The sequence below is a fragment of the Gemmatimonadaceae bacterium genome, from assembly GCA_036496605.1.
Lineage (GTDB): Bacteria > Gemmatimonadota > Gemmatimonadetes > Gemmatimonadales > Gemmatimonadaceae > AG2.
Genome location: DASXKV010000004.1, coordinates 115,343 through 172,573 on the forward strand (window position 1 = coordinate 115,343; position 57,231 = coordinate 172,573).

The 57,231-nt window shown below is 62.7% G+C and carries 55 protein-coding genes (1 of these 55 running past the window's edge); 32 read left to right on the forward strand and 23 right to left on the reverse strand.

The genetic code is table 11. The features are described 5' to 3' along the window. Positions 1-970: the 3' portion of a hypothetical protein gene (locus tag VGH98_02320; GenBank protein ID HEY2374785.1), read on the forward strand. It extends 29 nt beyond the left edge of the window; 970 of the gene's 999 nt are visible here — the last part of the coding sequence; its start codon lies beyond the left edge, outside the window; it ends in the stop codon at positions 968-970. An 8-nt stretch (positions 971-978) separates the two neighbouring features. On the opposite strand, the gene VGH98_02325 is transcribed toward VGH98_02320, so the two are convergent. Further along, the gene (locus VGH98_02325; protein HEY2374786.1) at positions 979-1,890 is read right to left on the reverse strand and encodes an ABC transporter permease; all 912 of its coding nucleotides are present in this window, start codon (positions 1,888-1,890) and stop codon (positions 979-981) included. Then, positions 1,887-3,026 carry an ABC transporter permease gene (locus VGH98_02330; protein HEY2374787.1) on the reverse strand — a complete coding sequence of 380 codons (1,140 nt, stop codon included), beginning with the start codon at positions 3,024-3,026 and terminating at the stop codon, positions 1,887-1,889. The genes VGH98_02325 and VGH98_02330 overlap by 4 nt, the downstream gene beginning before the upstream one ends. Before the next feature lie 45 nt (positions 3,027-3,071). On the opposite strand from VGH98_02330, the gene VGH98_02335 reads away from it, so the two are divergent. Continuing rightward, positions 3,072-4,361 carry an MFS transporter gene (locus VGH98_02335; GenBank protein ID HEY2374788.1) on the forward strand — a complete coding sequence of 430 codons (1,290 nt, stop codon included), beginning with the start codon at positions 3,072-3,074 and terminating at the stop codon, positions 4,359-4,361. On the opposite strand, the gene VGH98_02340 is transcribed toward VGH98_02335, so the two are convergent. The 7 genes from VGH98_02340 to mnmG form a co-directional block, all read right to left on the reverse strand. Continuing rightward, positions 4,315-5,763, reverse strand: coding sequence for an ATP-binding cassette domain-containing protein (locus VGH98_02340; protein HEY2374789.1), 1,449 nt, complete (start codon positions 5,761-5,763; stop codon positions 4,315-4,317). The two genes, VGH98_02335 and VGH98_02340, sit on opposite strands and share 47 nt — an antisense overlap. Then, complete coding sequence (locus tag VGH98_02345; GenBank protein ID HEY2374790.1) at positions 5,760-6,533, reverse strand: Nif3-like dinuclear metal center hexameric protein; 774 nt, start codon at positions 6,531-6,533, stop codon at positions 5,760-5,762. Before VGH98_02345 ends, VGH98_02340 begins: the two co-directional genes overlap by 4 nt. 9 nt (positions 6,534-6,542) lie before the next feature. Continuing rightward, positions 6,543-7,610 (reverse strand): BMP family protein, encoded by a 1,068-nt coding sequence (locus VGH98_02350; protein HEY2374791.1) that lies wholly within the window; start codon positions 7,608-7,610, stop codon positions 6,543-6,545. Between the two features lie 104 nt (positions 7,611-7,714). Then, entirely contained in the window at positions 7,715-8,608 is an 894-nt protein-coding gene (locus VGH98_02355) for a ParB/RepB/Spo0J family partition protein (GenBank protein HEY2374792.1), read from the reverse strand. After that, positions 8,605-9,456, reverse strand: coding sequence for a ParA family protein (locus VGH98_02360; protein ID HEY2374793.1), 852 nt, complete (start codon positions 9,454-9,456; stop codon positions 8,605-8,607). Before VGH98_02360 ends, VGH98_02355 begins: the two co-directional genes overlap by 4 nt. Positions 9,457-9,633: 177 nt before the next feature. Next, complete coding sequence (locus tag VGH98_02365; protein HEY2374794.1) at positions 9,634-10,365, reverse strand: SIMPL domain-containing protein; 732 nt, start codon at positions 10,363-10,365, stop codon at positions 9,634-9,636. 98 nt (positions 10,366-10,463) lie between these two features. After that, positions 10,464-12,404 carry a tRNA uridine-5-carboxymethylaminomethyl(34) synthesis enzyme MnmG gene (mnmG, locus tag VGH98_02370; protein HEY2374795.1) on the reverse strand — a complete coding sequence of 647 codons (1,941 nt, stop codon included), beginning with the start codon at positions 12,402-12,404 and terminating at the stop codon, positions 10,464-10,466. A 41-nt stretch (positions 12,405-12,445) separates the two neighbouring features. On the opposite strand from mnmG, the gene VGH98_02375 reads away from it, so the two are divergent. Next, positions 12,446-12,730, forward strand: a complete 285-nt coding sequence (locus tag VGH98_02375) for a hypothetical protein (GenBank protein HEY2374796.1) — start codon at positions 12,446-12,448, stop codon at positions 12,728-12,730. A gap of 6 nt (positions 12,731-12,736) precedes the next feature. Here the strand turns inward: VGH98_02375 and VGH98_02380 are convergent, their stop codons facing one another. The 3 genes from VGH98_02380 to VGH98_02390 form a co-directional block, all read right to left on the reverse strand. Further along, complete coding sequence (locus VGH98_02380; GenBank protein ID HEY2374797.1) at positions 12,737-13,021, reverse strand: hypothetical protein; 285 nt, start codon at positions 13,019-13,021, stop codon at positions 12,737-12,739. A 16-nt stretch (positions 13,022-13,037) separates the two neighbouring features. Continuing rightward, the gene (locus VGH98_02385; GenBank protein HEY2374798.1) at positions 13,038-13,565 is read right to left on the reverse strand and encodes an NfeD family protein; all 528 of its coding nucleotides are present in this window, start codon (positions 13,563-13,565) and stop codon (positions 13,038-13,040) included. Positions 13,566-13,767: 202 nt separating this feature from the next. Beyond that, the gene (locus VGH98_02390; GenBank protein HEY2374799.1) at positions 13,768-14,799 is read right to left on the reverse strand and encodes a hydrolase; all 1,032 of its coding nucleotides are present in this window, start codon (positions 14,797-14,799) and stop codon (positions 13,768-13,770) included. Positions 14,800-14,816: 17 nt separating this feature from the next. On the opposite strand from VGH98_02390, the gene VGH98_02395 reads away from it, so the two are divergent. Genes VGH98_02395 through VGH98_02405 form a run of 3 tightly spaced genes read left to right on the forward strand, consistent with a single transcriptional unit; the run spans position 14,817 to position 19,489 of the window. Next, complete coding sequence (locus tag VGH98_02395) at positions 14,817-15,176, forward strand: ArsC/Spx/MgsR family protein (GenBank protein ID HEY2374800.1); 360 nt, start codon at positions 14,817-14,819, stop codon at positions 15,174-15,176. 34 nt (positions 15,177-15,210) lie between these two features. Continuing rightward, complete coding sequence (locus VGH98_02400; protein HEY2374801.1) at positions 15,211-17,205, forward strand: ABC-F family ATP-binding cassette domain-containing protein; 1,995 nt, start codon at positions 15,211-15,213, stop codon at positions 17,203-17,205. A gap of 25 nt (positions 17,206-17,230) precedes the next feature. After that, positions 17,231-19,489, forward strand: coding sequence for a hypothetical protein (locus VGH98_02405; GenBank protein ID HEY2374802.1), 2,259 nt, complete (start codon positions 17,231-17,233; stop codon positions 19,487-19,489). Here the strand turns inward: VGH98_02405 and murB are convergent. Then, positions 19,486-20,514 (reverse strand): UDP-N-acetylmuramate dehydrogenase, encoded by a 1,029-nt coding sequence (gene murB, locus VGH98_02410; protein ID HEY2374803.1) that lies wholly within the window; start codon positions 20,512-20,514, stop codon positions 19,486-19,488. The two genes, VGH98_02405 and murB, sit on opposite strands and share 4 nt — an antisense overlap. Here murB and VGH98_02415 point away from each other — a divergent pair. Both VGH98_02415 and VGH98_02420 read left to right on the forward strand, forming a co-directional pair. After that, positions 20,513-21,931, forward strand: a complete 1,419-nt coding sequence (locus VGH98_02415; protein HEY2374804.1) for a pitrilysin family protein — start codon at positions 20,513-20,515, stop codon at positions 21,929-21,931. The two genes, murB and VGH98_02415, sit on opposite strands and share 2 nt — an antisense overlap. Next, positions 21,928-23,268, forward strand: coding sequence for a pitrilysin family protein (locus VGH98_02420; protein ID HEY2374805.1), 1,341 nt, complete (start codon positions 21,928-21,930; stop codon positions 23,266-23,268). Before VGH98_02415 ends, VGH98_02420 begins: the two co-directional genes overlap by 4 nt. Here VGH98_02420 and VGH98_02425 read toward each other — a convergent pair. Together VGH98_02425 and VGH98_02430 are read right to left on the reverse strand one after the other, a co-directional pair. Beyond that, positions 23,265-24,071: an inositol monophosphatase family protein gene (locus VGH98_02425; protein ID HEY2374806.1), complete on the reverse strand. Its 807-nt coding sequence runs from the start codon at positions 24,069-24,071 to the stop codon at positions 23,265-23,267. The genes VGH98_02420 and VGH98_02425 overlap by 4 nt on opposite strands. Positions 24,072-24,073: 2 nt before the next feature. Next, positions 24,074-24,763, reverse strand: a complete 690-nt coding sequence (locus VGH98_02430) for a HisA/HisF-related TIM barrel protein (GenBank protein HEY2374807.1) — start codon at positions 24,761-24,763, stop codon at positions 24,074-24,076. Positions 24,764-24,962: 199 nt separating this feature from the next. Between VGH98_02430 and VGH98_02435 the strand changes: the two genes are divergently transcribed. The 5 genes from VGH98_02435 to VGH98_02455 all read left to right on the forward strand — a co-directional run bounded on the left by VGH98_02435 (position 24,963) and on the right by VGH98_02455 (position 29,053). Beyond that, entirely contained in the window at positions 24,963-25,466 is a 504-nt protein-coding gene (locus tag VGH98_02435) for a plastocyanin/azurin family copper-binding protein (protein HEY2374808.1), read from the forward strand. A 111-nt stretch (positions 25,467-25,577) separates the two neighbouring features. Then, positions 25,578-27,314: a hypothetical protein gene (locus VGH98_02440; protein HEY2374809.1), complete on the forward strand. Its 1,737-nt coding sequence runs from the start codon at positions 25,578-25,580 to the stop codon at positions 27,312-27,314. Between the two features lie 6 nt (positions 27,315-27,320). Next, complete coding sequence (locus VGH98_02445; GenBank protein ID HEY2374810.1) at positions 27,321-27,770, forward strand: hypothetical protein; 450 nt, start codon at positions 27,321-27,323, stop codon at positions 27,768-27,770. A 61-nt stretch (positions 27,771-27,831) separates the two neighbouring features. After that, positions 27,832-28,317, forward strand: coding sequence for a GAF domain-containing protein (locus tag VGH98_02450; protein HEY2374811.1), 486 nt, complete (start codon positions 27,832-27,834; stop codon positions 28,315-28,317). Between the two features lie 82 nt (positions 28,318-28,399). Next, entirely contained in the window at positions 28,400-29,053 is a 654-nt protein-coding gene (locus VGH98_02455) for an HD domain-containing protein (GenBank protein ID HEY2374812.1), read from the forward strand. A gap of 7 nt (positions 29,054-29,060) precedes the next feature. On the opposite strand, the gene ispG is transcribed toward VGH98_02455, so the two are convergent. Further along, positions 29,061-30,299, reverse strand: coding sequence for a flavodoxin-dependent (E)-4-hydroxy-3-methylbut-2-enyl-diphosphate synthase (gene ispG, locus VGH98_02460; GenBank protein ID HEY2374813.1), 1,239 nt, complete (start codon positions 30,297-30,299; stop codon positions 29,061-29,063). A gap of 140 nt (positions 30,300-30,439) precedes the next feature. Here ispG and VGH98_02465 point away from each other — a divergent pair, with 140 nt between their 5' ends. From VGH98_02465 to VGH98_02475, 3 genes are all read left to right on the forward strand, one after another. Continuing rightward, positions 30,440-30,889, forward strand: a complete 450-nt coding sequence (locus VGH98_02465; protein ID HEY2374814.1) for a hypothetical protein — start codon at positions 30,440-30,442, stop codon at positions 30,887-30,889. 185 nt (positions 30,890-31,074) lie between these two features. Then, on the forward strand, positions 31,075-31,287 hold the full coding sequence (locus VGH98_02470; GenBank protein ID HEY2374815.1) for a cold-shock protein: 213 nt from the start codon (positions 31,075-31,077) through the stop codon (positions 31,285-31,287). A 115-nt stretch (positions 31,288-31,402) separates the two neighbouring features. Further along, positions 31,403-31,936, forward strand: coding sequence for an outer membrane beta-barrel protein (locus tag VGH98_02475; protein HEY2374816.1), 534 nt, complete (start codon positions 31,403-31,405; stop codon positions 31,934-31,936). Between the two features lie 38 nt (positions 31,937-31,974). Here the strand turns inward: VGH98_02475 and argH are convergent, their stop codons facing one another. The 3 genes from argH to VGH98_02490 all read right to left on the reverse strand — a co-directional run bounded on the left by argH (position 31,975) and on the right by VGH98_02490 (position 35,312). Continuing rightward, positions 31,975-33,393: an argininosuccinate lyase gene (gene argH / locus VGH98_02480; GenBank protein ID HEY2374817.1), complete on the reverse strand. Its 1,419-nt coding sequence runs from the start codon at positions 33,391-33,393 to the stop codon at positions 31,975-31,977. Further along, positions 33,390-34,718 carry an argininosuccinate synthase gene (locus tag VGH98_02485; protein HEY2374818.1) on the reverse strand — a complete coding sequence of 443 codons (1,329 nt, stop codon included), beginning with the start codon at positions 34,716-34,718 and terminating at the stop codon, positions 33,390-33,392. The genes argH and VGH98_02485 overlap by 4 nt, the downstream gene beginning before the upstream one ends. Positions 34,719-34,838: 120 nt before the next feature. Continuing rightward, a complete protein-coding gene (locus tag VGH98_02490) occupies positions 34,839-35,312 on the reverse strand; it encodes a hypothetical protein (protein HEY2374819.1) in 474 nt (157 codons plus the stop codon). Between the two features lie 119 nt (positions 35,313-35,431). Between VGH98_02490 and argC the strand changes: the two genes are divergently transcribed. From argC to VGH98_02530, 8 genes are all read left to right on the forward strand, one after another. Next, complete coding sequence (gene argC / locus VGH98_02495; protein ID HEY2374820.1) at positions 35,432-36,397, forward strand: N-acetyl-gamma-glutamyl-phosphate reductase; 966 nt, start codon at positions 35,432-35,434, stop codon at positions 36,395-36,397. After that, complete coding sequence (gene argB, locus VGH98_02500) at positions 36,394-37,176, forward strand: acetylglutamate kinase (protein ID HEY2374821.1); 783 nt, start codon at positions 36,394-36,396, stop codon at positions 37,174-37,176. The genes argC and argB overlap by 4 nt, the downstream gene beginning before the upstream one ends. A gap of 54 nt (positions 37,177-37,230) precedes the next feature. After that, a complete protein-coding gene (locus tag VGH98_02505; GenBank protein HEY2374822.1) occupies positions 37,231-38,511 on the forward strand; it encodes an acetylornithine transaminase in 1,281 nt (426 codons plus the stop codon). Next, on the forward strand, positions 38,508-39,011 hold the full coding sequence (locus tag VGH98_02510; protein HEY2374823.1) for a GNAT family N-acetyltransferase: 504 nt from the start codon (positions 38,508-38,510) through the stop codon (positions 39,009-39,011). Before VGH98_02505 ends, VGH98_02510 begins: the two co-directional genes overlap by 4 nt. Positions 39,012-39,216: 205 nt before the next feature. Further along, positions 39,217-40,797 carry an alkaline phosphatase family protein gene (locus tag VGH98_02515; protein ID HEY2374824.1) on the forward strand — a complete coding sequence of 527 codons (1,581 nt, stop codon included), beginning with the start codon at positions 39,217-39,219 and terminating at the stop codon, positions 40,795-40,797. A 45-nt stretch (positions 40,798-40,842) separates the two neighbouring features. Then, complete coding sequence (locus VGH98_02520; protein ID HEY2374825.1) at positions 40,843-41,469, forward strand: hypothetical protein; 627 nt, start codon at positions 40,843-40,845, stop codon at positions 41,467-41,469. After that, on the forward strand, positions 41,462-42,274 hold the full coding sequence (locus tag VGH98_02525) for a class I SAM-dependent methyltransferase (protein HEY2374826.1): 813 nt from the start codon (positions 41,462-41,464) through the stop codon (positions 42,272-42,274). The genes VGH98_02520 and VGH98_02525 overlap by 8 nt, the downstream gene beginning before the upstream one ends. A gap of 48 nt (positions 42,275-42,322) precedes the next feature. After that, positions 42,323-44,476 carry a M20/M25/M40 family metallo-hydrolase gene (locus tag VGH98_02530; GenBank protein HEY2374827.1) on the forward strand — a complete coding sequence of 718 codons (2,154 nt, stop codon included), beginning with the start codon at positions 42,323-42,325 and terminating at the stop codon, positions 44,474-44,476. On the opposite strand, the gene VGH98_02535 is transcribed toward VGH98_02530, so the two are convergent. Then, positions 44,427-46,052 (reverse strand): [Fe-Fe] hydrogenase large subunit C-terminal domain-containing protein, encoded by a 1,626-nt coding sequence (locus tag VGH98_02535; GenBank protein ID HEY2374828.1) that lies wholly within the window; start codon positions 46,050-46,052, stop codon positions 44,427-44,429. The genes VGH98_02530 and VGH98_02535 overlap by 50 nt on opposite strands. Before the next feature lie 181 nt (positions 46,053-46,233). On the opposite strand from VGH98_02535, the gene VGH98_02540 reads away from it, so the two are divergent. The 8 genes from VGH98_02540 (at position 46,234) to VGH98_02575 (ending at position 53,816) form a co-directional block, all read left to right on the forward strand. Then, positions 46,234-46,962 (forward strand): Crp/Fnr family transcriptional regulator, encoded by a 729-nt coding sequence (locus VGH98_02540; protein ID HEY2374829.1) that lies wholly within the window; start codon positions 46,234-46,236, stop codon positions 46,960-46,962. 138 nt (positions 46,963-47,100) lie between these two features. Then, positions 47,101-48,018 carry an alpha/beta fold hydrolase gene (locus VGH98_02545; GenBank protein ID HEY2374830.1) on the forward strand — a complete coding sequence of 306 codons (918 nt, stop codon included), beginning with the start codon at positions 47,101-47,103 and terminating at the stop codon, positions 48,016-48,018. A 175-nt stretch (positions 48,019-48,193) separates the two neighbouring features. Beyond that, positions 48,194-48,574 (forward strand): hypothetical protein, encoded by a 381-nt coding sequence (locus VGH98_02550; protein ID HEY2374831.1) that lies wholly within the window; start codon positions 48,194-48,196, stop codon positions 48,572-48,574. Positions 48,575-48,686: 112 nt separating this feature from the next. Beyond that, complete coding sequence (locus tag VGH98_02555; protein HEY2374832.1) at positions 48,687-49,805, forward strand: SPFH domain-containing protein; 1,119 nt, start codon at positions 48,687-48,689, stop codon at positions 49,803-49,805. 29 nt (positions 49,806-49,834) lie between these two features. Further along, entirely contained in the window at positions 49,835-50,056 is a 222-nt protein-coding gene (locus tag VGH98_02560; GenBank protein HEY2374833.1) for a hypothetical protein, read from the forward strand. Positions 50,057-51,033: 977 nt separating this feature from the next. Next, positions 51,034-51,240 (forward strand): cold shock domain-containing protein, encoded by a 207-nt coding sequence (locus VGH98_02565; protein ID HEY2374834.1) that lies wholly within the window; start codon positions 51,034-51,036, stop codon positions 51,238-51,240. 156 nt (positions 51,241-51,396) lie between these two features. Further along, entirely contained in the window at positions 51,397-53,466 is a 2,070-nt protein-coding gene (gene ligD / locus VGH98_02570; GenBank protein ID HEY2374835.1) for a DNA ligase D, read from the forward strand. A gap of 14 nt (positions 53,467-53,480) precedes the next feature. Then, positions 53,481-53,816: a hypothetical protein gene (locus VGH98_02575; protein HEY2374836.1), complete on the forward strand. Its 336-nt coding sequence runs from the start codon at positions 53,481-53,483 to the stop codon at positions 53,814-53,816. Here VGH98_02575 and VGH98_02580 read toward each other — a convergent pair. The 3 genes from VGH98_02580 to VGH98_02590 all read right to left on the reverse strand — a co-directional run bounded on the left by VGH98_02580 (position 53,803) and on the right by VGH98_02590 (position 56,903). Further along, positions 53,803-55,587 carry a glycoside hydrolase family 3 protein gene (locus VGH98_02580; protein HEY2374837.1) on the reverse strand — a complete coding sequence of 595 codons (1,785 nt, stop codon included), beginning with the start codon at positions 55,585-55,587 and terminating at the stop codon, positions 53,803-53,805. The genes VGH98_02575 and VGH98_02580 overlap by 14 nt on opposite strands. Positions 55,588-55,748: 161 nt before the next feature. Beyond that, positions 55,749-56,027 (reverse strand): oxidative damage protection protein, encoded by a 279-nt coding sequence (locus tag VGH98_02585; GenBank protein HEY2374838.1) that lies wholly within the window; start codon positions 56,025-56,027, stop codon positions 55,749-55,751. A gap of 114 nt (positions 56,028-56,141) precedes the next feature. Continuing rightward, a complete protein-coding gene (locus VGH98_02590; protein ID HEY2374839.1) occupies positions 56,142-56,903 on the reverse strand; it encodes a fatty acid desaturase in 762 nt (253 codons plus the stop codon). Positions 56,904-57,231: the final 328 nt, after the last annotated feature.

Consider the following 57,231-nt stretch of genomic DNA (forward strand, 5'->3'; position numbering starts at 1 on the left):
CCGCAAGATGAGCGCACCGCTCGCCTGCCATCGCACCACCATCGTTTGCGTGGCGCTCGTTGTTGTCAACGCGTGCGAGAATCGACGAGGCACGCCGGCAATCGATTCGTCGGTTCCCCTTCGTCCCGCGAATATCGGCACTACGGGCGCACCCGCGACCACAACGTGGGACGCACGCCTGGGTCCTGTGCTGTTGATCAGCGGACCGTCACCCGACCTTGCCACCATAGTCGTTGGTGACTCTTCGCGCGCCGGCGGCGACACGGTAACCGAAAGCGAGGCGATTGCGATTCGATCGACATCCGCGCTTCTCATCGGTCGCGGAGACTCGGTTCAAATCGGAATCCTTCAGGAGGTCCACTCACCGAAAGGTGAGGAGGATTCCGAGTGCACCGGTTGGCCAGCCTGGAAAATCACGAGCGCGAAAGCGGGCGGTGCGCTCAGCCCGTGGTCCGTGGGATTTGTTGGCGCCACCGTTCAGCCGATTCGAATGGATTCGATCGAGAGTCTCAGTCGCGTCGACTCGGCACGTCTTGCCGCTGACGTTACTCGGCTCGCGTCCACGCTGCCCGGCGGTGGCGGCGAACGGTTCACGGGGTTGCCCTTCACCGTGACCTCGCTCTGGCGCTTCCGGGCGGGGCCGGCAGCCGAGGGCGTCGTCGCCAATCTCGTTAGGCACGTGAACCAGGAGGCGCGTCCGCTCGAGGAGCGAACACTCGTCATTGCCGAGCGCGACAGCACTCGCCGCGACGAACGCTTCATTCTCGCGTATTACGACCGGTCTCAAGGCGCCGAGGAGACGGTCGAAAGTCGCGATGCGCTGGCTCTCGCGCGGGCGACGCCGGATGCACAGCCGATGCTTGTCGTCGGTCGTGACTACGGGGACGGGATGGCGTACGCGCTCATTCAGCGCGACCCCTCTGGCCGTTGGCGGGACAAGTGGCACAGCCCGCGCGGCCACTGCAAGTAACGGATGGACTACTCGACGCGCGCAAGAGTAGCTGGCGGAGCAGCACGGCCCCCGATCCCGGCGAGTGCGGCGAGGGTCAGCACGTATGGCAGCGCCAGAACGAGCTGGTAAGGAATATCCAGCCCCGTTGCTTGCGCGAGATACTGAAGCGATGTCGTCGCCGCGAAAAGTAGTGCGGCCAATCCGACGCCAATCGGATTCCAGCGTCCAAGGACGACAATCGCGATCGCAATGAAGCCGCGGCCGGCCGACATGCCTTCCACGAAGGTGCCGGCCTGGGCGAGCACTAGCACGCCGCCTGCGATTCCCCCCAACACACCGGCAACGACAGTAGCGGCCAGTCGATAACGTCGAACGGATATCCCAGCGGCAATCGCGGCTGCGGGATTCTCTCCGATGGCCCGCAGCGCGAGGCCAGCATGCGTGTTCGTGAGCCACCACCAGGTCATAGGCACCACGGCGTACGCGAAATATGTCACTGCCGGCTGTGCGAACAGTGCGCTGCCGATAACGGGCACCTTCGCCAGCAGCGGAACTGGAATTGGGGCGCTCGTCGCGATGGACAGGGCCGCTCCACCGGCGCCGTACAGAGTACGGTAGAGCGTCCCCGTAGCTCCGAGAGCCAAAAGGGTGATCGCCGTGCCCGTGATGATCTGATCCGCGCCCATGCCTAACGTGGCAAAGGCGAACACGAGCATGACGAACAGACCGGAAGCGGCGGCTACTGCGTAACCGAATGCGGTTCCTCCGTGTGTCGCTCCGAGAAGCGCGCCAAATGCGCCACCGAGAACGACGCCCTCGAGGCCAATGTTGATCAGTCCCGCGCGCTCGATGATCAGCTCTCCGCTCGCCGCGAGCAGCAGCGGCGTGGCGGTCCGAATCGTTGCTTCAGCGAAGGCGCTCACCAGACCAGCGTTCATACGGATGCCTTGGCTTCCTGAGCCTCGGGGGGAACCACTGATTCCGTCCGGGTCCTCGCTGCTCCCATCTCGAGCGGCCAGGCAACGATGAGCCCAAGGATGATCAACGCCTCGACAATCGAAACGACAACGGAAGGAACTCCGGCGTCGCGCTGCATCGCCGATGCTCCAGCTTCGAGACCACCGAACAAAAGACCGCTTGCCACTACACCCAACGGATCGAGGCGCGCCAGGAGCGCGACCGCGATTCCCGTGTAGCCATAGCCCGGTGAGAGGTTCTCGTAGAGCGCGAAGGTCACGCCAGTGAGCTCGATGGCTCCAGCAAGTCCGGCGATTGCACCGCTCGCGATGAAGGCGCGGGTCGTCGTTCTGGTGACATCGATCTGACCTGCAACGCGAGCGGCGTCGGGGTTTGCGCCCACCGCGCGCAACCGGAATCCGGCAGCAGTATGTCGAAGAACCCACCACGCGACCATCGACGCGGCAACGGCGATGATGAAGCCGGCATGCAGACGGGAGTTGGGCAGAATGCGCGGCAATCTGGCGGCGAGCGGGATCGTCGTCGATTGGGGATAGATGTGCAACGGTTCCTGGAGCGGCCCGCGCACGAGAAAGCCGACGAGCTCCACCGCCACGAAGTTTAGCAAGATCGTACTGATGACCTCGAGGACGCGAAACCGCGCTCGCAAAAGAGCAGCGATGCCCGCCCACGCGGCGCCGGCGCTTGCCCCGGCAACGAGGGCAATCCACGAGCTGGCGAGACTCGAGCCGATGCGCGGCACGAGCGAGATCGCCGCCGCCGCCACGGCACCGGCAAGTAGCTGGCCCTCCGCTCCGATATTGAACACGCCCGCTCGAAATGCGACTGCTACCGAGAGGCCAGTGAGGATCACCGGAGTCGCTCGCACGAGCGTCGCGGACGTAATGGCGTACACTGATCCAAGCGAGCCGCGAAAGAGCGCAAGCATGGCGGATGCAGCGTCGAACCCCAAGGCTGCAAGAAGAATGGGGACAACGACGACGATGCCACCAAGGACGAAGACAGCTCGCGCGAAGGGAGTCCGCCAGAAGCTCGACTGGTTCACGAGGCAAAGGGCGAAGACACGATCTCCGCGAGGATTGATGGTGCGTCGCACCGGCGCTGATCGCCGTGGACAGCGCAACCTATTAGGATTGCGTCGGTGAGCTTGTCCCTTCCCGCTGACGTCACGACGCGAGGCGCAACGGGTCTTGCGGGTGACGACGCCGATCCACGCCGATGGCGAGTGCTTGCGCTGCTCGCCTGCGCCGAATTGCTCGGCATGTCGTTGTGGTTTGCCGCGAGCGCTGTTTCCTCACAACTCGGTGCGATCTGGCACCTCGGACAGTCGTCGTTAGGCTGGCTTACGGCGATCGTGCAGCTTGGCTTCGTCATCGGCACCGCCGTTTCGGCATTGCTCAATCTCGCGGACATCGTTCCGGCGCGCTTCCTCTTCTCGATCTCGGCATTGCTCGGGGCAGTAGCGAATGCGGCGCTCGTGATCACGCCAAGCTACCGCGGCGTACTCGCGTGCCGCCTGCTGACAGGGTTCGCGCTCGCAGGGGTGTACCCGCCGGCGATGAAGATGATATCGACATGGTTCCGCGCACGGCGCGGCCTCGCCGTCGGAACGATCGTCGGTGCCCTGACAGTTGGAAAGGCGGGCCCGTACCTCGTTCACGCCATGCCGGGCGCGGGAGTTCGGCCTGTCGTACTCTCGGCCAGTGTCGGAGCCATGACAGCCGCGGTATTGGTACTGCTCTTCTATCGTGACGGCCCGTTTCCATTCCCACCGCGGCGCTTTTCCTGGCTCTTGGTGGCCACGGTCATTCGTGAGCGGCGCTTTCGCCTGGCCACGGGTGGTTATCTTGGCCACATGTTCGAGTTGTATAGCGCGTGGACTTGGATCCCGACATTTGTCGCGATGAGCGCAGCGGCTGGCGGTATGCCCGCGGGTCCCCATCGCGAGGCACTCGCTGCACTCATTACGTTCTGCGCCATTGCGATTGGCGGCATCGGCTGCGTATGGGGCGGTATCGTCGCCGATCGGCGCGGGCGCGAATGGTTGGTGACCGTCGCAATGACAGCCAGTGGCGCCTGTGCGCTCCTCATGGGCTTGACCTATGGCGCGAGCCTTTGGCTACTCGTAGCGGTGTCGCTCGTTTGGGGATTCTTCGTCATTGCCGACTCGGCGCAGTTTAGCGTTCTCGTAACAGAATCCGTCCCGCCGCACGCCGTGGGTACGGCGCTCACGGTGCAGACATCGATTGGATTTCTCCTCACGATGGTCTCGATCCAGCTCATACCGCCGATTGCGGCAGCCATTGGATGGCAGTGGGCGTTCGTAGTCCTCGCCGTCGGTCCCGGCGCTGGCATTGCGGCGATTCAGCGTCTCCGCCGAGGGGTCACCCCAGCCCCAGCATCGCCCGTCCCACGAGCTCGCGTTCGTTAGGCACCTCCCGCAACCGGCCCGCGTGCACGGCCACTACACGCGTCGCCAGCGCGAGCACCTCGTCGAGATCATTGGAAAACACAACGACGGCCGATCCCTCCGCGGCCGCGGCGCGCAGCCGCGCGTGCACCGCCGCCGTAGCACGAATATCGAGACCTCGAGTCGGATTCTCCGCAACGATGAGCGGCGGACGACCACTGAGCTCACGCGCGAGCACCAGCTTTTGCTGGTTCCCACCAGAGAGCGAGCTCGCAGGCGCCTCGATGGAGGAACTCCGCACGTCGTAGTCTCTCATGAGCATCTGCGCCTCGCGGCGTCGATCTGCCCAGTCGATGCGCCCGCGGCGCCTGCCGGCACCCTTCAATGCGAGATTCTCGATGAGCGAGAAACCGAGAATCAGCGCGTCGCGGTGACGATCCTCGGGAATGAGAGCCGGCTCGCCACGTCGCTCCAGCACTCCCCGTACGGGAGTCGTTCGACCTGCCAGCGCGCGCAGGAGCAATTGGTGCCCCGAGTTCTCCAGCGCGGCGATTCCGATAATCTCGTGCTGCCGAATCTCCAGGTTTGCATCGACGATGCGCTCGGTGCCGCGATCGTCCGCGAGAGTCACCGACAAGAGGCGGAGCACCGCGCCGCCCTGCGCAGAGACAGTTTCGGGCTCTGATGATGTTGGGGGCGCCGCCCCGAGCATCGCCTCGGCGAGTCGATCGGCCGTTGTCTCCCCGGCTATCGACGTGAGCACCGTCCTGCCGGAGCGGAGCACGGTCACCTCGTCGGCCACGCTCAATGCCTCCGACAATTTGTGCGTGATCAGGATGACTGATCCACCTTGAGCGGCGAATGAACGTATCCAGCCGAGCAGATCCCGCGCTTCCGCGGGCGCGAGTACCGCGGTCGGCTCGTCCATTATCAGGAGGCGTGCGCGGCGCGCTAACGCCTTGAGAATCTCCAGGCGCTGCTGTGCTCCGACACCGAGGGACTCGGCTCGCGCATCGGGATCGATCGGAAGTTGGGTTTCCGCGGCGATCGCGCGCACGCGTGCTGCAGCACTCGTACGAGAAAACCTGCCATGGCCGCCTAACGCGATGTTTTCGGCGACGGTCATCGCCGCCACGTTCGTGAAATGCTGATGCACCATCCCGATTCCGGCACGGATCGCGTCCGCTGGCGATGCGAATCGCCGTTCGTGCTCATTGAGCAAAACACGGCCGCCATCTGGCTGCAGCATGCCGAATGCGACTCGCATGAGTGTCGTTTTCCCGGCGCCGTTCTCACCCAGGACGGCGTGCACCGTCGCCGGGCGCACCACCAGCCCAGCGCCGTCGAGCGCCCGCGTTGACCCGAAGCTCTTGGTGATTCCCTCGAGCCGAAGTGATGGCGCGCGATCCGACGCCGTGCTCACAACCCCGTGGGCGCGTCGAGAAATCGCGACTCGATGCCGAGCTCACTGGCGATTCGTTCGCCCAGCGCTCGGATTCCGAGTGTCTCGGTTGCGTAGTGGCCCGCATAGACGATGACGAGACCGTGATCGCGTGCCAGTACCGCCGTGTGGTGCGGCCCTTCACCGACAACGATCGTGTCGATGCCGCGGTCCAGCGCCTCGCGAACCGTGTCCGAGTCAGCCCCCGCGCCGGTGCAAATCCCCCAGCGTTTTGTCACGCGATCGGGCGCAAATGGTGTGGCGATCGCGTCGCCTCCAAATTCTTTGGCAAGCTCTCTGGAGCGATCGACCAGAGCCGAGGTCGAGACGTTCGCTGTGCCGCTCACGCCAACCTCGATGGTTTTGTATCTTGCAAAACCGGACGACGGCGTTAGGCCAAGCCGTCGTGCAAGTAACACGTTGTTGCCGAGCTCGGGGTGCACGTCGAGCGGCAAGTGCGAAGAATACACGGCGATATCCTTCGCAATGAGTTTCGCGAGGCGTTCGTATGACGGTCCAACGAGCGGCTGCGCGCCGCCCCAGAACATTCCGTGATGAACGAGTAGCAGATCAGTGCCGACGCGTATGGCCTCATCGACTATGAATGACGAGAAATCGACCGCCGCGGCGATGTGGCGCACGTCGCGCCTGCTTGTGAGTTGGAGACCGTTCAGAGCGCCCGGATAGTCGGGTATCTCTGCGGTTCGAAGCAGTACGTCGAGGCGAGCGGCGATCGATTGGGAGTGCGCCATGGAGCGACCCTACCGAGCCGCCGCGATCGTTTTGGGGATGTTGAATTTCCCCGCGAGGATCAAGGCACGTGTCGAGTCCACGACGCGCTGCGTCGCGGCCGGTATCCGCGAAACGAGGCGCGGGTTGAGCACCAGCTCGACAACCTGTTCGCGCATGCCGAGAGTGATGATGCCGGGTTTGAACGTGTGGTCCCGGACTGCGCGCGCAACGGTGAGAAACGCGTGTGGCAGATCGATCGCGACGCTACCGATTGTGACTTCTGGCGCCAACTCGTTCTGATTCGAGTTCGTGCCGAAGATGTAGGCGTGCTTCGCTTCGCGCACGGCCTGAAATATTCCGAGCCCCGCCGCATCGGCATTCTGGAAAATGACGTCGACTCCGCTCGCAAGCTGGGCGAGAGCTTGCTCCTTTCCAGCGCTGACGTCGTCCCAATTACCGATGTATCCCGTGACAACCTTCGCCGCCGGGTTGACGCTGTGTACACCGGCCTCGAACGCTCGAAAGCTTTCACGAACGGGAGGCAGTTCGGTGCCGCCTACAACACCGAGGCGGTTCGTACGCGTCATTACGCCGGCAACGATTCCAGCGAGGTACGATGGTTCGGCGAACCCAAACACCATTCCCGAAACGTTGCCGCTGGCGGTATTACCAGATGTTATGACGTACTGGGTTTTCGGATACGATGGTCCGACGGCCCGTGCGGCATCCTGGAACTCGAAGCCATGCCCGAACACCAAGTTGTAGCCCTGATTCCCATACTGTCGGAAATTCTCCTCGAACTCGGCGGGCGTTTTCGTCTGTATGTGACTGACACTCGCGCTCAACGAATCGCGGATCCGCAGCAAACCCTGGTACGCACCCCCATTCCACGACTGATCAGAGATCGATCCCGGCGTCAGCAGCGCGACGCGGAACGCGGATGCGGTCGCAGGCGTCTCTGAGGAATTCCCCTGCTTCGAGGGGCCACACGCGCCAATCGCGACTGTGAGGAAGACGATCTGAAGCGTGTGGAAGCCCGTGGAAAACTCGCGATAAAAATCGTGTAAGCTTTGCCTAAGTGTGTATGGTTCTGGCACTTAGTTACCTGTGGATTATCGGCATGAGCGATAGCGCAGCAGATCGGTCTAGTGCCGCGTGGATATTTTAGTAATGGCGCATTGCTGGCTTCTCAATCGTAGCGCTATCGATATTCCTCGCGCTTGTCGCGAAGAATCAGCTCCATAAGCCGATCTAGATCATCGGCCGAATAGAACGACACGCGAATCGATCCCTTCGACTCTCCGTTGAGATCGATCTGTACGTCGGTCTGCAGATAATGGCGTAGCTGATCCTCGAGCTGCTGAAGTGCGGGATTTCGTCTACGGCCGTTTGCGGTCGAGCGCTCGGCTTCCGTGGGAGTCTTCTCGCCTCGCTTGGCCCGTACCCGCTGTTCCGTCTGCCGAACGCTCAGGCCGTCGGCAATGATCTGGTCGGCAATCCGGATCGCCTCTTCGTCGGTGGTTCCTGCCAAGGCCCGGGCATGGCCGCCCGAGAGCTTTCCCGACTCGACGAGGTGCTGGATCGAGTCTGGAAGAGTGAGCACGCGAAGCAGGTTCGTAATCGTGCTGCGATCCTTGCCGACCGCCTCGGCAACCTCCTGGTGCGTCAACGAGAATTCACCAAGAAGGCGCTGGTATCCTCTGGCTTCCTCGACCGCGTTGAGGTCGGCGCGCTGGAGATTTTCGACCAACGCCAGGACGAGAAGCGCCTGGTCGTCAAAGTCTCGAACAACAGCAGGGATGTCCTTCCATTGCAGGTTGGTAACCGCGCGGAGTCTTCGCTCGCCGGCCACAAGCTCGTAGCTATCACCCCTCCTCCGCACGGTAATGGGCTGAAGCAGGCCGTTTGCCTTGATGGATGCTTCGAGTTCCGCCAGCGCAGCCGGCTCGAAGTCACGTCGTGGCTGGTAAGGATTTGGCCTGATCCGCGAGGTGGCGATTCGCTGAAGGTCCGATGCGGGGACCCCTGCGGTTTGGGTAGAACCGATGAGTGCCTCGAGGCCTCGTCCCAGCCGGCGCGGCTTTTCAGTGCTCATGCCGTCTGCTCCGATTGTCCGCCAACAACCTGAATATCGGGATGCGTAACCGTTGGAGTCGACTGCTGACGCGTAGAGACGCGTTCGATCAATTCGCGCGCGACACTCATGTATGCCTGCGCACCAACCGAGGCGACGTCATAAAGGATGATTGGCTTCCCGAAGCTGGGCGCCTCAGCGAGACGAACGTTTCGCGGAATGACTGTCTCGAACACCTTACCGCCGAAGTATTCGCGGGCTTCGGCCGCGACTTGCCGGGATAGATTGAGCCGAGCGTCGTACATTGTGAGGAGCACGCCATCGATCGCCAGAGAGTCGTTAACGCTCCGCTGAACGAGGTGAACGGTATTCAAGAGCTGCGACAAACCCTCGAGCGCGTAGTACTCGCACTGAACGGGAATGAGCAGCGCGTCGGCCGCGGCGAGCATGTTGACGGTAATGAGGCTCAGTGACGGCGGACAGTCGATCAGGATGTAATCGTAGTCGCTCACTATTTCAGCGAGCGCATTACGCATTGCCCTATCCCTGCTCGGATGGTCAACGAGCTCGACCTCCGCACCTGCAAGCTCTGGCGTTGCCGGAAGCAGATCAAGGTGACGGAACTGTACTTCCTTCATGATTGCGTTGCGAGCCGTCGCGCTACCGATGAGGACGTCGTAGACGGTCGCGGCAATCGTCTCGCGGGAAGTGCCAAGCCCGCTCGTCGCATTCCCCTGTGGATCGCCATCCACCAGCAGCGTGCGTTGCTCTGCGGCGGCCAGGCTTGCGGCGAGATTCACAGCGGTGGTGGTCTTCCCAACGCCACCCTTCTGATTTGCAACGGCAATAATTCGGGCCACGGGGCTCATGCGCGTCGGAGGTCCCCCAATATAGGCGCCGTGACGCGGGCACGCGTAGATGTTTCACGTGAAACATCTCCAACGGCAGCCTAAACAAAGCGGAGGCTAAAGCAGCACAGCAAGAGGATCCGCATTGGCTTGTCCCCTGGACCATTGTGGCGTCATCATAGCGCCTTAATGTCGTTATTAGCGCGGCACAAACTGCCATTTCGCCGTAACGCTGACCTGAACTTTCTGTTGCCCAGCTTCAATCGGAGTTGGCGCCGCTGCCCGAACGTCCATGTTAAAGACTTGCATTCGATAAACCGGTCGTGGGCCGGCATCCGCCGTCCCCAACTCCACGAGAGGACCAAGAGAGCCACCCGCTGCACGCGCCATTGCCTCGGCGTCGCTTCGTGCGCGCGACACCGCCTGGGCAAGTGCCTCGTGCCGCGCCGAATCAGCGTTCGACGCGAACAAATCCAACGAGTTGATTTGGTTGGCTCCTCTCGAGAGCGCGGTGTCGAGAACCGATGCAATCTGATCGATCCGTCGGACCTCGACCCTAACGACGTTGCTGACGACGTAGCCAACTATTGTCGTGCGCTGTGTTGCCTGATCATACCGCGTGTCAGGAGACACGCTGTAGTTCTCCGTCGACACCTGCTCGCGCGAAATGCCCAACGCAACGATTGCGTCGATGATTGCTCGCTGTCGTTGCGCATTGTCGCGCGCCGCGGCGTTCGCCGTCGAGGCACGCGTTTGGACGCCGACGTACACAGCGGCTCGATCCGGCGTGAGCTGCGCTTCGCCAGTCGCCGCCGCCACGATCTCCGGGTGCGGCGGATTAGCGATGCTCGCCTGCGCGAGCGTTCGCTGCGCCGAGACCGAACCGACCAATAGCGTAGTACAAAGCAACAACATGGTGGGGCGCCGCATCACTCCTCCGTTCTTTGGTTACGACGTGAGATACACTCGCGACCTCGATCGCGATCCCTTCGGCGCCGCTCCCAACAGACCGCCTTGCGAGTGAACGATCAGATCATCGCGGTCGCTCGGCGTCGCTTCTCGATTTCGATCAGGAGATTCTGAAGATCGTTGGGACTCACGCCAGGCACGCGCGATGCCTGCGCCAGGGTTCCCGGGCGGATGGAAGCGAGCTTCTGTCGCGCTTCTACCGAAAGCGAGAGCATTGCCGTGTAAGGCAGGTCCGCATCGAGCTTGAGTTGCGCCATCCGGCGCATCTTGTCGGCCTGCTCTCGTTCGCGCTCGAAGTAGCCGGAATACTTGATCTCGAGCTCCGCGGTCACGACGGCGTCGCGATCCAGATCCGCGCCAACTCCGGCTGCGGCGAAGAGATCCGTCAGAGTCACGCCCTGACGCTTGGCCAACTCCGTGATGCGCACACGGTGGGCAAGAGGGCTCGTGCCAGCGCGCACGAGTATCGCGTCTGCGATCGTGGGCGAGATGCTGGTCTCGTTCGCAAGGCGCCTCGCAGCTGCCTCGGACTCGAGTCGCCGATCGATGATCGTCTGCTCGCGATCATCGTAAATGCCTAGCTGCTCGCCAAAGCCAGACAATCGCCGAAGAGCATTATCCTGACGAACCGTTAGGCGAAACTCCGAGCGCGAAGTGAAGAGGCGATACGGCTCATCGACTCCTCGTGTGACAAGGTCATCCACCAGAACACCGATGTACGAGCTCTCGCGTCCGAGCGTGACGCCGGGATGGCCAAGGGCGGCGCGACCGGCGTTCAGCCCGGCGAACGTTCCCTGCCCTGCCGCTTCCTCGTATCCGGTTGTGCCGTTGATCTGTCCCGCGAAGTACAATCCCGGCAGCGCTCGCACCTGCAGCATCGCATCGAGCTGCGTTGGGGGATAGTAGTCGTACTCGATCGCGTAGCCGGCGCGAGTCATGCGCGCTCGCTCGAGGCCCGGAATTGTGTGAAGAATGTCGAGCTGCACGTCGGCCGGAAGAGAGGTCGAGAGACCATTCACGTACAGCTCGGTCGTATCGTGCCCTTCAGGCTCGAGAAAGATCTGGTGCCGCTCGGCCGCTGGGAATTTGACGATCTTGTCTTCGACAGATGGACAATACCGAGGTCCACGCGAGGCAATGGCGCCGCCATACATCGCTGACTTTTTGATGTTCTCAGCGATGATATGCTTTCCCGCTTCCCCCAGGAAGGTGATCCAGCAGGGAAGCTGAGCCGGATGCCGAATCGAGCCACCGTCTCGTCGCGCCGCAGGCCAGAAGTGCGACCACGAGTAATCGAACTGCTCGACCTCGCTCTCCTGCCGCTCGAGACGCGACAGCCCGACCGACCTCCCGTCGACGCGCGGTGGCGTTCCTGTCTTGAATCGCGCGACCTCGAGACCGATACGCTCGAGTTGTTCCGCGAGATGTGTCGCCGCGGTCTCGCCGGCACGGCCGCCAGCGAATTTCGTCTCGGTCCCTATGTGGATGCGACCGCGGAGAAAGGTTCCGGTGGTAATGACAACGCAGCGCGCGCCGAATCGCCGTCCCTCGAGCGTCTCGACGCCGAGAACACAATGATCGTCCTCATCGAGCACCAGACGCGCGACGGTTCCTTGGACTGGCGCGAGCGCTGGCTGTTGCTCGAGAAGGCTCCTGACTGCTCGGCGATAGAGGCCCCGATCACATTGCGCTCGGGGTGCCCATACTGCCGGTCCCTTGCTGCGGTTCAGCATGCGGAACTGCAACATTGCGAGATCGGTGGCCTTGCCCATGATGCCGCCAAGAGCGTCAACCTCGCGCACCACTGTGCCTTTGGCCACTCCGCCGATCGCCGGATTGCACGACATCTGGCCGATCGTCTCGAGCGCACTCGTTATGATGGCGACCCGTGCGCCGACGCGAGCAGCAGCAACGGCGGCCTCGGTTCCCGCATGGCCCGCACCCACGACGATGACGTCGAAGTCGGCTTCGTTAGCTCGTGAGGTCGAAGAAGGCATCATCCAAAGTTATACTCAGGTCCACACACGGAAACGGACCAGAAATGTCAGTGCCCATTCCGAGCGGTGGCCCAACGCTGTTCATCCGGCGCGCAGCTTATGAGCGATCGGGCCTCGACCGGGTCGCCATTGACGAGCGTTTCGGGCTCACGGCAGATGAATTCCGCGTCGATGGGGCGCTCGTCGCGATCGGACCACTCTCTGCCGAGGACTCGCTTATCGACATCATCGCAGAGCTCGAGTCGAACGGCTTGAATTACTTCGACGATTTCTTCGAGCTCACCGGTAATTGGCCCGAGTGGCTGACGCTGTTCGCTGCCGCTAATTGATCCGCGTTAGGCATTCTTACTTCCGTGTTTGGTCGGCTCACTCGCGCCCGTCGGTGGCGTGAGCGGACCTCGGCGTAAGAGGCCATGCCAGCCGCACTCGTAGCACCAACTGGTCCGGAACCACGGCATGATCGCATTCCACCCGCGGGACTTCACGCGAAGCGTGACCGCATCGCAATTAGGGCAGCGGTCCCCATCAGGGAGGATAAAGAAGAATACGATGGTCGCCGCGATGAAACGCAGGATAAAAAAGCCGACGAAGATGAAGGCAAAAATGACCGCATCCGACATCGTGGCGCCCTCCCTGCTACAGCCTCTGCTCCACTTGGAGCCACGGCTCCACATACGCCAAATCACCTTCAATTCGCTCGATGATTACTTCAGTTCCCTCGACCACCGACGTGTCGTCGAGGCTCCGAGCGCGCAGCGTACGCTTCTCCGATCCGACATCGAAGCTGATTCGTCCTTCGCTTCCCGCGTCGATGGAGGCAACGACCCTCGCAACGTGTCCTTGAAGCACGTAACGCTCATCATCGATATCGTGCTCGACCGACATGGACGCCGATTTTGCGACGAGCCATCGCGTCAACAACACGGCCGCGACACCAATTATCAGCGCCGCGAAAAATGCCCCCCGCCCTGATAGCACGCGCAAAAGCGAATACCCAGAGGCTCCGAAAGCCACCGCGAACGCTGCAAGAAGAGGCAGAGACGTGCGGCTCGCGCTGTCGGACGAAGCCGTCGTCGACGTCGGCCGACGCTCGATGCCGAAAAGCATGATGGCGACGCCGATGAGGAGTCCAAGAATGAAGGCTCCGAGATACACAGCGGTCATTTGCGCCCGTTAGGCACGAGATACTTACGGAACCTACAGGTCAGGGCCACGGTTCTCCGGGCGCTCTCGAATTTGCTCCCCGTACCGTCTGCCAGTGCACGAAGAAAGCCAAGTGGTGTCGGCAAGGCCTGCCTGCTTCAACGACCGCGAGAATGTGGTGGCCCGAGACAGCAAAGGAAAGGGAGTATGCGGCTGGCCGCTATCATCGCGAGGCGGACGCGTGGCGTTGCTCGACAGTGTCGTGGGCAAGTGCGTCTGCCAGGAAGTCGCTAACGCGGCGTTCGGCGTAATACTCGGGGCGCCACGGCGGTCCCGCGACGAACCCAACATGGCCGCCGCCGTTGGTGAAGTCTGCGGTCAGACAGCGATTCTTGTTCACGATCGCCGCTACGTCGTTCAGAACATCGGCGGGCAGGAACGGATCGTCCATCGCACTCAACAGTAGTGTCGGCCTGCGGATCCGCCCGAGAAACTGCAGGGAGCTCGATCGCGCGTAATAGTCATGCGCGTCGCGAAAACCGTGAATGGGTGCCGTCACCACGTCGTCGAACTCGTACAAGCTCCGGGCGCGACGCATTGCGTCCAGATCGAATAGTCCGGGGAAACGCCGCAGCTTCTCTTCTGCCTTGCGACGAAGCGTTCGGAGAAAGTGTCGCTCGTAGGTCCGTGAGAAACCCTTCGAGATGTATCTCGACCCGCGCTCGAGATCGAACGGCACCGAAATAGCGGCGGCAGCCCGTACGCGATCGGGAAGCGCTTCGCCACGTTCGCCTAACCATTTGAGAAGCACGTTTCCGCCAAGAGAAACGCCGCAGAGGACCAGCGGCGCCCGGGGAAATTCCTGGAGCACGCGATCGATCGCGAAGGCCGCATCGCTGGTCTCGCCGGAGTGGTAGAATCTCGGGGCGCGATTGAGTTCGGGTCCACACCCGCGGAAGACCAGCATGTCGGCGCCCCAATTCCGTCGCTGCGCCATCTGCAACAGGCCCCCCACGTAATGAGACCGCACCGTGCCCTCGAGGCCGTGAAGCAGGAAGAGCCGAGGACGCTCAGGGTCGGCGTCGAGCCGCAGCAGATCGATAAAATCGTTGTCGGGTGTGGACCAGCGCTCTATCCGTGTAGAGACTGCGGGAGCGCGACGAGCGAACTTACCCCAGAGCGTCTGTGCATGCGCACCAGGTACCCACCAAGCGGGGCGGTACGTATGTTCGCGGGGATGAGATTGAGATGGCACTGCGAGCAAGCTAATCGATGGAAGTTCAGATCTTTGGCGTGAAGAAAAGCGCGGACACAAGAAAGGCGCTCCGGTTTTTCTCGGAGCGCCGCATCAAGACACACTTTGTCGACTTCACGGAGCGGCCGGCTTCGGTGTCCGAGTTGCGCCGCTTCGCACAAAAGTACGGCGTCGACGCACTCATCGATCGGGAAGCGAGCTCGTACTCGTCGCTAGGCATGCTCTACGCGACCCTCTCGGACGAACGGTGGCTCGACAAGCTCGCCGAAGAGCCGCTGCTTTTGCGCATGCCGCTCGTGAGACAGGTTGGTCAGAGTGTGAAAGGGCTCACGATTGGTCTCGCCGAAGAGGAGTGGCGTCGATGGACAACCCCATGAGCCGGGGTCGACTTTTGGCGGTGTACGACGCGCGATGACTCAGATTCAGGTATCGAACGTCGCCGTGGAATTCGGTGCGACGATGCTTTTTCGCGACGTCACGTTCACTGTTTCGGCGGGCGAGCGCTGGGGCATCCTCGGCCGTAACGGAACGGGAAAGACCACACTCTTTCTGCTAATCACAGGCGAAATCCAACCAACGCGCGGAAACGTCGTTCGCCAAGCTGCGCTGCGTATCTCTCTACTCGATCAGCACCGAGAGTTCGGATCGGCAACCACTGTGTGGGAGGCAGCGGCCGGCGGACTGGCGGATTTGCTCGCCCTCGAGCAATCACTGCTGGAGCAAGCGCATGCATTGAGTGAAGACGCCTCTGAAGAAGCGTTGTCGCGCTACGGTCATGATCTCGAGCGCTTCGAGCGCGGAGGTGGTTATGAGGCGACGGCGCGCATCGATTCGGTATTGCACGGACTTGGCTTTGAGCCACAGCAATCGCGGGCCACTCCGGTCTCACAGCTGAGCGGCGGGGAACGGGGACGACTAGGTCTTGCTCGTGAGCTGGTGCGCGGCGGCGACATTCTACTTCTCGACGAGCCAACGAATCACCTCGATCTCGAGACCACGCGCTGGCTGGAGCAATTCCTTCGGGACTCCCCGATGACAGTGCTCCTCATCAGCCATGATCGCGCTTTCCTTCAGAACGTTGCCGATCACGTATTGCATTTCGAGGGTGGAACCGCGACGGCGTACGTTGGTGGGTATGCGTCGTTCATCACTCAGCGAGACGAGCGGCGCCTCACTCAGCAGCGGGCATTCGACAAACAGCAGAAGAGCATCTCTCACGAGCAAGATTACATCGCCAGGAACATCGCTGGACAGAACAGCAAGCAGGCAAAGGGCCGTCGCACGCGGCTGGCGCGCTTGCCCCGGCTCAGCACGCCCGCGTCCGACGACGACGCGATGGCGATCCGGTTTGATGTTGGGCAACGAGGCGGCGACCGCGTGGCGATGGCGGAGCAGGCCGCGATCGCGGTCACCGACGCGGGGAGTGGCATTAGGCGCACGCTTATCGAAGGCTTTACGGGATCATTACGTCGTGGTGAGGTGCTGGGACTGCTCGGTCCGAACGGCGCCGGGAAGTCGACGTTTTTGAAAGCACTCGTTGGTCAGCAGCCCGTCGAATCGGGGGAGCTTCGACTCGGCAGCGGCATTGATGTGGGATACTATCGCCAGGATTTGTCGCAGGTGCCGATGGAGAAAACGCTCTACGATATCATCGCCGAGCTACGCCCATACTGGGAACGCCGCTTGGTCCAGGGGCATCTGGGACGCTTCGGGTTCTCGGGTGACGAGGTGCAACGTCGTCCGGAAACGCTTTCGGGCGGCGAGCGCGCGCGTGTCGCGTTGGCGATGTTGATGCTCTCGCGTTCGAACTTGCTCATTCTCGACGAACCGACGAACCACCTCGATGTCGAATCGATTGAAGCGCTCGAGGATGCTTTCGAACGCTACGATGGCACGGTGATTCTGGTGAGCCACGATCGCGAGCTGCTTCGCGGCTTGACGGAGAAACTCTGGGTCCTGCACGAGCGGCACATCACCGAGTTCGACGGAGGGTTCGCCGAGTGGGAATCGGTCAGCGCGGAACGAGAGCACGCCGCGTCAGTGCGGGCAAGCGAAGAGGCGGCCTTACGCCGTGTGCATGAACGACAGCGCCTCGAACGCTCGCGACGAACAGACACCGGAACGCGCACGTCGCGCGACGTCGCGCGCGAGCTCCGCCGAGCGCAGCGCGATGTCAGCGAGATCGAGCAGCGCATCGCGGTTCTCGAGAAGGAAATTGCAACTCTCGGCGCGCAGCTCGAAGACCCACAGCTTTATATCCAAGCCAAAGGGTTGAGCCAGGCAAAGACGCTTGGCTCACAGCTGGAGCAGGCCAAGCGAGAGCTGGACAGAGCCCTTGAGCGATGGGGCGCCGCGACGGGCGAGGTCGAAGAACTGAATCGCGAGCTCACTGCAACCGAAACCTGACGCGGCGACGGGTGCGTACGAGGGCATGATGCTCGGACCCTTGCTTCTTCTTCAATTGGCTGTTGTTGCGCCGCACCCGGAATCGACCTACAGCACGACAGCGCTCGCGTCCTTCATTGCCGAAGCTGCGGCGAAGAACCGCGTTCCGCCGCCAGCGCTACGCGGCTATCGCGCTCGTGTGGAATCGGAGCTTTCGCTCATCGTGCGTGACACGCTCGGTCGAGAGCGGGCGGCGCAGGTGGAGCAGTTCGCGATGAACGCGACATGGGACCGAGGTCAGCGCTATGATCTCCGCGTCGTTGGCTACCGCTCGGAGTCGGTCGGGGTTCCCTACTCCGCAATGTCGTTCGCCCGTAGCTGGACGATTCCGTACCTCTATGGCGACCGCTTGACGTTAGGCGTCGACTTCTCAACTAGCGGATCGCGGCAAAGACCTGACACAGCGGGCAGAAAGCGACAGCATGACCGAGCGGGCGACACTTTACACGCCGTTCATCCTTTGGCCCTCGATCGCGAGCGGTACTACCGCTACTCCGGCGGTGATACGATCGCGCTGCTGCGATCGCGGGAGAGGACGATACCGATCGTCCGCGTACACGTGAGACCCGTCTTCGATTCAGCTGCGCGAGAGACGAGAATCGCCGCGTTCGAGGGAGAGATCGACTTCGACGCCGTGCGATTTCAGATCGTGCGCATGCGCGGGCAGTTCGTCGCGACGCCAGGTCCAACGCGCTCGCGGCCATTCCTCGCGCGGCTCCCGGGCATCGTGGCCGTCGCCTACGTGGAGTACGTGAACGCCGAAGTGGACGGCCAATACTGGCTGCCGGCGTTCCAGCGATCGGAGTTCCAAGCTTCCATTGCACCGTTAGGCGCGCAGCGCTCGATTTTCAGGCTGGTCTCGCGATTCGCCGGTCTCGATGTCGATCAGGATCTTCGGGCGATTGCAGCCGACAGCGCGAGCGTGGTTCTCTCGGCACGGGACCAGCCCGAGGTCATCCGGCGACGGCTCACCTTTGCACCAGCGGATAGCGTGAGCCGCTTTCGAGACTGGATTCAGCCGCTGGGCGGCGCCACCGAAAGTGTCAGCGGCTCGGATTTCGACGATCTGGCGCCCGACGCCTGGCGAGCCGACGGTCCGCCACGTTTCGACTTCACGCCGACGAAACTCGACGAAATCTTTCGCTACAATCGTGTCGAGGGAGCGTACACCGGACTCGCCATGGGTGAACGGTTTCGCGATGCTCTGCCCGGCCTGACGGCGCACGCCTACGGTGGCTGGGCGTGGGGTGATCAGACGCCTCGAGGCGGCGCGTCGCTGATCTACGGACACGGACCCTGGACGACGGCGCTTCGCGCCGAGCGGATTCTGGCGAGCACGAATGATTTCACGCCGCCGCTCGAAGGCGGTAGCGATGCGTTTGGCGCGCTCTTCTTCGGTGTCGACGATCAGGACTACGTGGAGCGGAACACCGCCAGCGCGAGCCTAACGCGGGCGATCGGTTCGGTGCACGGAGCGCTGATCACTCTCCAGGGTGGCGTCGCCGGCGACAGGTCGCGGTCGGCGACAATCGATCGCTCCATGCTCGGCATCGGCCACTTTCGAATCAATCGCGCGAGCGCGTTGGGCAACTACGTATTGGCGACCTCCACCCTCGAAATTCATCCGGACGTCACCGGAGTGTTTCTCGAGCCCGGAATTGGTCTCACTGCCTCCTACCAGGTCGCAAGCGGTGACCTGGCTTGGCGGCGTTCAGAACTTACCGTGGCGGCGCGCCGCAACATTAGTGACTTCGTAATCGCTGCCGTTGCACAAGGCGGCATCGTGCAGGGACGTTCCATTCCGCCACAGGCGCTCTTCGAACTTGGTGGCGAGAACGCCTTGCCTGGTTACGAGTACAAGGAATTTGCGGGGGATCGGTCTGCAACGGGCGGCATCCTTACGAGCTACACGTTTCCCGTGCTTCGCCGGCCTTGGCGGATCGTACGCTCGTTCATGCTTCCCGGGCTGAGCCCAGGCCTGGCGACCGGTGTGCAAGGAGGCTGGGCCGAGGCATCCAACCCCGCAGTGCTCGCATCGATTCAACGCCTCGATCCAAACGCAGCACCCGACTGCGCCGCGCTCGGCAACTGCCCGGCGCCGCTATCCGTGCCGACCAATGGAGTACGCGCTACGGTCGACGTGCGGCTGACCTTCTTCGGTGGGTTGATCGGCGTTGGCGTCGCACGCGTGGTCGACCGCGCGTCGCCGTGGCGCCTGGCGTTTCGCTTCGGCCAGGAGTACTAGAACTCGCCGATAAAGCCGATCTCGGGCTCGAGCTCAAGGCTGTGCTTCTCGAAGACTTGTCGCTGTGCAATCGCGATGAGTTCGCGGACGTCTCGCGCTGTGGCGTGGCCCAGATTCACCATGATGTTCGCATGGATGTGAGAGATCTGAGCGTCGCCAACGCGGAACCCCTTGAGGCCGCACTGATCGATTAGCCGTCCCGCGCCAACCCCTTCGATTTTCTTGAAGACCGAGCCGGCGCTCGGGTGCCAATCAAGCCACGGGTGCTTGCCGCCGCGCCAGCTGAGATTCTCCTGCATGATGCGGTGAAGCGTTGCCGGGTCGCCCCTAGTTAGGCGAAAGGTTGCGGCGAGTACGATGTCCCGACGGTGGTGAAAGACCGTGTCGTCGTAAGCGAAATTCACATAATCGGGCCCGACCGTACGACGGTCATTTTCTTCGCTGAGTATCTCGCACGACTCGAAAACCTCAGCGATGAACATGGTCCGTTCGCGCTCGGGAGCGGGAGAGAGGAAATGGAGGTTCTGCCACACCGCCCCGCCAACGGTGCTGGGTATGCCGACGTAGTGCTCCAGTCCCGACCAGCCGCGGCGCACCGATTCAAGGATCAAATCCTTGACCACCGCACCGCTTTCGGTCCACAGCGTGCAATCAACGTCGTGTTCATCGAAGTTCGAGTGTCGGGCCGTGTTTCGAATTACGAGCCCGCGAAAACCCTTGTCGCCAATGAGAATGTTGGCGCCGAGGCCAAGCAGGAAATACGGCACGTCGAGCTCGCGGGCGATGAGCACAGCATTCGCAAGCTCGTCGGCCGTAGTAGCTTCGAAGTACAAGTCGGCTGGTCCGCCAATTCGGAAGGTGGTGTACGGTGCGAGAGTCTCATCACGACGCAGACGTGATGACGAGCCGTTGTCGGCGCGAGTCGCCTGGTTGGCGCTCGCGGCGATGCGTTTGGCGACGCGGTCCAATCGACTGAGTTGTTCTTTGTCGCGGGCGTTGATCGCCGCCACCGATGAGCCAGACATGTCCAGAAAAGAAATAATGGGGGCACGCCTCACGCCATGGCGCTGCATCTTGCTTGTCGCCCTGAGCGCAACGACGCTTGCGTCGCCAATCCTCGGCCAACGCGCGGAGTTGGAGCGGCGCATCCAGCGCCAGGTGCTACCGAACGGACTCGAGGTGATTGTCGTCCAGAATCGCGGTGTCCCGCTCGTGACGATCGAGGTGGATGTGCGAAACGGCTCGTTCACGCAGGGTCCGCAATTCGAGGGATTGTCGCACCTTTACGAGCACATGTTCTTCAAGGCGAACACGGAATATCCGGAGCCGGACCAGTTCGTCGCCCGTGCCTCGGAGCTCGGAGCGGTGTTCAACGGACAAACCCGCGAAGAGATCGTCAACTATTACGTCACGCTCCCGGCCGATAGCCTCGAGGGCGGGATGCGTTTTCTCGCCGCGCCACTCAAGGGTCCCCTGTTTCGGCAGGACGAGTTGGAGCGCGAGCGCTCCGTTGTGATCGGCGAGTACGATCGAAACGAATCGAGTCCGTTCTACCACTTCACCACCGCGATCGACAAGGCGCTTTGGACGACAGCGTGGAGTCGGAAGAACCCGCTGGGTGAGCGCGACGTCATTCTCCGGACGACGCCGGAGCAGATGCGCTTCATTCAGCAGCGATACTACATACCGAATAACTCGGCGATCGTCGTCACGGGTGACGTTGCCCCCGATCGCGTCTTCGCGATCGCGCGATCTGTCTTCAGTGACTGGAAACGCGGTCCGGATCCGTTCGCGGCCGATCCGATTCCACCCGTGCCGCCGCTCGAGCACACAAAGGGCGTCATCACCGAGCAGCCGGTCGGGTCCGTCGTCGTTATGCTGAAGTGGGAGGGGCCAAGCGCGGTGCAGGGTCCCGCATCAACCTACGCGGCGGACGTGTTTTCAGATGTTCTAAACCAGTCCGGCTCGCGCTTCCAGAAGCGACTCGTCGACAGCGGTCTTTTTCAGTCGATTGGCGTCAATTACTACACACTGAACCACGTTGGACCAATCACGATTGCCGGCGAGACGACACCCGAGAAGCTTCGGGAGGCGTTGGCGGCGCTCGACGACGAGATTGGCAAGGTGACCACGCCGGACTACTTCAGTCAGGAAGAGCTGGAATTCACGAAGCAGCATCGCATCGTGGATGCGATGTTCCAACTCGAGCGTGCGTCGGGGTTCGCGCATCAAATCGGGTTCTGGTGGGCGGTGACAGGCCTCGACTATTTCTACGGCTACACCGATATGATGGCCAGGCAGACGCCCGAAGATCTGCGCAATTACGCGAAGAAGTACATCATCGGTAAACCGCACATCGTCGGTGTGCTTCTGTCGCCGGAGATGCGCCAGCGAATCGGTCTCACCGAAGCCGAGCTCGCAACGCCGCGGGGCCAACCATGATCAGGGCGATCGCACTGGCGGCCCTTCTCGCGGTCGCGCCGGGAGTCGCCAAGTCGGCAGCGCCCATTCCAGTCGCGACGGCCAACGCGTTTGCCGCCGCCGACACGTCGACATCGGAATTCGACGCCGATGGTATTCACGTCATTCTTCGCCACAACAATGCGAGCGATGTCATCGCGGCGAATCTGTACTTGTTAGGCGGCGTGCAGCAGCTGACGCCGGCGACGCAGGGTATCGAGGCATTTCTCCTCGCGGCGTCCGAGCGTGGAACCAAGCGCTATCCGAAGGACGCGCTGCGCATTGCGACGAACAAGACGGGCAGTGTCATCACCATCGAGCCCGAAGACGACTGGACGGTCTTTGGCCTCCACGCGCTGCGCGCAACGCTCGATTCGAGCTGGTCGATCTTTGCGGACCGTGTGACGAGCCCGGCGCTCGACAGCAGCGACGTCGAGCTCGTACGAGCACAATTGCTCGCCGCGGCCAGCCAGCAGCGTCTCCATCCAGACGCGGAGCTTCGGATCGTCGCGGACAGCTTGCTGTTCGTCGGACATCCATATGCACTTTCGACGGAAGGAACCGAGCGATCGCTGGCCGGCATATCCCAGGCAGCGCTGAAGGCGTACTTCGCGACTCAATTCGTGAAGTCACGCATGTTGCTCGTCATCGTTGGCAATGTCGAGCGCCCGCGAGTCGAGGCGTTGGTGCGCGGAACGCTGGCCAAGCTTCCGGCGGGCAGCTATCGCTGGACGAGTCCGCCCACCGTGAAGAACGACAAGCGCGCACTCGTCGTCGAGTCGGCTCAGCTCCCGACGAACTACGTCATCGGCTACTACGCCGGCCCGCCGGCATCCAGCCCCGATTACAATGCGTTGCGTGTCGCCACCGCTGTACTCTCAGGCCGTTTCTTCACGGAGATTCGATCGAAGCGAAACCTGAGCTACGCGGTCGATGCACCGTTCATCGAACGCGCGGTCGCCACGGGCGGCGTGTACGTGACCACCGTGGATCCGGAGCAGACGCTTCAGCTGATGCGCGACGAGATCGATGAATTGCAGACGGAGCTCGTGGATCCCGCGGGTCTCCGGCGACTCGTGCTTCAATTCATCACCGATTACTTCCTGAAAAACGAAACGAACGCGGACCAGGCCACGTTCCTGGCACGCGCGGAGCTGTACGAGGGAGACTATCGCACGGCGGATCGGTTCGTCGACAATCTGCGTCAGGTTAGGCCCGAGGACGTCCGGCGAGCCGCTCGTGACTACATGCACAACTTCCGCTTCGTCTATATCGGCGATCCGAGCAAGCTGCCGAAGGACTATCTCAATCGGTTTTAACCGACCGACCGTCCGCCGCCGCCGAGAAGCTCGCGTGCCGGCGCGGCAATCGCCGCGTTCGTGGCGATTATGCTACCGCCGAATGCGGTATCCTTTCCCTGCCAGTCGCTGAACACGCCGCCTGCCTCTGTGATTGCCGGGTAAAGAGGCGCAGAGTCCCAGGGACCGACGATCCCGTCGACCATGACCTCAGCGCGTCCCGTGGCGACGAGCAGATAGCCGTAGCAATCGCCCCACGAACGACTGATAGCGGCAGAATCCGCAAGGCGACGCCATCCGTCCCGCAGGTCGAGTGTGCGCGAGAATCGCTCATCCGTCGTGAGAACGGTTGCGGCACTGATCGAGCTCGTCGCCGACACATGGGCGCGTGTTCCATTCCACCAACAGCCGAGGCCCGTCGCGGCGACGAGCATCTCGTCTAGCGCCGGAAAGAACGCCGCACCCGCGAGCACCGCATCATCCTCACAAACCGCGATGAGACTTCCCCAGAGTGGAACGCCGCGCACGAACGTCTTCGTCCCATCTATCGGGTCGATGAGCCAGCGCCGCTTCGCGGCTGGCAAATGCGTACCGAACTCCTCGCCGACGACACCGTCGTCCGGAAATCGCTGCGCAATCCACTCGCGGGCGGCCTGCTCCGCACTGCGATCGGCAATCGTCACTGGCGAGCCGTCGGTCTTGGACTCGATAGTCAGCGCAGAGCGAAAGTGACGCAATGCAACGCTACCCGTGCGGCGTGCGAGCTCCTGCACCGCCTCGAGGAGCAGCGTTCGGTCGGCACGTTGTGTCGAAGTCGACGGCATCCTCACGCGCCGAACTCGTGAGCAATCTGCCGCCCGTCGAGCGCGCCGTCGAGGAAGCGCGCAGCGTCGATCACGGCGCTGGAAATGCCGCGGTGCTCCAGCGCGCGCAGGTCGTTGATGCTTCCAACGCCGCCGGCAACGGACACGCAGAAGCGCGATTGCTCCGCGACGTCCTCGAGCAGCGCGAGCTCGGTCATTCCCAGTCCCTCTTCCGAGGCACGAACGGTCACGACCAATTCGCGAAGGGGAAGGTTGTTGAGCTCATCGACCACATCGAGGATGTCGACGGGCAGCGTCCGAACCCAACCACGCCTAACGACGCGCCTGTCGCGAACGTCGGTCGCAACCCCGAGCGACCCGGGATAAAGGTCCGCCATGTCTGCCAGCCACTCGGGCTCGTCGAGACCTCGACTTCCCACCACTACGTAATCGACGCCCACTCGTAGTAGTTGTTCAATCTCACTCGCGGAGCTCACGCCCGCGACCTGAACATTTGCACTTGTCTCACCAAGGATGTGCTCGACTGAGCTCAGGTTCGAGTTGCCGGCGTCCTCCATAACGTGAATTCGTCGAAAACCGAGATCGGACAGACTGTGCAACACTTCATCGGAGTAACCGAACCGGACGCGCCCAACGGAACTCGAGCTAGGTCCGGCCGCGTCGTGCAAGTCAATCGCAGGAATGGCGATCATCTGCTGCTCCTAACGCAGTTCCTGCAGAAAATCGATGGTCGGCAAGAATAGACAATCCAGGACCGACAAGGCAGAGAGCGAAACGCGTTGCACGCGACGGCCTTTGTGAATAGTCTCACACTCCCGGCAAACCACGAGCTCGCCGCGCGCGCCAAGGGTATTTCCGGCTGTAGCTTGAACCGACTGAGGTATTCTATCAATGAAGCTCTGGACTCTGGCGGTGTTGGCGATTGCAGCCACCATCGCCTCATGCGGCGAAATGAAGGGTAGCTCCGACTCGACCGCCACAGCGGCCACGCCGACCCCTGCGGCCGCGACGGCGCAGTCTGCGACCGGAGAGACGGAAGCGCCGGCGCCAATTACAGGCCAAACCGTCGAAGTGAAGATGCTACAGGATGCGCAGGGGAATTACCGCTACGATCCCGCCGATGTAACGATTAAATCGGGCGACGGCGTGAAGTTCATCATGGTCTCGGGCGGATCACACAATGTGGCCTTCGATCCGGCGCTTATTCCCGCCAACGCCAAAGCCCAGCTGTCTGCCAACATGCCTCAGCAGGTATCTGAGCTCTCCAGTCCGATGATGATGAACCCGAACGAGACATACACCATCTCCTTCGGAAAAATGCCGCCCGGTACGTATGCGTATCACTGCACACCGCACCTGACGTTTGGCATGAAGGGCACGATCACAGTTCAGTAAAACCGACCAGCGTCCGCGCCGATGACCGGGAGCTATCGCCGCCGCGCCTCTCGCTTCCGGTCGCGAGCGCCTCGAGCAGGTGTACGCTTCCTGCGAAGTTAGTCCAACGTCATGGCTGCCACGTCCGAGTACCGATTGGTCGTTCCGCGCGCGACATACCTCGCTGCTCGCGCTCGCAACGCGATGCATCGCCCTATCTTCATTGGCGCGGTGAGCGTCGGGACATTCATTACTGCCCTTGTTGCCCTCGTCGTGGTCCCTCAACAAGGTCGGCGCGCCGCGCAAGCGATCGCGCCAAAGCCTGGTGAGCGGCCGGACACGATGGTACTCGTGCAAGCCGTGGCGACGGCGAATGCTCGAGTGGCATCGAGCGAGCTCGCTCTCTCAGCCGCGCGCACCAAGGCGGCGATGATAGCGCAGGCACAAGCGGATACGCTGCTCGATCCGGTCCTCGCGACACGAAGAGATTCGCTCAACCAGCGGCTTGCCGCCCTCGAAGCGTTGCTCGCCCGAACCGAGACGGCTCCCCTTGCGGCCTCTTATCGCGCCCTGGGTGAATCGCGCGAGCTCGCCGCTCATCCCGCCGTGAAGGCTCTGCTGGATTCGCTCACTGATATCGAGCGAGAGCGGGACGCGTCCGCTACATCTGGCGGCGCGGACCCGGTCTTCGTTGCTCTGACTGCGCGAGCGACAGAGATAGGGCATGCGCTGCAAACCATCGGTGTTGCGCGACGGGACAGCCTGAGCAATGCCATTGCTATACTCGCGGCTCCAGTGCGGCCAAAGGCAAGCGAGCTCGTGCAAGCCGACACCGCGCGACGAATCGTGGCACGAGACTCCGCCACAGCAGCCGTCGCGGCAGGTACGGCCCAACTGGAAGCGGCGCGACTTCGCCTCGAGGAACTGGATCGTCGCGCCGAGCGGGCGCGTGTCCTCGCTAATCCACTGAACGCGCCACCTTATGCCATGCTCGCTTCGGCAATCGTGTTCGGGATGGTACTCGGCTTCGGCGCCGCGCTGGCTCAGGAGCTGAGGCATCCGCGGATTGCGGATGCTCGTGAGGCCGAACGAGTTGGTGGTGTGCGCGTGATCTCCGTGATTCGCCCACGTCCGCCATCGCCCGAACGCGGTCGACGTATGGCTGACCGCGTTGCGCCTCCGCACATCGATCCGGGCAACGACGCGCACCAGCTCGTCTGGCTGTTCGTCGCACCGCCAGCGTCGTCGTTGCTGATGCTGACAATCTCGGGTGAGAGTTCTCTCATCGCGGCAATCGTCGCCGCGAATTTGGGAGCTGTGGCCGCCGAGGAAGCTCGCAACGTGATCGTCATTGATACCGACGAGCGACTCTCGCCGGTCTCATCGGCTCTACGGATGAACCCACGCCCCGGGCTGCAAGACATACTCGAGGGACGCGTCAGCTGGCCGGAAGCGACGCGGCATGCGACGATTGGCCGTGATCGCGTGATCGACGTCGTACCCAGTGGAGTCGGTCACACGTCGCCGGACGCCCGTCAGGTTTCCGATTTGCTGAGGCGCGACGCGGCAAGGATGGCACGGCACTATGACACCGTTCTCGTCACTGCTTCGAGGGAGCTGACCTTGAGCGGTTTGCCCGGAGCGCTGCCAATGCACGACGTCATCTACTGCGCTCGCCTCGGCTACACTCGGCACTCCGACCTCAAAGAGGCTATGCAGGGCATTCGACTCGCCGGAGGCAATCCACTCGGTATCGTTCTCTGGGACGACTTCGATCCTGCGCCGATCGCGCCGGCCGAAATCGCCGCTGGCGTTCCGCCCCAACGAACTGCGGAGATGGAAGCACTCGTGGGCGGCCGCGCGCGGTAGCGCAACGTGTGGTCGGACGTCCTGCAGCACGCGGAGCGCCTTCATCTACTACGCCTCTGCCTCTGGGGAGCGATTGCAACGGTCGCAAGCACGGGTGTTCTGATCATCGCGCAGGCGCGCCAGGGATCGGCTCTTTTGCGCCGCTTTGCCTGGGTGTGCGGACTGCTCGGGCTCGTCGAGCTGCTGGTCGCGTCTGTCGACTATCGAAGCGTTCCTTTGCGGGATATCTCCGGCGCAACCCGCCTCGATCGACTCGCGTGGCTTCAACTTGGTCTCTATTTCGGTCTACTCGCAGTCGGGGTGACGATTGTGGCATCCTCGCGCGTTTTGAAGATGCGAACCGCCGACGCAGGCGACCGGTCTCTTCAGGCAGAAGGCGCCGGCGTCGCGATCGCGTTGCACGGTCTGGCGCTCGTCACGCTGGAGCTACTGCTCATCGGCGATATTTCTCGATGAGCCCACGGCCAACTGAGATGTGCTAGCTTCGAAACATTCTGAGTGAGCCAATCGGTACGTTGTGGCCGAACTGACCCTCGATTTGCGGAACGTCCCCAAGTCGGACGCGTACAGAGAGCTCGAGAGCCACGTCTTGGCAGTTCTCGCGGGAATCTCCGACGAGATTGCGGCAATGGCGACGATGACCGCGCTCGCGCACCAAGCGTTCGGCCACCTGTGGACGGGCTTTTACCGAGTCGTCGAGCCAGAGCTGCTTCGAGTCGGACCGTATCAGGGCTCGTTGGGATGTCTCGAGATCGAGTTTGGGAAGGGAGTTTGCGGAACGGCCGCCGCGGAACGGCGTACGATCGTTGTGCCGGATGTCCACGCTTTTCCTGGTCACATCGCCTGCGACGCGCGCTCGCGTTCGGAGATTGTGGTACCGGTTTTTGATTCGTCGGCGGAGCTCGTTGCGGTCCTCGACATCGATTCGAGTGAGGTCGCGGCTTTTGACGAACAAGATCGCACAGGTCTTGAACGGCTCGTCCGGTGGTTTGCACGCCGCTGACATGAGCGTCTGTAGAGCAGCAATCGAGCGCGCTATCGAGGTCGATGCACGCTCTCTAGCGCCGCGCTAACTTTCTCTGCCGATGACGATCAACGGGTACTCTGATCGAATCAACCACGCGCTTGCCTTCGCCGCGAAGCATCACGATCGACAGGTGCGTAAAGGAACGCGTCTGCCGTATCTGACGCATCCGGCGAACGTGGCGATCGTTCTCACTCGTTATGGGCGCGATGAGGACACCGTAGTTGCCGGCATCCTGCACGACGTCATCGAAGACTGCGTGCGCGAGAATTACACGCGGGCGACGCTGGAGCAGCGCATCGGCGACAAGTTCGGCATGACGGTTCTCGACACGGTGCTCGCGGTGACAAACCGCATCACCGATGACAGCGGCATGGAGCTGTCGAGCGAGGAACGCAAGGACGATTATCTCGAGCGGCTCGCCGATGCGAGCGAATCTGCCCGTTGGGTATGCGCGGCTGACAAGCTCCACAATGCCGGCACGATCGCCGCGGATCTGAGGCGCACGATCGATCCGGCAACCGTGTGGGGCCGATTCAACGCTGGTCGCGAGGGAACGGTGCGATGGTATCGGCGCGTCTACGAACGGCTGCGCACGATCGGCTTTACGGCACCGATCATGGACGAGCTGCGCCGCGTCGTCGAGAGTCTGGAGGAATTGGCCGAGAGCGGCGTCGCCGCTGAAAGCGGAGGCACCACGCCGGGGGGCCGTTAGGCCGCTGTCACCGCGCCTGGAGTACGGCCTGGCTCGACGGATAGCGGGTCCGCACGTACTCCTCGAGGATCGAGAGAAACTCGGGAACGATCCCCTCGCCGCGAAGGGTCGTCAGTAGCTTGCCGTCCACGTAAACGGGGGCCTTCGGTTCCTCAAACGTGCCGGGCAGCGAGATGCCAATATTCGCGTGCTTCGATTCGCCTGGACCGTTGACGACACAGCCCATGACGGCGACGCGCATCTCCTCGACACCCGGATGCCGCTCGCGCCACACCGGCATCTGCTCGCGGACGTAGCCCTGAATATCCTCGGCCATCTGCTGAAAGAACGTCGACGTGGTGCGCCCGCATCCGGGACAGGCGGTGACCTGAGGCGCAAAGCTCCGCAGGCCTAACGACTGAAGGATCTGCTGCGCAACCAACACCTCTTCCGTTCGATCGCCATTTGGGCGCGGTGTGAGCGAGACACGAATGGTGTCGCCGATTCCTTCCGCGAGCACGATCGACAAACCGGCCGTGCTCGCGACAATTCCCTTCATCCCGAGGCCGGCTTCGGTCAGACCGAGGTGTAGAGGATAATCGCAACGGGCGGCCAGTCGTCTGTATACCTCGACGAGATCGGCGACGCCCGAGACTTTCGCCGAAATGAGGATGCGATCATGCGCCAATCCGACTTCCTCGGCGAGCTCCGCGGAACGGAGCGCGCTGGCAATCATCGCGTCGATGTAGACCTCATGAGAGTCACGCGGCTCCAGGGCGCGCGCGTTCTCGTCCATCATCTGCGTGAGGAGATCCTGATCGAGCGATCCCCAGTTCACGCCGATGCGCACCGGCTTGCCGTTGTCGACTGCGATCCGAACGATCGTTCGAAAGTTCTCATCGCGGCGCTTCCCGCCAACATTACCGGGGTTGATGCGGTATTTGGCGAGGGCACGCGCACAGTCCGGATACCTGGCCAGCAACAGGTGGCCGTTGTAGTGGAAATCGCCAATGACGGGGACCTCGCACCCCTCGTCCGTCGCACGACGCACGATCTCGGGAACCGCTGCCGCCGCCTGTTCGTTGTTCACCGTGACGCGAACGAGTTGCGAGCCAGCACGAGCCAGCGCAACGACCTGCGCCGCCGTCGCGACCGCGTCGGCGGTGTCGGTGTTCGTCATCGATTGGACGACGATGGGATAGGCGCTGCCGACCGGAACGTCGCCGATCCAGGCGGTGGCGGTCTGTCTGCGAGTGCGAAAGGTCACGATGGAAGGACGTTGACGGCGAATTACACCCGTAAAAGATACTCGTCGCGAGAGGGCCTGCTCAATTGCCGTTGCGCGGGCCGTAGCGGTAGCTTTGCCTCGCAACCGCGCGCGAGACCACCTCTTCAAGGATGTGGGTGATGGCTACTGCTTCCGATGTCCCACCTGACGAGTCGGCACCGGCTCCGGTTCCGGAACAGACCCCGCCGAACGTGCATCGGCATCGTCGCCGCTGGCCATGGGTCCTCGCGGGCGTCATCATCTCGCCGGCCGTGCTTCTCGCGCTATGGACCGTCGTTGCGTTGAACTACTCGTACTCGCGCGGTGATCGAGCGGGCTACGTTCAGAAGTTCTCACGAAAAGGGTGGATCTGCAAAACGTGGGAAGGCGAGTTGGCGATGGTCAACGTGCCCGGCGCGCTACAGGAGCGATGGGAGTTCACCGTTCGGGATGACAGTATCGCGCAGATAATCACCCGATCGATGGGCCAACGGGTCTCATTGACCTACGATCAGCACCAAGGTGTCCCAACCGCCTGCTTTGGTGAGACGGAATACTTCGTCACCGGGGTCCGAGTGCTCGGGCAATAGTAACGATGGCTATTGACCGACTTTAGCAGTCCTCTTACTTTTTCGCCGCGTCTGAAGCCGGGCCCGCCGGTTCTCGGGTCCGGCTTCAGACGTCTGAGGAACTGCGATCACATGGTGTGGTCGTGGACAAGGTAAATCGTCCCGCGGCGTGCCCGCGACGGCGACCGCACATTTGAGGAGCAGGTATGCGTACGACCGGCAAAGTGAAGTGGTTCAACGACGCGAAGGGTTTTGGCTTCATTACCCCCGACAGCGGTGACAAAGACTGCTTCGTGCACTACAGCGCGATCCAGGGCAACGGCTTCAAGAGTCTTGCCGAGGGAGAGCCCGTGGAGTTCGATCTCGTTCAGGGACAGAAGGGGCCAGCCGCCGAGAACGTGGTGAAGGCCGCGAACTGAGGCCGGCGTCGCGCGACAAATTAAGAGAGCCGGGCGATGCAACACCGCCCGGCTCTCTTGCGTTTCATCCGGCGTGTACCACGCGCAGCTCACCTCCTTCATCCCGGAGATGCACGTGACCAGAACGAGCTATTTGCGAGCGCTCATCGTGGCCTTCATGGCCGTCGCTCTATCGAGCGTTCGCGCAACGAGCCAATCACCGGCGCGAGTTGGTATGGCGGTCGGAGTCACCGCACCGGTCAGCGCCTATGGCAGCGACAAGAACGTCGGCTACCACGTCGAGTTGCTCGTCGACGTTCGCGTTCCGGCGACTCCGCTGGGATTTCGCATCGACGGGGCGTTTCACGACATGAAGTACACTGGCAACTCGACGAGAGACCAGATTTTCATGGCCACCGGCGACGCGGTACTCCGGGTGCCGACGGGAACCACCCTCACGCCGTATCTGTTGGGAGGCGTCGGCATCTACAACAGCGAGCACAACCTCTTTCTCGCGACTCACCCGGCGACGGACTTCGGTGTGAACGTGGGCGGCGGCGTCCGCATCGAGCTCAGCGAGGTGACGACGTTTGTCGAGGCACGGTACCATCGCACGAGTGGCAATGCGGCGATTCGAATGCTGCCGGTCTCGCTCGGAATCCTCTTCTGACCCCGAGCGCCTTGCTTCGTCGTTTTGCCTAACGAGGCTCAGCGTGTTGCGACGTCGAGCGCGCGCTGCGCGGCCTCCAACTGGGCTCGCACGGCCGAAGGCCCAGTCCCGCCCTCGACTTCGCGGTGTTCCACCGAGCGATAAGCGGAGAGCGCATCGAAAACGTCCTCGCCGAACAAAGCGTGCGCGGCCCCGAACTCGCTGAACGGCAGCGAGTGCATTTCCGTCCCGCGCTCCTCGCATGTCCGCACGAGATGACCAACGGCCCCGTGCGCCTCACGGAACGTTGCGCCCCTGCGCACGAGATAATCGGCGAGGTCCGTCGCCATCATCGTCGACGAGAGCGCGGCCCGCATTCGGTCGCTGCGGAACGTGCATTCGGCCAGCGCACCAGCGACCGCCGGCAGCACGAGCAGCAACGTATCGACGGCGTCGAAGACGATGCGCTTGTCGTCTTGTAGATCCTTGTTGTAGCTCGAGGGTAAGCCCTTCAGCGTCGCAAGGAGCGTCGTTAGGCCACCGAGCATGCGGGCGGCCGATCCACGGGCAAGTTCGAGTGCATCCGGGTTACGCTTCTGCGGCATCATGCTCGAACCGGATGTGAACCGATCTCCGAACTGGACGAAGCCAAACTCGCTGGAACCGTACAGAATGAGATCTTCGGCAAGACGCGATAGATGACTGCCGATGAGCGCGGTGCCGAACAAGAGTTCGGCGACGAAATCGCGGTCGCTGACAGCGTCGATCGAGTTAGGCGTAACCGCGTCGAATCCTAACGTACCCTGGAGCAACGTCCTCGAAATCGGGTAGGCACAGCCTGCGGCGGCGCCGGATCCAAGCGGCAGAACGGCCGCGCCCTTCGCCGCCGCGCGCAAGCGCGCACGATCCCGTTCGAGCGGCCAAAAGTGCGCAAGCAACCAGTGAGCAGCGGAGACCGGTATCGCTCGCTGCAAGTGCGTGTACGACGGCATCAATGACGTTTCGAGGCCGTGGGCCTGATCGATCATCACTTGCTGCAACTGTCGCACGGCGATATCCAGCTCTGCCGTCGCGGTCATGGCCCACATGCGGGTCGCCGTCGCAACCTGGTCATTGCGACTTCGGCCCGTGTGGAGCTTCGAGGCGACGTCGCCCACCTCGTCGTGCAGCAATCGATCGATGAACGTGTGCACGTCCTCGTCCGATGCGATTGGTTGAACGCCCGACTCGATCCTTCGCGCTGCGGCATCGAGTCCTCGCTCGATGTCGTTACATTCGCCGATCGTGAGGACTCCGGCGCCGTACAGCGCCATCGCCCACGCCTTCGACAACTCGATATCGAAGGGCCAGAGTCGTATGTCGACGCCGATCGAATTATTGAGCGCGTCGAATTGTGGCGCCGTTCCGCCTCCCGCAAAGCGACCACCCCAAAGCTTGTGCGCTTTGGCCGCGGCCTCGACGAAGGCCGCGGTCGTCATGCGACCGCCAGCTCCGGCGGCGGTGCTGCCTCATCGAGCGCCTGCGACTCGGTGACCGATGCGCCTTTTGTCTCGTGCCCTTGAAGGACAGCATCAGCCGTTTCCGCGCTGCTCTCAGTGCGCGCGATCTCCTGATCCTTCAGCGCGCGAACGCGGGCGGGAAGGGCGAAGAGGCGGATGAATCCCGCGGCGTCGCTTTGCTGATATACGTCGTCCTCGCCGAAGGTTACGAAACGCTCGTCGTAGAGAGCATGGGCGCTCTCGCGCCCGACAACAGCGGCAGAGCCCTTGTACAGCCGAAGCGCGACGGTGCCCGACACGCGCGTCTGGGTTGCGGTGACGAACGCGTCATACGCCTCGCGCTCGGTCGTCCACCAGCGACCCTCGTAAACGAGGTCCGCGTAACGAGGAGCAATGAGGTCTTTCGCCGCGAGTGTACGACGATCCAAAACGAGTTGCTCGAGCTCCGAATGTGCCGAGTAGAGGAGCGCACCGCCCGGCGTCTCGTAGACACCGCGCGACTTCATTCCAACGAGCCGATCCTCCACGAGATCGACGACACCGACACCGTGCTTGCCACCGATCGCGTTGAGTGTTTCGATCAATGCTACCGCATCAAGGCGCTCGCCGTTCACCGACACCGGCGTTCCCTGCTCGAAGCCGATAACGACCGTCTCTGGCACATCTGGAGCCTCGAATGGCGTCGCGGTGAGCTGAAGCAGGTCGTCGGGCGGCGCTGCGTTCGGATCCTCGAGGATTCCGCCCTCGTGCGAGAGGTGCCAGAGGTTGGCATCTCGGGAATAGATCTTTTCCTTGGTCGCTGCGACCGGAATCCCGCGCTCCGCGGCGTACGCGATCGCATCCTCTCGGCTGCGAATGTGCCATTCACGCCAGGGCGCGATCACCGGAAGATCCGGTGCAAACGCAGCGTAGGTGAGCTCGAAGCGGACCTGATCGTTGCCCTTTCCGGTGCAGCCGTGCGCCAGCGCATCCGCGCCAACTCGTCGCGCGACCTCGACTTGGCGACGGGCGATGAGTGGCCGCGCCATCGACGTGCCGAGGAGATACTTGCGGTTATAGACCGCGCCCGCGCGAAGCGTCGGAAAGATGAAGTCGCAAACGAACTCCTCGCGCAGATCCTCGACGTAGCACTCGAGGGCACCCGAGGCGATGGCTTTGGCGCGGACGCCCGCCAGTTCACGCTGCCCCTGTCCGATGTCCGCGGCTACGCAGATGACCTGGGCATCATAGTGCTCGCGCAACCAGGGTACGATGATGGATGTGTCGAGGCCGCCCGAGTAGGCGAGCACGATAGTGCGAGGCATGTCAGCTCCGTTGCGCCAAGTTATGCAGTCGACTTGCATAATTAAGCGCGTGGCTTGAGCCGAGTCAATATGGCGTTTCGCCCGCCGCATCATGCAGGGGACGAAGTCTCGTTCGAGACCTCACGCCCGTGCCTGAGGTCGGCGGCCGGCCATGGCCTGGAGGCGCTGAGCGAGCTCGATTCGCGCCTGCGAAGAGCGACAGACAATCAGGATCGTGTTCTCGCCCCCGATGGTGCCGATGATTTCAGGCCAGTCCTGCGCGTCGATCGCTTCGGCGATGGGTTGAGCGCCGCCTGGGAGCGTATGCAGAACCAGGAGCTCACTCACGCCGTCGACCGCATCGAAGAGTTGCGGTAAGAGCGCTTCGAGAGACGGCTTACCTTCGTCACCGCCGAGCGCCTCCGGCCGCATATACCGAACGCCATCGTCCGTGGGTGCGCGGACCAGCCCGAGTTCACGAAGGTCGCGAGATAAAGTGGCCTGAGTGACGCTCCACCCACGATTTTCGAGCAACTTGCGGAGCTCCTCCTGGCTGGCGACGGCGTGGCTGCCGACCAGCTGAAGAATGGCTTCCTGTCGCTCGAATTTCTTCATACTCGGTTCGCGTTCCACGGACGGTAGGATAGCAGGTCCGAGCCATAGTCGACAGCACCAGATCTCCAGCCGGCATTGACTCGCCCTCGACGCATTATTATGCATTCCGGGTGAATAAAATGCCTGTCGGAGTTCTCGGAGCGAGCGGCTATGCCGGCCGCGAGCTCTGTGCACTCATTCTCGACCACCCGGAGCTCGAGCTCGGCTTCGCGACCGCGAATGATCAGCGCGGGGCGACGGCGCGCATTGGTCGGCACGCGATCAACTTCATCGCGACCGATGATGCGCCGCTCGGCGACGCCGCGCTCGTTTTCAGCGCGCTCCCACACGGCGCCTCGAAAGACTGGGTTGCCCGAGCTCGGGAGGCGGGCGCGCGCGCCGTCGACCTCTCTGCAGATCTTCGACCAGGAAATGGCTGCGAGGGCATTCCGTACGGCCTTACGGAACTGATGCGCGAGCAGGTGCGCAATGCGCCACTCGTCAGCAATCCCGGGTGTTATCCGACCGCGATCCTCACCGCGCTCGCACCACTAATTCAGCAAAATCTCATTGCCGATGATTCCACGGTCGTCGTCGATGCTGCAAGCGGCGTCACCGGCGCTGGCAATTCCCTCAAGCGCGAACTGCTCTTTGGCGAAGTGTCCGAGGACTACCGTGCCTACGGTTTTGCGAATGGCCTCGGCAACGTGCATCGGCACTTGAACGAGATGCGGGCGATGACGAGTGCGTTGGGATCCCCCGCGGATCTCGTATTCACGCCGCACTTGCTGCCCGTCGCACGGGGGATTCTCGCAACCATTACTGTGACGCTGCGAGCGCCCCTCACTGGACACGTGCTCGATCCCTGGCGCGACGCGTACGACGCCGAGCCGTTCATCGAAGTCACGGCCGAACCGCCGGCATTGCGCGACGTCATTCATCGCAACGTTGTTCGGATGTCGGCGATACCGCTCGCGGGCACGCGACGGCCGACGCTCCTCGTGCTGTCCGCGATCGACAATCTGATGAAGGGTGCAGCGGGACAGGCGATGCAAAACGCGAACCTCATGCTTGGTCTGAACGAAGGCGCCGGGCTCCCCGCATGACAAACGGAACACGCGTCGTCAAGATCGGCGGTCGCCCGCAAAGCGACCCTGCATTGCCAGGCTGCCTCGCGAAGCTGTGGAACGGCGGCTCGTGCCCGTTGGTCATCGTGCACGGCGGTGGCGACGAAGTCACGACGCTCCAGCGTGCTCTTGGCCTCGAGGCGCAGTTCGTTGGCGGTCGCCGAGTGACGAGCCAGGGAGACATCGATGTGGTCCGCATGGCGCTATCGGGCAGCGCCAACAAGCGACTCGTTGCTTCGCTGGTGAGCAGCGGCGTGCGAGCGCTCGGACTTTCGGGTGAGGATGCATCGCTGCTTACCGCGAGCCCGGTGGATCCCGAGCGTCTCGGCTACGTTGGCGCTCCGCATCGGGCCAACGTCGAGCTCCTGTGGCACCTGCTGGATGGCGGCTACGTGCCGGTCGTATCGCCAGTGAGTCGCAACGCGTGCGCTGGCGCCACAAGCGTGAATTCGTTAGGCAACGCCGCCGCGCTCAACGTCAATGGAGACGACGCCGCCGCGGCGCTTGCGGTGGCCCTGGCGGCCGGTGAGCTGCTGCTCGTCGCCGACGTTGAAGGTGTGATGTCCGATGGCGCGGTAATCCCACGCCTTCGAACGCCGGTTGCGCGCAATCTCATCGATGCCGGGACGGCGGCAGGCGGCATGCGCGCAAAGCTCGAGGCGGCGCTCTGCGCGATCGGCGGCGGCGTCGAGCGCGTTCGCATCGGCGATATTGCGGCGATCACCGATCCGACCCGCGGTACGCTGCTGCTCGATTGACCGCGGCGATCTCCTGATTCATCGCAGTCGCAGTGAGAAACTCTCGGAGAACTCATGACGGCACACGCTCCCGGTATCACGTTGAAAACAACACGGCCCATGCCGCCGACGACTTCGGGTATCGCGCCGGAGCTCTCGGTGAACCGTGAGCCGGCGGTGGATGGCATCGCGACGGCGCACACCGCGAGCGATGCCGTGTTGTACACGTACAAGCGTGCGCCAGGCGAGTTCGTTCGCGGTGAAGGCGTGTATTTGTACGACGCCGAGGGTAAGAAGTATCTCGACTTCGTGAGCGGTATCGCCGTGAACGCGCTCGGATACGGCGATCCCGGTCTCGTCGCCGCGCTGCACGCGGCGGCAGACGGATTGGTGCATCTGTCGAACCTGTATGAAACGGCGCCGGCCATGCGTTTGGCCGCGGCGCTCGTCGAGCGTTCTTTCGCCGACAAGGTCTTCTTTTGCAACTCCGGCGCTGAGGCGAACGAGGGCGCGTTTAAATTCGCGCGGCGGTGGGCGCGCACCGTTGGCGAGGTGAAGCATGAAATCGTCGCGCTTCGCGGTGCCTTCCATGGCCGCCTATTCGGCACGCTCGCTGCGACCGACCGGCCGGGTTATCGCATTCCATTCCGGCCTCTCGCGGGCGGCATCTCGATCTCCGAGCGGAATCTCGAAGATTTGGCGGCGGTGCTCGACGCGGAGACGGTGGCGGCGCTGATTCTCGAGCCAGTGCAGGGCGAGGGTGGCGTACGTGTGCTCGATGGCGGATTCATTCGCGAGCTGCGCGCGCTCACGAAGGAACGCCAGATCGCTCTCGTCTTCGACGAGATTCAGTGCGGCCTGGGGCGGACCGGGACGTTGTTCGCGTATGAGAAGCTTGGCGTCCAGCCAGACATTCTCACGCTCGCGAAGCCACTCGCGGGCGGATTGCCAATGGGCGCCGTGCTCGTGACGGAGGAGATTGCGCACGCAATCAAGCCGGGGGACCACGGCACCACGTTTGGCGGTGGACCATTCGTTTCCTCCGTGGCGCTGCACGTTCTGAATCGGCTCTCCGAACCGTCGTTACTCGAATCGGTCCGTGAGAATGGCGCATGGATCGGCCGTCAACTCGAGGAGATCGCGCGGCGGACCGGGCGTGTGCGCGCGGTTCGCGGGATCGGCTACATGTGGGGCTTCGACATCATGGGCACGGCATCCCACGTCGTGGAAGCGACCCGCGAGGCGGGACTTCTGACCTGCACGGCGGGGGATTGCACCGTGCGACTTCTTCCGCCGCTCGTCGCCACGCGCGACGAGCTCGCCCTCGGACTGGACATCCTGGAGCAGGTGTTGTGAGCTCGACATCAAGTGAGCATTTGCTCATTCGGCCGGCTCGTGAAGCGGAGTCGTCGGAGATCTCGCGACTGAACAACATCTTTGCCGCGGAGCATCTGATGCTCCGGCGCACGCCGGAACAGGTCGCGCTCACGATCGACGATTTCGTCGTCGCCGTCGATGCACGCGGGCGGATCATGGCCTGCGGCGCGCTGAAGGAGTACTCACCATCCGTCGCCGAGGTCGCGGCGATCGCTGTGGCGCCCGAAGCGCAGGGCAACGGGCTGGGGCGCGACATCGTCGGTGCCGTCGAAGCCCTCGCGATGAAGCGCGGCGTCATGCACGTGTTCGCGCTCACGCTGCAGCCGGCGTTCTTCGAGGCGATCGGCTATCAACGCGTCGATCGCGCACGATATCCAGAGAAGATCCGCCGCGACTGTCTCGGCTGCGCACGCCGCTTCGCTTGCAACGAAATCTGCTTCGCGAAGATTCTGCGCGTCGCCGCAGCCCTCGCCGCCTGAGTGGCGACAAGAAGCGAGACTCCTCCCAAGAAATTGTTGTTGGATAGCGGACAATCGCGTGCCCGTGCGCCATATTTGGTCGTGCGCAGTGGTCGATCACGCACGCGGGATTTCTACCTCGCAGAACCACAACAGGTCGGAGAAATTGATGCTGCTCGTGAGGCGCGAGTCGAGAGGTGTTGATCATTCGCTCATATGTTGTCGAATGATCCGCGCGTGCCTGTGTGTCGCAACGGCGGCGTTGCTCGTGGCAATTTCGAGTGGGAGCGCGGTCGCGCAGCAAGCGAGCTCGAAGCCGCTGCTGATCGTTCACTTCACGATCGATCAGATGCGCCCGGACTATCTGTCGCGATTCGACAAGCAGCTCACGGGCGGCCTGGCGCGTCTGTATCGAAAAGGCGCCGTGTTCGAGAATGCATATCAAGATCACGCGATCACCGAGACCGCCCCCGGACACTCGGCCACGCTCTCAGGTCGTTTCCCGCGCAGCACTGGCATTACGACGAACAGCGCGGGCGTACAGGATGATCGGGCGCCGTTGCTTGGCGGCGGCGGGCCCGGGGCGTCGCCCTTCCGCTTTCGTGGAACGACCCTAATCGACTGGCTGCGCGTGGCCGACCCGCGCTCTCACGCGCTATCGATTTCGCGAAAGGATCGCGGTGCGATTCTGCCGCTCGGCCGCGCGCATGAGCAGGTCTTCTGGTACGCGCCCGATCACTTCACGACCAGTAGCTACTACCACGATACTTTGCCCACGTGGATCGAGCGATTCAACGCGCGGCGACTTCCAGAGCGCTACGCGGGACAAAGTTGGACGCTGCTCCTTCCGGCCAGCGCGTACGCCGAACCAGATACGGTGCTGCTCGAGAACGAGGGCCGCGGCGTCGCGTTTCCTCATCCATTCCCAGCTGACTCAGAGGCAACCGCGCGGTCGCTTCCTGCTTATCCGATGATGGACGAGGTGACGCTGCAGGCGGCGCTCGCTGGCGTCGAGGCGTTGAAGCTGGGTCGTGGACCAGAGACGGACCTGCTTGCCGTCTCGCTGTCGACGACGGATGCGGTGGGTCACGCGTTCGGGCCCGACTCCCGGGAGATTCACGATCAGATTCTCCGCCTCGATCGCTATCTCGGCACCTTCCTCGATTCACTTTTCCGATTGCGCGATTCGACACGCATCGTCATCACGCTCACCGCGGATCACGGTATCCAGCCGTTTCCTGCGCTGCATGCCGCGCGTACGAAAGGCGCGGTCGCTCGTTATGCGGATATCGAGCCGCTGTACGCCGAGACGGTCATGCGTCTCGTCGATCGCGGCGTCGATACGTCGGCCTTCGAATTCTCAGAAGGTATGGTGATGGTCGATCGAGCCGCGTTTGCGAAAGCGCACGTCGACCCTGACTCCGTGTTGCGTCAGTTTGCGGAGCGAGCGCGCAAAGTGCCGGGCGTGGGCCGCGTCGACTTCGTTCGGTCGTTGGCGCAGGCAGATACGGTGCACGACGCGATCGCGCGGCGCTGGCTGCATATGTTATCGCCGGAGCTTCCCGTTGAATTGGTCGTGAGCCTGGAGCCGTTCGCCTACTGGGCAGGTACGCGCATCGCGACGCACGGTTCACCGAACGACGAAGACGCTCACGTCCCGCTCTTGCTGTGGGGAAGCGCGATTCGACCAGGGCACTACGACGAGTTCGCTCGTGTCGTGGATATCGCACCGACGCTCGCCAAGATCGCGGGCGTGCCGCCGCTGGAACGTCTCGATGGACACGTGCTGTCCCGCGCCTTGAGATGACCATTGTCGTATCGGAACACAAAGGGCTCTGAGCTGCTTTAGATCATGGCTCGATCGCGTCGCGGAGCGTCGCTCTCCGGTCTTCGTCAGGCATTCGATGAAGCGCGCTTCGGTAACGGACGCACGCTGAATTTGCGAGACGCGCTGCCGACAGCCGCCGAAGCGGTTGCGCGAGCAGAAGCATGGTTACGCCAGCAGCAGGTTCAGCTGTCGAGCGGGGAGGGCGAACGCGAGGTGCTGATCATCACCGGCCGCGGCAACAACAGCGCCGGTGGCGTGTCGGTCGTTCGGAGCGCGATCGAGGGTTTGATTCATCGCCTGAAACAGAAGGGCGTCGTCGCGAATCATCTCGAGCACACACCGGGATCGTTCGTCGTCGTTCTTGCACCAGTGCACGCGCTCTGGAGCGCGCCGACGCGAGCGGCCGAGATCACGCCTCCACACGCCGATCCGCCATCACTCGAACCGCTCGACCGAGAAACACGAGCCCTGCTTCGCCAACTTGCTGAACGCTCCCTCGAGCAGTTAGGCGTCCGCGGCGACCGCGATCGGTTCATCGATGCTGAAATGCTCAGACAGTTCAGTGCGCTCGCGGCCACCGTTGCGGCAGACCATCAAAGAGAAGGCAGTCTCCAGGCGGCGATCCGCCGAGCGCTCGAGGAGTATGATTGATCGGGAGCGCTCGATGGCCGGCGACGCGTCAGCGAAAGAGTGGGATGCCGGGGCGTATCACGCCGTCTCCGATCCGCAATTCGCCTGGGGACTTCGCGTTCTCGGGCGCGTCTCACTCACTGGCGATGAGCAAGCCCTCGACGCCGGATGCGGCTCGGGCCGGCTGACGAAAGAGCTGGCGGCGAGAATTCCGGCAGGACACCTGGTAGGCTGCGATCTGTCGGAAAACATGACGCGTGCGGCCAGACAGACGTTAGGCGGCACGCGCGTCGCGTCCGTTGCTTGCGCGGATCTCTCGCTACTGCCATTTCGCGAGGCCTTCGATCTCATCTTCAGCACCGCGACCTTCCATTGGATCAGGGATCACGACCGCTTGTTCTCCGAGTTGAGGCAAGCGCTGCGCGCTGGCGGTCGACTGGAGGCCCAATGCGGTGGCGGGCCGAATCTCGCGCTTATCCACGCCCGAGCCGACGCGCTTGCCGCCGTGGCTGCCTTTCGACCCCACTTCACGGGCTGGCGGGAGCCTTGGCACTTCGCCGCGCCGAAAGAGACCGTAGCGCGTCTCCGGCGCGCCGGATTCCGCAAGGCGCATTGCTGGCTGGAGCATGCACCAACGAGATTTCCAGACGCCAAGCGTTTTCGGGCCTTCGTCGAGGCGGTCGTGTTGCGGCCCTATCTCGCGAAGCTGTCGAAAGCTGATCTGCGAACACGATTTGTAGAGACGCTGGTCGACAAGGCGAGTGAGGATGATCCTCCATTCACGCTCGACTATTGGCGGCTGAACATGAGTGCCACAACCAAGTGAACGCGAACCGGCGTTGACGAACGACTTCAATCGAACTGAACATCCAAAATGAGCAAGTCATCATTCCTCGTTTGTGCGGCCGCCCTGGCCATCATGCCGAGCTCTCGCGCCAGAGCGCAACAGAATCTGATCGGGTACACGGCCGTCAGCGCCGCGCACGAACGTCAAGTCGAGGCCGATGCGATCCAGCGACCAAATCCCGTGAGCGCCGCGGGACATTCTCGCGCACTATCGCGAGAAGTGCACGTCGCGGGAACCGCGGCGCAGGCGCGCACGCGCGACTACGTCATCGCGCAGATGAAGTCCTGGGGCCTCGAAACGGAGGTCCGGAGCTACGACATCTGGATGCCACATGCCACGGACGTTCGCGTGTGGCGCGTCGCTCCCGATACGCTCCGGCTCAATCTGAGCGAGCCGGCCGTGCCTAACGATCCGGCGTCATCGTTGCCACAATACCCAACGGTGAACGGCTACAGCGGTCAAGGCGACGTCACGGGCGACGTCGTTTACGTGAACTACGGCCTGATCGAAGACTATGCGCAGCTCGATTCGCTCGGTGTCTCGGTGCGCGGCAAGATTGCGATCGCTCGCTACGGCCGATCGTTCCGTGGCATCAAGGCGCGTGAGGCCGAACGTCATGGCGCCGTCGCTCTGATCATTTATAGCGATCCGCAAGATGACGGCTTTGTTCGGGGCGACGTGCATCCCGAAGGGCCGATGCGGCCGTCGGCTGGCGTGCAGCGAGGCAGCGTGTTGAATACCGACGGCGATCCCTCCACGCCCTCCTACCCGAGCACTCACAATGCAAAGCGGCTCCCTGAGTCCGACATGGAGATTCCGCACATTCCCGTTGTGCCGATGAGTTACGGCAACGCAGCCGAGCTGCTGCGGAGTGTGCGCGGACGGAACGTGCCGCAGACCTGGCAAGGCGGACTGCCGTTTCGCTATCACGTGGGTCCAGGCCCCGTAAGGGCGAGAGTCGTCGTGCACGACGACCGCGCGTCGCATGCGCTCAAGCCGATCTACGACACATTTGGAATCATCCGCGGCACTGAGTACCCCGACGAGCTCGTGATTGTCGGCGGCCATCGCGATGCGTGGGGCCCAGGCACTGCCGATAATGTCAGCGGCACCGTGAGCGTGCTCGAAGCGGCGCGCGCCGTCGCCGAACAGGTCAAACAGGGCATGCGGCCAAAGCGCACGATCGTGTTCGCGACGTGGGATGCCGAAGAATGGGGCCTGATTGGCTCCGTGGAGTATGTCGAAGACGATTCGCTCCGCCTAACGAAGAACGCCGTCGCTTATTTCAATCAGGATGTTGCGGCACAGGGTCCGCGCTTCAACGGCGGCGGCTCACCCTCGCTACGCGCAACGATTCGCGCGATCGCCAGCGTGGTGCCTGATCCAGATGGTCATGGAAGTGTGTATTCGGAATGGCGCCGCGCGACCGCTGTGGCCGATTCGCTCGAGCCGGCGATGGGTGACCCAGGTGGCGGATCGGACTTCGCGCCATTCTATAACCACCTGGGGATTCCGATTGGCGAGTGGGGATTCGGTGGCGCTGGCGGCGTGTATCACTCGCAGTACGACGATTACAACTGGATGTCCAGGTTCGGCGATCCTGGATTTCTCTATCATGCCGCAGCCGCCCGCATCGCCGCGGGAATGGTGCTCCGCATCGCCAACGCAGATGTGCTGCCTTACGACTACGCCGAGTTCGCGCGCACCATGCGCACCTATCTGACGTCGATCGATCGCGACTTCTCGGCGCGCCGATGGGATGCTGCGTCGCCAACCGGTCCCCTTCGCGCCTCCATCGACCGGATGGAAGAGATGGCGATTGGATTCGCGACATCGCGCGATGCCGCCCTGGCAGCGGGAACCGCTTCGCAGGGCCCGCTGGAAGAGACCAATCGCGCATTGATGCGCGTTGAGCGCGCACTGACGCGGCCGGAAGGACTGCGTGGCCGCTCCTGGTTCCGCAACCTCATCTACGTGGCGGACGAGGATAACGGCTACGCCAATATGTCCCTTCCAACCATCAGGGAAGCGATCCGTCGAGGCGATTCGACGCTCGCCAAACGCGAGATCACGGATCTCGCCGCGCGCTTCGACGAGGCGACACGCGCGCTCGGCGACGCTCGGCGAGCAATCAGCGCTGCGTCATCCAACGGCCAACAAGAACGCCGACCGCCACGCTGACGAGGACGATCATCGAGATCAAGAGACCGCGTGTGAGAAGTTGCATAACGGGTCGCTCTCCTGCCTGGTGAGGAGGCGTCTCTTCGCGCGGTCGGGCATCGGAGAGTCGCGTCACCGGGAGTGCCACGGCACGTTCGGCGAAGCGCGAGCTGGTGTCTTGTCCCTCGTCCACGGCCGGCGCTGGCGCACGTCGCGGTGCGATCACCTCGACGACCTCAGCCCCAATCGCGACGACTGTGCGTGGCAGCACCTCCAGGGGCGTTCCTGCCACCGGTGCCAGCGTCTGTCCTCCGGTGCCGATGTCCGTATCGACGGCGGCCGTTGACTGAGGAGAGGATTGCTGCGGCTCGTCCGACCCTGCAGATGCCCGCGTGTTCGATGACGCCTCCGTACTCGAGGCGATCGGAGTTTCGAGCTCGGCCGTGGGGGCTCGTCCGAGCCGCGTTGGCGCTCGGCGACGTGCGACATACGTGCGAGGCAGCTGGCGTCCATCGGAATCGCGCGCCGTCGGAAGGCCGGCACCGGTCAACCGCGCCACACCACGCGCCGGCGAATATCGGCGCGTGCCCGGCGACGCATGCGTCGGTTGTGCGCTCTCGCCCTCCTGTCGAGGGGTGCGCGACGGCAGCGGACTCTCGTCAACGAGTGACGGATCGTTAGGCGCGACGAGATCGATCGTCGGCGTGGTCGCGATGCTCGCCGATGTCGAGACCAGGTCGATGGCACTGCGCGGGCTCACCGGAAGCGAAAGCGACGTCTCCGTAACCAGGCTCTCGTCGACGATTGCGTGCGCCGCGCGCGGCGGCTCGATCTCGGCGACGCGCACGCGCGCGTGCATTGGATCGACGGCCGTAGCGGCACCACTGCACACGCAGCCGAGTTTTGGCGCAACGTCGATGAGCGTCGGTTTGCCACTGAGAAGATGCTGCGCCAGTTCAACCGGCAGATCATCGCCGAATAACTCGACCAACGAGCGCGCGCCGACTGTCCCGTTGCTATCACCGGACCAGAGCATTTCGGCCGTTGGAAGGCCACCAGGCTGCGAACGATAGCGCCGCCGATCGGGAGGAATCACCGAGTCGAAGACATCTGGCTGTTGCTCGACGGCGATCTGATGATCGGCGAAAATTGCGAGCAACTCCTCCGGAGTGAGACGCGCATCGATGACTTCATCCGCCGCCGCCGGACACCGGCCAACGTACGTGATGCGTAGCTTGCGCGGTGCGTGCATCGTGCGGAGATAACGCGCAAGCGCGACGGGTGGCGCAACCAGCGAGACGAGAAACGGACGAAGATCAGCGCCGACGGCGAGCAGTCGATGCGCTACGTGCGGACAACTACACTGAATGGCGGGAAGCCGATCGTGCTGTCGTAATGCGCGCAGCGAGGCGACGGCGATGAGCTCGTCTCCCCAACTCGCTGGTACGACGGTCTGATATCCGGCAAGCATGCATGCGTGCGCAAGCTGAATCGGCGTCGCCGGAAGCGCGCCGAGAAGCGCATCCGCGCCGAGAATGACAATCGACGGAATGCGCACATTGTTCGATGTTCCGCTTTCGAGCGCGCCGAACGTCATGAGCTTCGAAAATCCTCCCGGCGCGCAAACGCAATCGACGAACATCGACCATGTGTCGATGTCGGTGCGGCCTCATGCGCGGGGTGTGCGCACCCTGCAAAACAGGATGGAAACGTCGGCCTGTCAAGAGCGGCCCAGACATTGCAACCTGCAATACCGTTGGCCGGAAGCGAGGGTGGTCGTGGGTGAGACGTTGACGGGGGGACCTGCGAGGCTGTCGGCGCAGGAACGCGAGGCACTTGGTGCGTACGCCGCGCGGGCATCATGGCCGGCGGGTTTCGCAATCTATCAGCGCGGTACTGCAGCCGACGGTGTATTTGTCGTCACGCGTGGACGTGTCGTTCTGCGCAGCCGTGTGCGAGCCGGACGTGGGTTCGTTCCTTGGATTGCGACGCCTGGCGAGTCGTTTGGCTCGGAAGGCTTGGCACCGAATGCGAAATACGCGACAGATGCGCGAGCCGATGACGAAAGCGAGACGCTATTCCTCAGCGCGACACGCTTCCGGGCGTTCGTGCGGGAACAGCCGCAACATGCGCTCGTACTCGTCTCGCAGCTTATGGCGGAGCGTGCGGCACTGCTCGACAAGCTTCGCGAGCTCACGACGCTAAGCGTCGAGCAGCGCATGGTGTCAACGCTGCTTCGCATGGCGAATAACGCGACGTTCACGCGCGAAGACGGTAAGATCGTCCTGTGCACGGCGCGTTATCGTCTGCTCTGCGAGCTGGTCGGAGCGACGCGCGAGTCAGTCTCACTCGTGTTGAGTCGGCTCACCGGCGAAGGTCTCGTCGAGCGCAAGGGAAGTACCTTGATCATCGCGCCGCCCACGCAGCTCGCCGAGCGCGTCGACACTTCCGATAGCGAATTGCTCATCGCCACCTTTGCCGATCGCGCGGAGCAGACTTTTCAATAAGCGACGTTGCTGTGGCTCGAATAGTGGGGCGAGGAGTGTATCCTCGCCCCGTTTTTTTCCTTTCACTAGATTCGCCGCGTGCCTTTGCGCTGACACCGCTCGTCCTGCCCACGTCATTCCCTCGGCGTTAGTCTGACGATGCTCGCACTGGTTCTGTCGGCAGTACTGATTTCGCTGGTACTCGCGATCGCGTCGTCACGACGCGCGGCGTTGCGGCTGCGTGACGAGACACTGAAGCGATTGTCGGTCGATACCGACGGCTTCATCGCTGGCGCGCAGGGCTTCGACCTGGTACGTGGGGCCGACGCTCCCGCGGTTCTGCTCGTCCATGGTGGGGGCGATACGCCGCAAACGCTTCGATACCTCGGCGAGTACCTTCACGACCGAGGCTACCATGTCCGGGTACCGCTCCTTCCTGGGCATGGTCGAACACTTCGCGAGTTCTCAAATGCTCATGCAGATGAGTGGATGAGATCAGTGCGAAGCGCGCATCGAGAGCTCGCAAGCGAGCACACCTGGGTTGCTGTCGCCGGACTATCCATGGGCGGCGCTCTCGTCGCACAGCTGACCGCGGAAAATCATTCGATACCGGCAATAGTCCTCTTGGCACCGTACCTCGCCATGCCGGCACGCATCGAATTGGCGGCCCGCTACTCGTGGTTGTGGGGCTTTGCCGTGCCGTACGTGCGTGCCCTCGATCCGGGAGCGCAGCGATCCATTCACGACCGGGTGGAAGCCGCGCGAAGCCTCGCCTACGGCGTTTTTACGCCAGCTGCCTTACGAGCGCTTCGCGTCACGGTCGCGCGAGCGATTCGGGCACTTCCGCGCGTCGCGTCGCCAACATTGATGGTGCAATCGCGCGAGGACAATCGAATTCCACCGAACGCAGCGCAGAGCGCCTTCGATCGAATCGGCGCGGTCGACAAGGAGCTCGTGTGGGTGACCGGAGCGGGACACGTGATCACCGTCGATTATGGCCGAGATCACGTCTTTGCGCTCGTCAGCGATTGGCTCGAGCGACACCGCTCCCGTATCAGGCGCGAGCGCCGAGCGTAGTTCAAAGAACGCTAAAAACCGAAAGGCGCCCACGAGCGGGCGCCTTTCGGCATGCGAGGCCCTGGTTCGTTAACCGGTAACGCGCTCGACGACGCTGCTCCCCAGATCCTTGATCGCTTCCATTCCAGCGACGACCGCCGATCCGGCTTCCTTCGCCACCTCTTGCGCAACGCGCGTGACTCGAGCAATTGGCGCCGGCACTCGCGAGCCGCTCTGGCGACTGCTACCCGACTTGGCGCTTGCTGCCTTACGAGAAGAGCTCTTCGCGGCGCTGCTCTTCGAGCTGGACCGACTCTTCGCCGACGAAGCCGGACGCGACGAAGACGCGCTTCGTGTGTTGCTCGAGGTCCCGGCGGCGGATGCGGACCGGCCGCGCGACTTCGTGCTCTTCGGTCTCTTCTTGCTGCCGCTTCGCTTTGCAGCGGTCCTGCCCGACTTCCCACGCGACTTCTTGGCCCTGGTCGCCATAGACGCTCTCCTCGGACTCGTTGACGGAAAAACCAACTCGACGATAGCAAGAATCAGGCACATCCGTAAGGCGTTCGGCGCGTGCTGATAGTCTCGCAATTCGCAAAGGCGGCCTGGAAGGATCGGCGGAGGCGCCTGGTCTCTCGTTGCCTCGCTCCGGTTTGGCCCGTACAATCATCGCGGGCCCAATTGGAGTCGCTATGACCTACGGTATCATCTTCGTTCTCGTCACCGCACTGTTCGCACTTTTCCTCTTCACCAGCTCGTTCAAGATCGTCGGCCAGGCCGAGGTCATGGTAATCGAGCGGTTGGGTCGCTTTCACCGTCTCGCGCGCTCGGGCTTCAACATCCTCATCCCCTTCATCGAGCGTCCCAGGGCGATCGACGTTCGCTTCCTCGAGGCTGACGTCGGAGGCCAAAAGCGAATCGCGGCGCGTACGACAACGCGCATCGATCTACGGGAACAGGTACTCAACTTTCCCAGTCAGTCGGTCATCACCAAGGACAACGTCACGATCGACATCGACGCCGTGCTCTATTATCGGGTCGCTGATCCGCAAAAGGCGACATACTCCATCCAGAATCTCCCCTATGCGCTCGAAACGCTCACACGGACGACGCTTCGGAACATCGTCGGCGATATCGAGCTCGATCAGACGCTGGCAAGTCGTGACATGATCAACAAACGAATGCGCGACGTCATTGAGGAGGCCGCGGTCAGCTGGGGTGTCGACGTGACGCGCGTGGAGTTGCAGGCAATCGAGCCTCCTCGCGACATCCAGCAGTCGATGGAATTGCAGATGCGTGCCGAGCGAGAACGTCGCGCCGCGGTCACCAATGCCGAGGCGGGAAAGCGCGCTGCCATCCTCGAGTCCGAAGGTCAGCGAGAAGCGCAAGTCCGCAAGGCTGAGGGAGAGAAAGAAGCGGCGATCCTTCGCGCCCAGGGTATGGCAGAGGCTCGACTCGCGCTGGCCAATGCCGAAGCCGAAGCAATTCGGCGCGTTGCCGAATCACTTCCAGACGGCCAGGCCGCGATGTACCTGCTCGGTCTCAAGTACTTCGAGGCACTGCCGAAATTGGCGGAAGGAAAAGGGTCGACCGTTTTCCTACCTGCAGAAGCGACCGGCGTGATGGGTGCAGTCGGTGCACTTCGAGAAATGCTAAACAAGGCGTCGCCAAACGCCGAGATCTCGCCGGTTCGCAAGAACTCGGGACCGGTGTCGGGGTCGTCGGCGACATACCCATCGACACGGCCCACCGTTGCCGTACGCGCGAGCGACGCCCAGGTGCCGCTGCCTGAACATCCGACGGAGCGATAGGTCGCACACGCGATCCATGGAGTCCGAGCTTGGCCAAGATCACACGTGAGCGCGCGGAACGCATCGCCAAGGCGCACGCCTGCGAACAGTGCGGCGAGTACAGCTACAAGCGCGTGTCAATCACGCCAGCGAGCAAGGCGCAGCAAGAAACACTCAGGGTGACGTGGCAAGCTATCAAGGTCTGCGGCGTATGCGGGACTCAACAGGAGTTGGGCATCGCCGCAGACGGCGACATCGTCTACGTGGGTTGAAACAGGTCGACATCGCGCCTAACGAGCGGCTCTAGCCGGTGCGCGGGTGGTGTCGTATCCCACCCCGACGATCTCCTCGTCGGTTGCCACTGTAAAAGGGATTCGCGAGCCGTTGACATCGTCCTGCCATAGCAAGTGAAACGGGTCATTCCGCGCTTGGCTGAAGCACGGGTGCCCACCATTGTAATGGGAACCATTTGTCGCGCTGGACGTACGAGAGAGGCGCGAGTGCGCGAGTCAGCTTGGCACCGCCATCAGAAGATCGAGCGCGCGGGCACAGTAACCGGTCGAGGGGGTATAGGTGCCACGGTCCACGCAATTGGCTAAACGGCTAGCGATGTGACGAAAACCCCGCTCAATGTGTTATCCTTATACCGCACTTAGGATTAGAGAATTAGGGGGTTAGCAGTCGCAAGGCGAACCGGCGCCAGGCCTTCCGGGATAATCTGTTGTCGCGAGGTAGTACATATGCGAAAGCCGAGACCGGCGACGTTCAATCCGGCGCAGGCACTCCACCTGATCGCGAGCGACCGCACAGGTTCGCCGCTCAGCTGTCCTTCCTGCTCCGGCCAAATCGAACGCACCCCGAACGACTTCCCTCCTCCAGCGCGCTGCCATGTCACGCTGCGCTGTCGCGCCTGCGGCCGACTCGCGCGGTACATCGCTGGAGCTGCCTGACGTCCCTCCAATTCAACGCCGCGCATACGGTGTGACTGTCGCACCGGCTGGTGTGACGCGGCGGACTGAGTCGCTCGCGACTCTCATCGCAAGCTCTGATGTTTGGCTACAGTTCCTCTTGCAGTTCTCTATTTCTGCGAGTGGCGACGGTCGACGTTGGTGTCTTGCACAAAACTTGCCCCGCGCCCCATCAGTCCCGCCGCCGAGCCGATCCCGGTGGCAGTGGACCGCCCTGTGGTGAGTGGACGCGCGAGTTGCGAGGGGAGCGGATCGGAACACAGTTCGAAGAGGTACGGTTCATGGCACGACTCCAGGGTACGGTGAAGTGGTTCAACGACGCCAAAGGCTACGGCTTCATCTCGAGAGAGGGAGGGCCCGATGTCTTTGTCCACTTCAGCGCCATTCAGGGAAGCGGCTTCAAGTCGCTCGCCGAAGGCGATCACGTCGAGTTCGAGATTGTCCAAGGGCAGAAGGGTCCGCAGGCGGCTGACGTCACGAAGGCTTAGTTCGGCCATCCTCCGTTCCGCGCGACGGTCGAGAACGATGAGCGCCCCGACGAGTCGGGGCGTTCATCTTTTGATAGCTCGTCGACTCATGACTGTGAGCCGATGGATGCCCCGCGGCGTTCGCGTCGTTCTGTTTGACCCGAACCATCTGGTGTAATGCGACGCCGGTTCACCGCTGCCACCCTCGAACCGATGTACGCGACCATCGGCACGGACGTGCCGCCTAACGGCGAGTGGAGCTTCGAGCCGAAGTACGACGGCATGCGCGCGCTGGCGTTCGTCAGTCCCACTCGCGTGCAGTTGATGACACGCAACGGCAAAGACAAGTCGGCGCAGTTTCCCGAAGTCACCAGGGCGTTGGGGAAGCTCGGCCGGCAGCTCGCGCGAAGGGTGGTTCTCGACGGAGAGGTCGTGGCGTTGGAGCGGAATCGGCCGGGGCACTTTCAGTCGCTGCAGGGCCGGTTTCATCTCAAGAGCGCCGCCGATATCGCGCACGCGGCCCGAGTCTCGCCGGCCGCGATCTTCCTGTTCGACATTCTCGCCGATGATCGCGAGGCGCTGGTCGACGTGCCGCTGACTGAACGGCGCGCCTGGCTCGAGCGGGTCCTGCGACGCGCCCCGGCTGGCGTGCGGATCAGCGAATCGTCGCCTAACGGCACTCGCATGCTGACGCGTGCGCAACGGGGACGCTGGGAAGGCGTGATCGCGAAGCGAAGTGCGTCGCTCTACGTCCCCGGCGCACGGTCGCGCGATTGGCTGAAGCTCAAGCTCCAGCATCGCGCCGAATTTGTCATCGCGGGCTTCACCGAACCGCGTCGCACCCGTCCCTTCCTCGGCGCGATCTTGTTAGGCTACTTCGACGCCAGCGATCATCTCCGTTACGTGGGTCACACCGGCGGAGGATTCGATCGCGAGAGCCTGCGCGATTTGCGAAAGCGGCTGGAACGAATCGAGCAGGACGAATCGCCATTTACCGTGACGCCACGCTCGAACGAGCGCGTGCACTGGGTGAAGCCAAGGGTGGTGGTGGAAGTGAAATTCGCCGAATGGACGTCCGATCAGCGCCTTCGCCAGCCGATCTTCCTCGGGATACGCGACGACAAGAACGCGCGAGACGTCCACCTGGAGCGGGACAGCATTCAGCGACTCGCCGGTCGCTCCACCCGCAAAGAGGCACGAGGCCGAAAGTCCACGAGTCGTGTCGTTCGGCGAGCAGCGCCGCGACAGGCCCGCGCCACCGCCAAGCGCGCTGCGAAGCGGCGGAGCAAACCTTCCGCGCTGGTCGCTCAGATCGAGCAACTGCAGCGCGCAGGTGGCGAGGGCGCCTTGAAGCTCGCGGCGCGCAAAACGCTGCATGTCTCCAGCCTCGACAAGGTCTTCTTCGAAGATTCCGGAGTCACAAAGGGAGACCTCATGCGCTATTACGCGTTGGTGGCTCCAGTACTCCTTCCGCTTCTAGAAGACCGTCCTTTGATACTGAAGCGTTACCCTAACGGGATTGGGGGCTCGTCGTTCTTCCAGCAGAATGCAGGTGAGAACCCGCCGGGTGTTCGTGTCGCCGACGTTGCGGCCGAGGATGGTAAACGGGCCAAGCGAATCATCGGCGGCGATCTACTCACGCTTCTCCATACGGTACAGCTCGGAACGATCGCCGTGCATCCCTGGCAGTCGCGCTTGCCTATGATCGAATTCGCTGACTACAGTACGATTGATCTCGATCCGGGCAAAGGCGTTCCGTTCGCGCGCGTCGTAGAGCTCGCGGAACGAATTCGAGACGAGCTCGAGAAACTGGAATTGAAGAGCGCCGTGAAGACATCCGGTTCCCGGGGGCTGCATATCGTGCTGCCCTTGCCCACGCGGACCAGTTACGCGCGCTCCGCGGCGCTCGCCGACGCGGTCGCGGCGAGAGTGGCGGCGAACAATCCGACCCTCGCGACGTTGGAGCGGAGTCTGCAGCGTCGGCCGAAGGGAACGATTTATGTAGATGCTAAACAGAACGCACGGGGAAAAAGCGTTGCCAGTGCGTACTCTGTGCGCGAGCGTCCGGGGGCGCCGGTGTCGGCGCCGCTTCGATGGAACGATCTGAACCGAAACCTGCGCATTGAAGACTTCACCATTGCCACGATGCCGGATCGCCTCGATGCGGAAGGCGACCTGTGGGGTGAAGCACTCAAACGTCGCAACACGGCACGGGCGATCGATCGCGCGCTGAAGAGCGAAAGCTGAGTCAGGAGTAGTCGATGGAGAGTTCAATCGAGGCCGTACAAGCGGCAACGCGCGTCTACCGTAGAGAGTTGCCCGGAGCGGGTTTCGTCGCAATCGATGTCACACGAACGAGCGACGACGCCGCGGAAGACGGCGGCGAGTTCGAGCGTAGTCGCATTCGCGTCTACGTGGAACGCCGCGCGAGTGAAGAGCGGCGAAGCGGTCACGTGCCGCCACTTGTCGCCGAATTCGCCGGCGATGATCGCGCGCCCGAAGTCGGCGAGCTTTATCGGATGGCCGGTGACAACGCCGCCCTCGCTCGGGCGCTGCTCGAGTGGCAGGGTCGACGCCGACGTGCTACGGCCGACTGACTCCCGTCGTAGGTGGCATTGCCGGCGAAAGCCGCGTCTCGCCAGCGCCGAACGATAGAAATGGCGGGATACTGATCGGGAGTCGACCAGTGATTGCATTCACGCCAAGCAGCGCCTGAGCTGCCGCCCGCTGTGACATCGGGAATCCGCCCCACGCGAGCAGGTACGTCGACACGCTCGGCACCTGTTGATAGAGATACGGGTTGCCGAAGTTGACGAGCACGACGCGCGTGTGGCGACGCGACACGCTGCGCATGAAGTCGAGAACGGGTGCGGCGGCGTTCGTCGAGGCGGAGGTGTAGCTCGGCGAAAGGTACGAGCAGAGGAGAACGAGATCGCTGGAATCGGCCGCGGCGAGTACCCGTGTGTAGTTCGCCCCGGCATCGTCGGGATTCAGGTATTCGGTTCGAAGACGAACACCGTTCGTGAGGCCGCGACGCAGCTCGGCGAGAAAGGCGACGTTCGCACCGAGATTGCTGCGGGACGCCAATGTTATCGCAAGCACTCTTTGCGTTGGACCGCCGCCTCGTGCAAGCGGCACCAGATGCAACGAATCTTTCGCGAGGGTGATTGACTGCTCCGCCGCTCGACGAGCGACGTCGAGATTGTTCGAATCACCGACGACTGCCTGAACCGAGTCCAGGTCGACGAGGCGATCGTGATTGAGGCGCAGCCGCTCCTTGAGAGCGAGAAGACGACGCACGGAAGAATCGACGCGAGCCGCGGTGAAACGTCCTTCCTGCACACCGGCAACAACCGCATCGATCGCCGTCGGAACGTCGGATGGCATCAGCAGGACATCGGCACCGGCTTCGAGCGCACGCTTGCACGCCTCAGCGAGACCGATGCTGTTGATCGTGCCGTATGCTCCGGTCAGAGCCTGGCTTGGTCGTCCCGGCCGCACGTTCGCGAGCACGCCATTCATGTCCATTGCGTCCGTGACGAGGAGACCGCCGAAGCCCAGCTCGTGTCTGAGCAGGTCGGTCATCACGCGCGGCGAGAGTGTCGCAGGCGTGCTGCTATCACCGAGTATCGCGGGAAGCGCGATGTGCGCCGTCATGATGGCGCCGAGTCCGGATGCAATCGCCGCGCGGAAGGGCACCAATTCGACGGTGTCGAGGTGTGCGCGCGAGACGGTGATCGTGGGCAGCGTTAGGTGCGAGTTCTGATCCGTGTCGCCATGACCGGGGAAATGCTTTCCGGTCGCGATCATGCCGTGCTCTTGAAGGCCGCGGACCATGGCCGCGCCCAGCGCGGCGTCCAGGTGCGGATCCTCGCCGAAGGAACGGACTCCGATGACCGGATTCGCCGGGTTGTTGTTGACGTCGAGTATTGGCGCGAAGGCGATGTGAATGCCGAGTGCGCGTCCCTCGACGGCGGTGATGCGACCTTGCTCGTATGCCAGCGATGTATCTCGCGTCGCGCCGATGCCCATCTCGGGCGGAAAGATCGTTGCGCCGCCAAGGTCGATTGCGTTAGGCAGGAAGTACCCGCCACGAGCGCGGTATCCGGCCCCGAACTCCAGGTCCGCTCCGACGAGCAGTGGCACCGTTGAAAGCCGCTGCATCACGTTCAGCTTTTCGGCAATCTCCATCGGCCCGCCGACGGACATCACGATGCCGCCCACATGATCAGTCGTCAGGTAGGTCTGCGTGCGTGCCCAACTCGCGCTCGACGTCGAGGCAAAATCACCGAATGTCATCGGCCAGACGAGCTGCGCGGCCTTGTCACGGAGCGAAAGCGACGAGAGCACGGAATCGCTCCAGCTCACCGATGGTGGCGTCGCGGTTCTTACCGGAGATGGCGTTGGAGCCGGCGCGGCAATTGGTGCTGGAGTGGAAGCGACGCAGGATACCGCTGCGGCAAGGGCAAGCAGTACGAGGGCACTGGCAAGCCTACGAAACCTCGATCTGCGCGCGCGGGACAGCGAACTCACCACGAGATAGTGCCTTTCTTCGTCGTGTCGACGTCCTCTTCGCCGCCAGTCTTGAAGAGGAAGGCTTCCATGTTCTTCGTGAGAAAGCTGCGCGCCTGTGGGTCCATCAAATTCAGTCCGTAATGGTTGATGAGCATCATCTGCTGGCGAGTCCACTGGCTCCAGCAATCGGTACAGATCTCACCGAGAATTCGCGCGCCGATCGCGCCCGGAAACGGGGGCCGTTCAAATCCGGGCTTCGTCTGCCCGCAGCGAGTGCACTTTACGTCTGGCATAGCCACACCTTTCTGGCTTTACAAAGAAAGGTAACGAGGGCGTTAGGCCCTTCTGGAGCGATACAAAAACGGCCGGCCGCAGAGGCGACCGGCCGATTGTCGGAGAGGCTGGGCTCACCCTGTAGGCTCGAGCTGTCGCTCCGCATCGGTGTCGCGCCGCGCCGCGCCGCGCGCGTAGTCGACTTTCGCCAGTCGCACGAACTGGAGCAGGCGGATGTAAATCCAGCCGATGTCGAACTCGAACCATTTGGCTGCGAAGCGCGCCGACTTCGGATCGGCGTGGTGGTTGTTGTGCAGCTCTTCGCCACCGAGCCATATGGCGATCGGGGTGATGTTTCTGCTCTCGTCCTTCACCTGGAAGTTCCGATAGCCAAGTGCGTGACCAATGCCGTTTACAACGCCGGCAGCCCAGAAGGGGATCCACAGCATCTGAATTCCCCACACGAGCGGACCAACGAAGAAGCCAAAGAGATAGATGTCGATGGCTAGCATGACGAGGATGCCGAGCCAATTGAGGCGCGCGAGCAAGTGCCGCTCGAGCCAGTCGTTAGGGGTGCCCTTGCCGTATTTCTCGAGAACCCCAGGCTGACGCACCGCCTTGCGATAATAGAAGGCGCCTTTCAGAAGGATGTTTCTCAAACCCTCGAGAAGAGGGCTGTGCGGATCCCCCTCCCGATCGGCGAAGGCGTGATGTTTTCGGTGGCACGCGACCCATTCCTTAGTGACTATGGCCGTGGTGAGCCAAAGCCAGAGGCGCATGGGAAGCGCCGCAATGTAATGGAGCCGCAGTCCGCGATGAGTCTGCGCGCGATGAAGGAAAAGCGTTACGCAGACGTTGGTTATGTGGCCAGCGATCACGATGAATACGATCGGCATCCACCATCGAGCGGCCAATTCCCCGAACCCTGGCATCCCAAACTCCACGTGCTGGTAAAACCTGGATCGCGTGGCGCCATTGCACTCGCGATCCGCGATAGGAAGGACGCTCGGTGCAAACGAGCGAAGAGTATTCGGCGGCCACTAGCGTCACGGGATCCCGGACGCGCGTACCGGTGCAAATCTAACCTTGTGGCCCCAGTCACACTACCGAATTTGTCGAATAGAGGTCCATCGAGCTGAGGGACGAGTCGTGGGCGGTCTCGGAAACGAGATGCCTTCCCGGAGGCGGCGGGAGGCCGCCGGGCGGGGCTTGCCTCACTTTCCA

Excerpts from the sequence above, each read along its gene's own strand:
- VGH98_02485 (HEY2374818.1), bottom strand. The coding sequence starts at position 34,718 with ATGCCTCGCACTATCGTGCTCGCCTACTCGGGCGGCCTCGACACATCC.
- ligD (HEY2374835.1), top strand. The coding sequence starts at position 51,397 with ATGCGACGCCGGTTCACCGCTGCCACCCTCGAACCGATGTACGCGACC.
- VGH98_02425 (HEY2374806.1), bottom strand. The coding sequence starts at position 24,071 with ATGCCGTCGACTTCGACACAACGTGCCGACCGAACGCTGCTCCTCGAG.
- VGH98_02345 (HEY2374790.1), bottom strand. The coding sequence starts at position 6,533 with ATGGCGCACTCCCAATCGATCGCCGCTCGCCTCGACGTACTGCTTCGA.
- VGH98_02385 (HEY2374798.1), bottom strand. The coding sequence starts at position 13,565 with ATGACCGCTGTGTATCTCGGAGCCTTCATTCTTGGACTCCTCATCGGC.
- VGH98_02400 (HEY2374801.1), top strand. The coding sequence starts at position 15,211 with ATGACTCAGATTCAGGTATCGAACGTCGCCGTGGAATTCGGTGCGACG.
- VGH98_02455 (HEY2374812.1), top strand. The coding sequence starts at position 28,400 with ATGACGATCAACGGGTACTCTGATCGAATCAACCACGCGCTTGCCTTC.
- VGH98_02440 (HEY2374809.1), top strand. The coding sequence starts at position 25,578 with ATGGCTGCCACGTCCGAGTACCGATTGGTCGTTCCGCGCGCGACATAC.
- VGH98_02490 (HEY2374819.1), bottom strand. The coding sequence starts at position 35,312 with ATGAAGAAATTCGAGCGACAGGAAGCCATTCTTCAGCTGGTCGGCAGC.
- VGH98_02590 (HEY2374839.1), bottom strand. The coding sequence starts at position 56,903 with ATGCCGATCGTATTCATCGTGATCGCTGGCCACATAACCAACGTCTGC.
- VGH98_02465 (HEY2374814.1), top strand. The coding sequence starts at position 30,440 with ATGGCTACTGCTTCCGATGTCCCACCTGACGAGTCGGCACCGGCTCCG.
- VGH98_02325 (HEY2374786.1), bottom strand. The coding sequence starts at position 1,890 with ATGAACGCTGGTCTGGTGAGCGCCTTCGCTGAAGCAACGATTCGGACC.
- VGH98_02585 (HEY2374838.1), bottom strand. The coding sequence starts at position 56,027 with ATGCCAGACGTAAAGTGCACTCGCTGCGGGCAGACGAAGCCCGGATTT.
- VGH98_02575 (HEY2374836.1), top strand. The coding sequence starts at position 53,481 with ATGGAGAGTTCAATCGAGGCCGTACAAGCGGCAACGCGCGTCTACCGT.
- VGH98_02420 (HEY2374805.1), top strand. The coding sequence starts at position 21,928 with ATGATCAGGGCGATCGCACTGGCGGCCCTTCTCGCGGTCGCGCCGGGA.
- VGH98_02520 (HEY2374825.1), top strand. The coding sequence starts at position 40,843 with ATGGCTCGATCGCGTCGCGGAGCGTCGCTCTCCGGTCTTCGTCAGGCA.
- VGH98_02515 (HEY2374824.1), top strand. The coding sequence starts at position 39,217 with ATGATCCGCGCGTGCCTGTGTGTCGCAACGGCGGCGTTGCTCGTGGCA.
- VGH98_02355 (HEY2374792.1), bottom strand. The coding sequence starts at position 8,608 with ATGAGCACTGAAAAGCCGCGCCGGCTGGGACGAGGCCTCGAGGCACTC.
- VGH98_02555 (HEY2374832.1), top strand. The coding sequence starts at position 48,687 with ATGACCTACGGTATCATCTTCGTTCTCGTCACCGCACTGTTCGCACTT.
- VGH98_02360 (HEY2374793.1), bottom strand. The coding sequence starts at position 9,456 with ATGAGCCCCGTGGCCCGAATTATTGCCGTTGCAAATCAGAAGGGTGGC.
- VGH98_02470 (HEY2374815.1), top strand. The coding sequence starts at position 31,075 with ATGCGTACGACCGGCAAAGTGAAGTGGTTCAACGACGCGAAGGGTTTT.
- VGH98_02530 (HEY2374827.1), top strand. The coding sequence starts at position 42,323 with ATGAGCAAGTCATCATTCCTCGTTTGTGCGGCCGCCCTGGCCATCATG.
- VGH98_02535 (HEY2374828.1), bottom strand. The coding sequence starts at position 46,052 with ATGACGTTCGGCGCGCTCGAAAGCGGAACATCGAACAATGTGCGCATT.
- argH (HEY2374817.1), bottom strand. The coding sequence starts at position 33,393 with ATGACGACCGCGGCCTTCGTCGAGGCCGCGGCCAAAGCGCACAAGCTT.
- VGH98_02395 (HEY2374800.1), top strand. The coding sequence starts at position 14,817 with ATGGAAGTTCAGATCTTTGGCGTGAAGAAAAGCGCGGACACAAGAAAG.
- VGH98_02525 (HEY2374826.1), top strand. The coding sequence starts at position 41,462 with ATGATTGATCGGGAGCGCTCGATGGCCGGCGACGCGTCAGCGAAAGAG.
- VGH98_02565 (HEY2374834.1), top strand. The coding sequence starts at position 51,034 with ATGGCACGACTCCAGGGTACGGTGAAGTGGTTCAACGACGCCAAAGGC.
- VGH98_02380 (HEY2374797.1), bottom strand. The coding sequence starts at position 13,021 with ATGTCGGATGCGGTCATTTTTGCCTTCATCTTCGTCGGCTTTTTTATC.
- VGH98_02505 (HEY2374822.1), top strand. The coding sequence starts at position 37,231 with ATGACGGCACACGCTCCCGGTATCACGTTGAAAACAACACGGCCCATG.
- VGH98_02405 (HEY2374802.1), top strand. The coding sequence starts at position 17,231 with ATGATGCTCGGACCCTTGCTTCTTCTTCAATTGGCTGTTGTTGCGCCG.
- VGH98_02415 (HEY2374804.1), top strand. The coding sequence starts at position 20,513 with ATGTCCAGAAAAGAAATAATGGGGGCACGCCTCACGCCATGGCGCTGC.
- argB (HEY2374821.1), top strand. The coding sequence starts at position 36,394 with ATGACAAACGGAACACGCGTCGTCAAGATCGGCGGTCGCCCGCAAAGC.
- VGH98_02435 (HEY2374808.1), top strand. The coding sequence starts at position 24,963 with ATGAAGCTCTGGACTCTGGCGGTGTTGGCGATTGCAGCCACCATCGCC.
- VGH98_02365 (HEY2374794.1), bottom strand. The coding sequence starts at position 10,365 with ATGCGGCGCCCCACCATGTTGTTGCTTTGTACTACGCTATTGGTCGGT.
- VGH98_02375 (HEY2374796.1), top strand. The coding sequence starts at position 12,446 with ATGTCAGTGCCCATTCCGAGCGGTGGCCCAACGCTGTTCATCCGGCGC.
- VGH98_02545 (HEY2374830.1), top strand. The coding sequence starts at position 47,101 with ATGCTCGCACTGGTTCTGTCGGCAGTACTGATTTCGCTGGTACTCGCG.
- argC (HEY2374820.1), top strand. The coding sequence starts at position 35,432 with ATGCCTGTCGGAGTTCTCGGAGCGAGCGGCTATGCCGGCCGCGAGCTC.
- mnmG (HEY2374795.1), bottom strand. The coding sequence starts at position 12,404 with ATGATGCCTTCTTCGACCTCACGAGCTAACGAAGCCGACTTCGACGTC.
- VGH98_02430 (HEY2374807.1), bottom strand. The coding sequence starts at position 24,763 with ATGATCGCCATTCCTGCGATTGACTTGCACGACGCGGCCGGACCTAGC.
- murB (HEY2374803.1), bottom strand. The coding sequence starts at position 20,514 with ATGTCTGGCTCATCGGTGGCGGCGATCAACGCCCGCGACAAAGAACAA.